The 55,491-nt window shown below is 67.1% G+C and carries 55 protein-coding genes and 2 tRNA genes (2 of these 57 only partly in view); 38 read left to right on the top strand and 19 right to left on the bottom strand.

What is annotated here, in order from left to right; all coding sequences use genetic code 11:
- The 4 genes in view from ACM9LZ_RS10670 to ACM9LZ_RS10655 are tightly spaced (at most 54 nt apart) and all read right to left on the bottom strand, a layout consistent with a single transcriptional unit that may run on beyond the window.
- On the bottom strand, positions 1–75 hold the 5' end (the start) of the coding sequence (locus tag ACM9LZ_RS10670) for a gamma-butyrobetaine hydroxylase family protein (RefSeq protein WP_416619378.1). 312 nt of this gene lie to the left of the window's left edge; 75 of the gene's 387 nt are visible here — the first part of the coding sequence; its start codon is at positions 73–75; its stop codon lies beyond the left edge, outside the window.
- Positions 76–78: 3 nt separating this feature from the next.
- On the bottom strand, positions 79–300 hold the full coding sequence (locus tag ACM9LZ_RS10665; protein ID WP_416619377.1) for a Trm112 family protein: 222 nt from the start codon (positions 298–300) through the stop codon (positions 79–81).
- A gap of 54 nt (positions 301–354) precedes the next feature.
- Positions 355–1,020: an LON peptidase substrate-binding domain-containing protein gene (locus ACM9LZ_RS10660; protein WP_416619376.1), complete on the bottom strand. Its 666-nt coding sequence runs from the start codon at positions 1,018–1,020 to the stop codon at positions 355–357.
- On the bottom strand, positions 1,017–1,940 hold the full coding sequence (locus ACM9LZ_RS10655) for a tetratricopeptide repeat protein (RefSeq protein WP_416619375.1): 924 nt from the start codon (positions 1,938–1,940) through the stop codon (positions 1,017–1,019). Before ACM9LZ_RS10655 ends, ACM9LZ_RS10660 begins: the two co-directional genes overlap by 4 nt.
- A 269-nt stretch (positions 1,941–2,209) precedes the next feature.
- Between ACM9LZ_RS10655 and ACM9LZ_RS10650 the strand changes: the two genes are divergently transcribed.
- From ACM9LZ_RS10650 to ACM9LZ_RS10625, 6 genes are all read left to right on the top strand, one after another.
- Positions 2,210–2,284: transfer RNA gene (locus ACM9LZ_RS10650), tRNA-Gly, on the top strand.
- A gap of 42 nt (positions 2,285–2,326) precedes the next feature.
- Positions 2,327–2,401 (top strand) — tRNA-Gly (locus ACM9LZ_RS10645).
- Positions 2,402–2,703: 302 nt separating this feature from the next.
- Entirely contained in the window at positions 2,704–3,564 is an 861-nt protein-coding gene (gene motA / locus ACM9LZ_RS10640; RefSeq protein ID WP_416619374.1) for a flagellar motor stator protein MotA, read from the top strand.
- Positions 3,565–3,751: 187 nt separating this feature from the next.
- A complete protein-coding gene (locus ACM9LZ_RS10635; RefSeq protein ID WP_416619373.1) occupies positions 3,752–5,407 on the top strand; it encodes a long-chain fatty acid--CoA ligase in 1,656 nt (551 codons plus the stop codon).
- 96 nt (positions 5,408–5,503) lie between these two features.
- The gene (locus tag ACM9LZ_RS10630) at positions 5,504–6,007 is read left to right on the top strand and encodes a GNAT family N-acetyltransferase (protein ID WP_416619372.1); all 504 of its coding nucleotides are present in this window, start codon (positions 5,504–5,506) and stop codon (positions 6,005–6,007) included.
- A 399-nt stretch (positions 6,008–6,406) separates the two neighbouring features.
- A complete protein-coding gene (locus ACM9LZ_RS10625; protein ID WP_416619371.1) occupies positions 6,407–6,976 on the top strand; it encodes a DJ-1/PfpI family protein in 570 nt (189 codons plus the stop codon).
- 221 nt (positions 6,977–7,197) lie between these two features.
- Here ACM9LZ_RS10625 and ndk read toward each other — a convergent pair whose 3' ends face one another.
- On the bottom strand, positions 7,198–7,620 hold the full coding sequence (ndk, locus tag ACM9LZ_RS10620; RefSeq protein ID WP_416619370.1) for a nucleoside-diphosphate kinase: 423 nt from the start codon (positions 7,618–7,620) through the stop codon (positions 7,198–7,200).
- 138 nt (positions 7,621–7,758) lie between these two features.
- On the opposite strand from ndk, the gene ACM9LZ_RS10615 reads away from it, so the two are divergent.
- Entirely contained in the window at positions 7,759–9,672 is a 1,914-nt protein-coding gene (locus ACM9LZ_RS10615; protein ID WP_416619369.1) for an ABC-F family ATP-binding cassette domain-containing protein, read from the top strand.
- 108 nt (positions 9,673–9,780) lie between these two features.
- On the top strand, positions 9,781–10,377 hold the full coding sequence (locus ACM9LZ_RS10610) for a class I SAM-dependent methyltransferase (protein ID WP_416619368.1): 597 nt from the start codon (positions 9,781–9,783) through the stop codon (positions 10,375–10,377).
- A gap of 205 nt (positions 10,378–10,582) precedes the next feature.
- Here the strand turns inward: ACM9LZ_RS10610 and ACM9LZ_RS10605 are convergent, their stop codons facing one another.
- The gene (locus ACM9LZ_RS10605) at positions 10,583–11,437 is read right to left on the bottom strand and encodes a phasin family protein (RefSeq protein ID WP_416619367.1); all 855 of its coding nucleotides are present in this window, start codon (positions 11,435–11,437) and stop codon (positions 10,583–10,585) included.
- A 352-nt stretch (positions 11,438–11,789) separates the two neighbouring features.
- Here ACM9LZ_RS10605 and ACM9LZ_RS10600 point away from each other — a divergent pair, with 352 nt between their 5' ends.
- Positions 11,790–12,515 carry a proteasome-type protease gene (locus tag ACM9LZ_RS10600; protein WP_416619366.1) on the top strand — a complete coding sequence of 242 codons (726 nt, stop codon included), beginning with the start codon at positions 11,790–11,792 and terminating at the stop codon, positions 12,513–12,515.
- A gap of 21 nt (positions 12,516–12,536) precedes the next feature.
- Here ACM9LZ_RS10600 and ACM9LZ_RS10595 read toward each other — a convergent pair whose 3' ends face one another.
- Positions 12,537–13,334, bottom strand: coding sequence for a tetratricopeptide repeat protein (locus tag ACM9LZ_RS10595; protein ID WP_416619365.1), 798 nt, complete (start codon positions 13,332–13,334; stop codon positions 12,537–12,539).
- Positions 13,335–13,385: 51 nt separating this feature from the next.
- Here ACM9LZ_RS10595 and ACM9LZ_RS10590 point away from each other — a divergent pair, with 51 nt between their 5' ends.
- Positions 13,386–14,306 carry an SDR family oxidoreductase gene (locus ACM9LZ_RS10590; protein WP_416619364.1) on the top strand — a complete coding sequence of 307 codons (921 nt, stop codon included), beginning with the start codon at positions 13,386–13,388 and terminating at the stop codon, positions 14,304–14,306.
- Between the two features lie 66 nt (positions 14,307–14,372).
- On the top strand, positions 14,373–15,629 hold the full coding sequence (locus ACM9LZ_RS10585) for a DUF445 domain-containing protein (RefSeq protein WP_416619363.1): 1,257 nt from the start codon (positions 14,373–14,375) through the stop codon (positions 15,627–15,629).
- Between the two features lie 295 nt (positions 15,630–15,924).
- On the opposite strand, the gene ACM9LZ_RS10580 is transcribed toward ACM9LZ_RS10585, so the two are convergent.
- The 5 genes from ACM9LZ_RS10580 to ACM9LZ_RS10560 all read right to left on the bottom strand — a co-directional run bounded on the left by ACM9LZ_RS10580 (position 15,925) and on the right by ACM9LZ_RS10560 (position 22,594).
- Positions 15,925–16,941: a response regulator gene (locus tag ACM9LZ_RS10580; protein WP_416619362.1), complete on the bottom strand. Its 1,017-nt coding sequence runs from the start codon at positions 16,939–16,941 to the stop codon at positions 15,925–15,927.
- Positions 16,934–19,141 carry a glycogen debranching protein GlgX gene (glgX, locus tag ACM9LZ_RS10575; RefSeq protein ID WP_416619361.1) on the bottom strand — a complete coding sequence of 736 codons (2,208 nt, stop codon included), beginning with the start codon at positions 19,139–19,141 and terminating at the stop codon, positions 16,934–16,936. Before glgX ends, ACM9LZ_RS10580 begins: the two co-directional genes overlap by 8 nt.
- Positions 19,142–19,238: 97 nt before the next feature.
- Positions 19,239–20,141, bottom strand: a complete 903-nt coding sequence (locus tag ACM9LZ_RS10570) for a DMT family transporter (protein WP_416619360.1) — start codon at positions 20,139–20,141, stop codon at positions 19,239–19,241.
- Between the two features lie 3 nt (positions 20,142–20,144).
- Complete coding sequence (locus ACM9LZ_RS10565) at positions 20,145–21,083, bottom strand: DMT family transporter (RefSeq protein WP_416619359.1); 939 nt, start codon at positions 21,081–21,083, stop codon at positions 20,145–20,147.
- Positions 21,084–21,217: 134 nt separating this feature from the next.
- On the bottom strand, positions 21,218–22,594 hold the full coding sequence (locus tag ACM9LZ_RS10560; RefSeq protein WP_416619358.1) for a pentapeptide repeat-containing protein: 1,377 nt from the start codon (positions 22,592–22,594) through the stop codon (positions 21,218–21,220).
- A gap of 395 nt (positions 22,595–22,989) precedes the next feature.
- Here ACM9LZ_RS10560 and ffh point away from each other — a divergent pair, with 395 nt between their 5' ends.
- The 9 genes from ffh (at position 22,990) to ACM9LZ_RS10515 (ending at position 30,740) form a co-directional block, all read left to right on the top strand.
- Positions 22,990–24,348, top strand: a complete 1,359-nt coding sequence (ffh, locus tag ACM9LZ_RS10555) for a signal recognition particle protein (RefSeq protein WP_416619357.1) — start codon at positions 22,990–22,992, stop codon at positions 24,346–24,348.
- A complete protein-coding gene (locus tag ACM9LZ_RS10550) occupies positions 24,348–24,710 on the top strand; it encodes a hypothetical protein (RefSeq protein ID WP_416619356.1) in 363 nt (120 codons plus the stop codon). Before ffh ends, ACM9LZ_RS10550 begins: the two co-directional genes overlap by 1 nt.
- Complete coding sequence (locus ACM9LZ_RS10545) at positions 24,707–25,831, top strand: GNAT family N-acetyltransferase (RefSeq protein WP_416619355.1); 1,125 nt, start codon at positions 24,707–24,709, stop codon at positions 25,829–25,831. The genes ACM9LZ_RS10550 and ACM9LZ_RS10545 overlap by 4 nt, the downstream gene beginning before the upstream one ends.
- Before the next feature lie 96 nt (positions 25,832–25,927).
- Positions 25,928–26,269, top strand: a complete 342-nt coding sequence (rpsP, locus tag ACM9LZ_RS10540; protein WP_416619354.1) for a 30S ribosomal protein S16 — start codon at positions 25,928–25,930, stop codon at positions 26,267–26,269.
- A gap of 114 nt (positions 26,270–26,383) precedes the next feature.
- Positions 26,384–27,043, top strand: a complete 660-nt coding sequence (rimM, locus tag ACM9LZ_RS10535) for a ribosome maturation factor RimM (RefSeq protein ID WP_416619353.1) — start codon at positions 26,384–26,386, stop codon at positions 27,041–27,043.
- Positions 27,044–27,047: 4 nt separating this feature from the next.
- Positions 27,048–27,878 carry a tRNA (guanosine(37)-N1)-methyltransferase TrmD gene (trmD, locus tag ACM9LZ_RS10530; RefSeq protein WP_416619352.1) on the top strand — a complete coding sequence of 277 codons (831 nt, stop codon included), beginning with the start codon at positions 27,048–27,050 and terminating at the stop codon, positions 27,876–27,878.
- 5 nt (positions 27,879–27,883) lie between these two features.
- Complete coding sequence (gene rplS / locus ACM9LZ_RS10525; protein ID WP_416619351.1) at positions 27,884–28,279, top strand: 50S ribosomal protein L19; 396 nt, start codon at positions 27,884–27,886, stop codon at positions 28,277–28,279.
- A 182-nt stretch (positions 28,280–28,461) separates the two neighbouring features.
- Positions 28,462–29,007 (top strand): PAS domain-containing protein, encoded by a 546-nt coding sequence (locus ACM9LZ_RS10520; RefSeq protein ID WP_416619350.1) that lies wholly within the window; start codon positions 28,462–28,464, stop codon positions 29,005–29,007.
- A gap of 215 nt (positions 29,008–29,222) precedes the next feature.
- On the top strand, positions 29,223–30,740 hold the full coding sequence (locus tag ACM9LZ_RS10515; protein ID WP_416619349.1) for an ATP-binding cassette domain-containing protein: 1,518 nt from the start codon (positions 29,223–29,225) through the stop codon (positions 30,738–30,740).
- Positions 30,741–30,851: 111 nt separating this feature from the next.
- On the opposite strand, the gene ACM9LZ_RS10510 is transcribed toward ACM9LZ_RS10515, so the two are convergent.
- Positions 30,852–31,187, bottom strand: coding sequence for a hypothetical protein (locus ACM9LZ_RS10510; RefSeq protein WP_416619348.1), 336 nt, complete (start codon positions 31,185–31,187; stop codon positions 30,852–30,854).
- Between the two features lie 235 nt (positions 31,188–31,422).
- On the bottom strand, positions 31,423–32,082 hold the full coding sequence (locus tag ACM9LZ_RS10505) for a S24 family peptidase (protein ID WP_416619347.1): 660 nt from the start codon (positions 32,080–32,082) through the stop codon (positions 31,423–31,425).
- 136 nt (positions 32,083–32,218) lie between these two features.
- On the opposite strand from ACM9LZ_RS10505, the gene ACM9LZ_RS10500 reads away from it, so the two are divergent.
- The 5 genes from ACM9LZ_RS10500 to ACM9LZ_RS10480 are packed head-to-tail and all read left to right on the top strand — an operon-like array spanning position 32,219 to position 35,873.
- Positions 32,219–32,599, top strand: coding sequence for a hypothetical protein (locus ACM9LZ_RS10500; RefSeq protein ID WP_416619346.1), 381 nt, complete (start codon positions 32,219–32,221; stop codon positions 32,597–32,599).
- Positions 32,596–33,264, top strand: coding sequence for a hypothetical protein (locus ACM9LZ_RS10495; RefSeq protein WP_416619345.1), 669 nt, complete (start codon positions 32,596–32,598; stop codon positions 33,262–33,264). The genes ACM9LZ_RS10500 and ACM9LZ_RS10495 overlap by 4 nt, the downstream gene beginning before the upstream one ends.
- A 3-nt stretch (positions 33,265–33,267) precedes the next feature.
- On the top strand, positions 33,268–34,827 hold the full coding sequence (locus ACM9LZ_RS10490; RefSeq protein WP_416619344.1) for a portal protein: 1,560 nt from the start codon (positions 33,268–33,270) through the stop codon (positions 34,825–34,827).
- A complete protein-coding gene (locus ACM9LZ_RS10485; protein WP_416619343.1) occupies positions 34,820–35,119 on the top strand; it encodes a Bbp19 family protein in 300 nt (99 codons plus the stop codon). Before ACM9LZ_RS10490 ends, ACM9LZ_RS10485 begins: the two co-directional genes overlap by 8 nt.
- Before the next feature lie 13 nt (positions 35,120–35,132).
- Positions 35,133–35,873: a capsid assembly protein gene (locus tag ACM9LZ_RS10480; RefSeq protein WP_416619342.1), complete on the top strand. Its 741-nt coding sequence runs from the start codon at positions 35,133–35,135 to the stop codon at positions 35,871–35,873.
- Positions 35,874–36,009: 136 nt separating this feature from the next.
- On the opposite strand, the gene ACM9LZ_RS10475 is transcribed toward ACM9LZ_RS10480, so the two are convergent.
- From ACM9LZ_RS10475 to ACM9LZ_RS10465, 3 genes are all read right to left on the bottom strand, one after another.
- On the bottom strand, positions 36,010–36,999 hold the full coding sequence (locus ACM9LZ_RS10475; RefSeq protein ID WP_416619341.1) for a lipid A deacylase LpxR family protein: 990 nt from the start codon (positions 36,997–36,999) through the stop codon (positions 36,010–36,012).
- A 185-nt stretch (positions 37,000–37,184) separates the two neighbouring features.
- Complete coding sequence (locus ACM9LZ_RS10470) at positions 37,185–38,036, bottom strand: alpha/beta fold hydrolase (RefSeq protein WP_416619340.1); 852 nt, start codon at positions 38,034–38,036, stop codon at positions 37,185–37,187.
- Between the two features lie 52 nt (positions 38,037–38,088).
- Positions 38,089–38,607 (bottom strand): calcium-binding protein, encoded by a 519-nt coding sequence (locus tag ACM9LZ_RS10465; protein ID WP_416619559.1) that lies wholly within the window; start codon positions 38,605–38,607, stop codon positions 38,089–38,091.
- Positions 38,608–38,809: 202 nt separating this feature from the next.
- On the opposite strand from ACM9LZ_RS10465, the gene ACM9LZ_RS10460 reads away from it, so the two are divergent.
- The 4 genes from ACM9LZ_RS10460 (at position 38,810) to ACM9LZ_RS10445 (ending at position 43,268) form a co-directional block, all read left to right on the top strand.
- Complete coding sequence (locus ACM9LZ_RS10460) at positions 38,810–39,403, top strand: hypothetical protein (protein WP_416619339.1); 594 nt, start codon at positions 38,810–38,812, stop codon at positions 39,401–39,403.
- Between the two features lie 185 nt (positions 39,404–39,588).
- Positions 39,589–41,370, top strand: coding sequence for a gamma-glutamyltransferase (gene ggt / locus ACM9LZ_RS10455; protein WP_416619338.1), 1,782 nt, complete (start codon positions 39,589–39,591; stop codon positions 41,368–41,370).
- A gap of 201 nt (positions 41,371–41,571) precedes the next feature.
- On the top strand, positions 41,572–42,726 hold the full coding sequence (gene dapE / locus ACM9LZ_RS10450; protein ID WP_416619337.1) for a succinyl-diaminopimelate desuccinylase: 1,155 nt from the start codon (positions 41,572–41,574) through the stop codon (positions 42,724–42,726).
- Positions 42,723–43,268 carry a hypothetical protein gene (locus tag ACM9LZ_RS10445; RefSeq protein ID WP_416619336.1) on the top strand — a complete coding sequence of 182 codons (546 nt, stop codon included), beginning with the start codon at positions 42,723–42,725 and terminating at the stop codon, positions 43,266–43,268. Before dapE ends, ACM9LZ_RS10445 begins: the two co-directional genes overlap by 4 nt.
- Positions 43,269–43,272: 4 nt before the next feature.
- Here ACM9LZ_RS10445 and ACM9LZ_RS10440 read toward each other — a convergent pair whose 3' ends face one another.
- A complete protein-coding gene (locus tag ACM9LZ_RS10440; protein ID WP_416619335.1) occupies positions 43,273–44,217 on the bottom strand; it encodes a zinc-ribbon domain-containing protein in 945 nt (314 codons plus the stop codon).
- 243 nt (positions 44,218–44,460) lie between these two features.
- On the opposite strand from ACM9LZ_RS10440, the gene ACM9LZ_RS10435 reads away from it, so the two are divergent.
- The 3 genes from ACM9LZ_RS10435 to ACM9LZ_RS10425 all read left to right on the top strand — a co-directional run bounded on the left by ACM9LZ_RS10435 (position 44,461) and on the right by ACM9LZ_RS10425 (position 46,861).
- Positions 44,461–45,348 (top strand): cell division protein FtsX, encoded by an 888-nt coding sequence (locus ACM9LZ_RS10435; protein ID WP_416619334.1) that lies wholly within the window; start codon positions 44,461–44,463, stop codon positions 45,346–45,348.
- On the top strand, positions 45,345–45,962 hold the full coding sequence (locus ACM9LZ_RS10430) for a YdcF family protein (protein WP_416619333.1): 618 nt from the start codon (positions 45,345–45,347) through the stop codon (positions 45,960–45,962). The genes ACM9LZ_RS10435 and ACM9LZ_RS10430 overlap by 4 nt, the downstream gene beginning before the upstream one ends.
- A 107-nt stretch (positions 45,963–46,069) precedes the next feature.
- Positions 46,070–46,861 carry a lysophospholipid acyltransferase family protein gene (locus ACM9LZ_RS10425; RefSeq protein WP_416619332.1) on the top strand — a complete coding sequence of 264 codons (792 nt, stop codon included), beginning with the start codon at positions 46,070–46,072 and terminating at the stop codon, positions 46,859–46,861.
- 21 nt (positions 46,862–46,882) lie between these two features.
- Here the strand turns inward: ACM9LZ_RS10425 and ACM9LZ_RS10420 are convergent, their stop codons facing one another.
- Entirely contained in the window at positions 46,883–47,209 is a 327-nt protein-coding gene (locus ACM9LZ_RS10420; RefSeq protein ID WP_416619331.1) for a hypothetical protein, read from the bottom strand.
- A gap of 539 nt (positions 47,210–47,748) precedes the next feature.
- On the opposite strand from ACM9LZ_RS10420, the gene ACM9LZ_RS10415 reads away from it, so the two are divergent.
- The 6 genes from ACM9LZ_RS10415 to ACM9LZ_RS10390 all read left to right on the top strand — a co-directional run.
- Positions 47,749–48,360 (top strand): outer membrane beta-barrel protein, encoded by a 612-nt coding sequence (locus ACM9LZ_RS10415; RefSeq protein ID WP_416619330.1) that lies wholly within the window; start codon positions 47,749–47,751, stop codon positions 48,358–48,360.
- A 266-nt stretch (positions 48,361–48,626) separates the two neighbouring features.
- Complete coding sequence (rimP, locus tag ACM9LZ_RS10410; RefSeq protein WP_416619329.1) at positions 48,627–49,409, top strand: ribosome maturation factor RimP; 783 nt, start codon at positions 48,627–48,629, stop codon at positions 49,407–49,409.
- A 31-nt stretch (positions 49,410–49,440) separates the two neighbouring features.
- The gene (gene nusA / locus ACM9LZ_RS10405) at positions 49,441–50,937 is read left to right on the top strand and encodes a transcription termination factor NusA (RefSeq protein ID WP_416619328.1); all 1,497 of its coding nucleotides are present in this window, start codon (positions 49,441–49,443) and stop codon (positions 50,935–50,937) included.
- A 43-nt stretch (positions 50,938–50,980) separates the two neighbouring features.
- Entirely contained in the window at positions 50,981–51,679 is a 699-nt protein-coding gene (locus ACM9LZ_RS10400; protein WP_416619327.1) for an RNA-binding protein, read from the top strand.
- 48 nt (positions 51,680–51,727) lie between these two features.
- Positions 51,728–54,523, top strand: coding sequence for a translation initiation factor IF-2 (gene infB, locus ACM9LZ_RS10395; protein ID WP_416619326.1), 2,796 nt, complete (start codon positions 51,728–51,730; stop codon positions 54,521–54,523).
- A gap of 480 nt (positions 54,524–55,003) precedes the next feature.
- Positions 55,004–55,491, top strand: partial view of an outer membrane protein gene (locus ACM9LZ_RS10390; RefSeq protein ID WP_416619325.1) — the 5' portion only. 106 nt of this gene lie beyond the right edge of the window; only the first 488 of its 594 coding nucleotides appear in the window; the start codon lies at positions 55,004–55,006; its stop codon lies beyond the right edge, outside the window.

The raw sequence follows: 55,491 nt of genomic DNA, 5'->3' as shown, positions 1-55,491 counted from the left end.
CGCCCGGTTCAGGCGCAATTCCCGCGGCCAGTGCCGCGTGCCGCCGGCCTCGCTGGCAAACCGTTCCTCCACCATGGGTCAGGCCGCATCGCCCAGCGAACGCGCCTCGTCCACCAGCATGATGGGGATGCCGTCGCGGATGGGATAGGCCAGTTTCGCCTGGTCGGAAATCAGTTCCTGGGCCTCCGCGTCGTAGCGCAGCGGCGCCTTGGTCAGCGGGCAGACCAGGATTTCCAGCAGGCGCGGATCGACGCGGGCGCTGGCGGGGGGGGTATTCTCGGTCACGGTCGGGTCGGTCATGGCGTCCCTTTGCCTCAAGTCTCAAGATGGAACGGGGTCCAAGATGGAACGGGGTCAATGCCGCAGGCTGCCGCCCTCGCCGTCGCCGCCCTGGTGGATGGCCATTTCAACCAGGGCCAGCAGCAGCCGGGCGCGGGCTTCCAGGTCCGGGCTTTCCAGGAGGGCCTGTTTTTCCGGCGCGTCGAAGGGGCAGATCATGGCCAGCGAGGTGATCAGCCGGTCCAGCGGCGCCTGGGCGATGGAATCCCAATTGGCCGTGATGCCCTGCTGCTGGAAATAGGTGCGCAGCGCCGTATCCAGCCGGTCACGGTCGATATGGCTGGGGCCATCCTCATCCAGGTCCGCCGAAAAGCCCGACCAGTCGGCCACTGCGCGGCGATAGCCGCGGGTCGTGGGGATCTCCGACAGCAGGCGGAAGCGGCAGACCCCGGTCAGCGTGATCAGGAACCGTCCATCATCCGTTTCGCTGAAGCTGGTGATCCGGCCCGCGCACCCGATATCGAACAAGGGCGGTTCCGCCGCCATGCCATCGTCGCGGGGCTGGATCATGCCGATCAGGCGATCGGTGGCCAGCGCGTCCTGCACCATGTTGAGATAGCGCGGTTCAAAGATGTTGAGCGGCAGCCGACCCCGCGGCAACAGCAACACCCCCGTCAGGGGAAAGACGGGGATGCTGTCCGGCAGGTCGCCCGGTCCGGGGTCGAACGGGTTCCGGCTCATGAGAACAGGAGCGATGAAAGCTTGCGCCGGGCCTGGATCACCAGCTTGTCCACAGGCCCCAGCGCCTCGAAGATCTTCAGCAACTGGGTCCGGGCGGCCTTATCGTTCCATTCCCGGTCGCGGCGCACGATCTCCAGCAGGGCGTCCAGCGCCTCCTCGTTACGGCCGGCGGCATAGAGCGCCAGGGCATAATCATAACGGGCCTGATTGTCGGCCGGGTTGGCATCCACGGCCGCCTTCAACTCACCCAGCGGGCCGGCCTTCGCCGCCTGTTCGGCCAGGTCGATCTGCGACTTCACGGCCGCCAGCTCAGCCGATTTGGCAATGCCAGCCGGGGCGTTGCCAAGCATCTCCTTGGCCGCGTCCGTCTCGCCGATGGCCAGCAGGCAGCGGATGACGCCGGCATAGGCCGCCGCATTCTCCGGTTCCTCGGCCAGCACCTCCTGATAGATGGCGGCGGCACCCTGCGCGTCGCCGCCCTCCAGCACCTGCTTGGCCTCCGCCAGGATCGCGGCGATGTCCAGCCCGCCGGCCTGACCGCCTGCCGCCTGGATCAGCCGGTCGATGAAGGCCTTGATCTGGCTTTCCGGCAGCGCGCCCTGGAACCCGTCGATGGGACGGCCCTGGAAGAAGGCATAGACGGTGGGGATCGACTGCACCCGCAGCTGACCGGCCACGGCCGGATGCTTGTCGGTATCGATCTTGACCAGTTTCACGGCCCCCTTGGCGGCCAGCACGGCCTTTTCAAGGATGGGACCCAGCGTCTTGCAGGGGCCACACCAGGTGGCCCAGAAATCGACGATGACGGGCACATCGCGCGACGCCTCGATGACATCGGCCATGAAGCCGGCGTCGCTGCCATCCTTGATCAGGTCGTTGGCGGGCTTGGCGCCGTCGGGGGCGGGCGTGGTGGAGAACATGGATGGTCGTTCCTGGTCTGTCTGGTCTGTAAGGCTTTTGCGCGGGGGCACGGGCACGTGCGGGACGCACCCGTCTTCTTTGTCTCAAGCGTTATATAGAGCGCGCAAGGGCCCGCCGCAAACCTCCCGAAGGGCGGCCATGCGCAACGCGGGGGCCGGCAGGCGTAAATTCCGGGAGGACCATGAAAGAAAGTCCTTGCATGCCCGACTTTGATGGCTATATTCCGCGCTCACCGCCGGGGGGAACCCCGACGGGCTTTCGGAAATGGGCGGGCGTAGCTCAGGGGTAGAGCACAACCTTGCCAAGGTTGGGGTCGAGGGTTCGAATCCCTTCGCCCGCTCCATTCCGAAAACATGACCGCCGATGGCGGTGCCGAACTGGCGATGCGGGCGTAGCTCAGGGGTAGAGCACAACCTTGCCAAGGTTGGGGTCGAGGGTTCGAATCCCTTCGCCCGCTCCAGTTCACAAAAATCCACACCATGAAATCGGCGTCACATAGAATCGACGCTCATGGATTTGTCGGCCCATTGAAAATCCCCTGGGCGGAGATGCCCGGGTCGGGAAATACCGGCATTCGGCTTTCAAAAGCCTGTTCGCCATCCGGTAACGCCCGTCCTGCCGCCGCTGCGGGCGGCGTGCCGAATCGGGCCTCCTCCAACCGGCCCCGGCCGGCTCCTGACCTTATGCCCGGTTGGTTTTGATACCCGTTTGGGTTAGGCTGCCCAATGGTTTCAGGGCGTTTCATTCGAACCGGGGCATTTAATGTTCGCCATCATCGGCCTTGTCGGCGTGTTCTTCTGTGTGTTCGGCGGTTACGTCATCTTCGGCGGCAAGATGGGCATCATCATCGAGGCCCTGCCGAAGGAAATCATGATCATCGGCGGGTCCGGCGTCTCGTCCTTCATGATCACCAATTCGGCCCATACGATCAAGGCCGCGGGCGCCGACATCAAGAAGATCTTCGCCGGATCCAAGTTCCATAAGAAGGAATATATCGAGCTTCTTTCCCTGCTCTATCAAATCCTGAAGACCATGAAGAGCAAGGGCGTGCTGGCCATCGAACAGCACATCGAAAAGCCGATGGAGAGCAACATCTTCAACGCCTATCCGGCCGTGATGAAGAATGCGACCACGGTCAAGTTCATTGCCGATTACCTGCGCATGTTCTCCATCGGCGTCGACAACCCGATCGAGATGGAAACGCTGATGGAGCAGGAGATCGACAAGATGAAGCATGAGGACCAGCATTCATCCCACGCCATCCAGGGTCTGGCCGACGCGCTGCCGGCCTTGGGCATCGTGGCCGCCGTGCTGGGCGTGATCAAGACCATGGCGTCGATCACCGAACCGCCGGAGGTGTTGGGCAAGCTGATCGGCGGCGCGCTGGTCGGCACGTTCCTGGGCATCTTCCTGGCCTATTGCCTGGCCGCCCCCATCGCCGGCCGCCTGAAGGGCATCGCGGAGGAGGACAGCCAGTTCTTCGGCGTGATCAAGACGGCCATCGTCGCCCATCTCGGCGGCTATGCCCCGCAGGTATCGATCGAGGCGGCCCGCAAGAAGGTACCGACCGAGTACATGCCCGATTTCAACGAGCTTGAGGAAATCCTGTCGCAGATCAGTTGACGGGGCGCCCCACGCCACCACCGCGATGCCACGCCAAAGGCCGCCCCGATCCCCGTCGGTGCGGCCTTTTTGCTGGCTGCCGGAAACTGGAACAGACGTTTAAATCAGCACTGGAAACCCGCCCTGAAAATCACCAAGCTATGGAAGGCCAAACCATAACAACAACCATGCCTGGGAGAAGGATTCGATGCTTGCCGGATTGATGATGGACCGCCCGCTGCTGACCACCAGCCTGCTGCGGCATGCCGCGCAGAATTACGGGAGCCAGCCCATCACATCGCGCTTCGCGGCAGAGGCGCCGCATACCTATAGCTGGCGTGATGCCTGGCACCGCGTGGCCCGGCTGGCCCATGCGCTGGATGCACTGGGTGTGAAGGGCGGGGACCGGGTGGGCACGCTGGCCTGGAACGACCATCGCCATCTGGAGCTTTATTACGCCCTGCCCGGCATCGGCGCCGTGTGCCACACCATCAATCCGCGCCTGTTTCCCGACCAGATCACCTACATCATCAACCATGCGGAGGACCGGTTCCTGTTCGTGGACCCGATGTTCGTGCCGCTGGTGGAAAAGCTGTGGCCGGCGCTGAAGGGCGTTGAAGGCGTCGTGGTGATGACCCGTCCCGAGCTGATGCCGGCGGCACCCGGCATCCCCAACCTGCTCTGCTACGAAACACTGCTGGAAGACCGGCCGGAAAGCTATGACTGGCCGGAATTCGACGAGAACACGGCCTGCGGCCTTTGCTACACCTCCGGCACGACGGGCAATCCCAAGGGGGTCCTTTACAGCCACCGGTCATCGGTGCTGCACGCCTATGGCGTGCTGACCGCGCCGGGCATGGACCTGCGCGGCGCATCCAGCATCCTGGTCGTCGTGCCGCTGTTCCATGCCAATGCCTGGGGCTATCCCTATGCGGCCGCCATCAATGGCGGGAAACTGGTGCTGCCCGGCCCCCGGCTGGACGGCAAAAGCGTCTATGAGCTGATGGAGGAGGAGAAGGTCAGCGTTTCCAGCGGCGTGCCCACGGTCTGGCTGGGGCTGCTGGCCCATATGCGCACGACCGGCGCCCGGTTCACGACCTTGAAATCCGTCACTGTCGGCGGTTCCGCCCTGCCCCGCGCCATGCTGGAGGAGTTCGAGAAGGTCCACGACGTCTCCTGCATCCAGGGCTGGGGCATGACGGAACTGTCACCCGTGGGGAGCCTGGGCAGCCTGTCGCCGGAAGAGGCGCTGCTGCCCCTGGAACAGCAGCATGACGCCAAGATGCGGGCGGGCCGCCCGCTCTATGGTGTGGAAATGCGGATCATCGGCCCCGACGGCCGCGACCAGCCGCATGACGGCCTCTCCTATGGCGAGCTGGCCGTGCGGGGACCCTGGATCACCCGCGGCTATTACAAGGACGAGAAGGCCAATGCCGAGGCCTTCACCCCCGATGGCTGGTTCAAGACGGGCGACGTCGCCGTGATCAGCCCCGACGGGGCCATGAGCATCGTGGACCGCGCCAAGGACGTCATCAAATCCGGCGGCGAATGGATCAGTTCCATCGACCTGGAGAATGCCGCCATGAGCCATCCGTCGGTGCAGGAGGCCGCCGTCGTCGGCGTGCCGCACCCCAGATGGGTTGAGCGGCCGCTGCTGGTCATCGTACCCCGCGCCGGGCACACGCCCGACAAGGACGCGCTGATGACGCATCTGGCGGGCGAGGTGGCGAAATGGTGGCTGCCGGACGATATCGTCTTCGTGGCGGAACTGCCCCATACCGCCACGGGCAAGCTGCTGAAAACGGAACTGCGCAAGCGCTTCCTGTCCCATCCCCTGCCGGGAACCGGTGCGGCGGCGGAATGAAGCCGCCCGTCCATCTTGTGATGTGAAGCACTTCATAGGGGGTATGGCCTTCGGGGCGGTTACGGTTGCCGGGACGCAACCAATAGTGACCGCCCCATGAGCGATGCTGCCTCACAGGTCCTGATCTCCCGCCTGTCCGGCCTGCAGGCCCGCATCGCGCAGCCGGCGGACCGCAGCATGGTCCGGCAACTGGTGATGGCCGATGCGCTGCACATGCTGGCCGATGTCCCCGGCTCCGTCCGGTCCATGATGGTGTCGATCCAGGTTGAAGGCCGCATGGACAATCTGCGCCACGGGCGCCCGGACGCGGAAACCCTGCTGCTGGGCCTGGATGCGCGCATGGTGGGGATGATGACCCTGGACTGGACGGGGCCGGACGGGGTGGCCCTGCTGGACCTGACCATCCTTCCGGGCCAGCGCCGCCGGGGCCTGGGGGGCATGGCGCTGTCGGCACTGTGCGGAACGGCGGACGGGATGGGGCTTCCCGTCCGGGCGGCGCTGTTCTACCACAGCGATGCCCGCCCTTTCCTGTCACGCGCCGGCTTTGCCGTCACCAATGACAGGGGCACGGAAATCACCCTGGTCCGTCCACCCGCCTGACCCCCGGATACCCCTTCCCGGACGCCCTGCGGCGGCCCTTTCAAGGCCCCCCGCCATGCGCCCATGGCAGGTCTACCCGAATTGTGGCTTGACCTTCGCCATGCGAAGGGCCAATTACCCCGCCATGCATGAAAAGACGTAACACGCCCCCCGATCCCCGACCGGAACCTTGGGGGGAGAGCCACGACCGACCCCACCCGCCGCGCCGGGTGCGGCGGAACGCCATGGCATACCGTCCCCCAGGAACGGACCGGGTCCCATCGGGACAGCGCGCCGCTTTCGGCATGGCTTGAAAAACGACGCTGCGGCCCGGCCGTGGCGAGCCTGTCCTGTTCCCCCGCGCCGGGCCACCGGGCCGCCGATGGGCAGAGACGGACCAACCAGTAAGGAGACACGACCTTGACCGAACAACTGCTCGCCGGAAAGAACATCGCCATCCTCGTCGCCAACGGCTTCGAAGAAGTGGAGATGACGGAACCGCAGCGCGCCCTGCTGAAGGCCGGGGCCAAGCCCAAGATCATCTCTCCCGAACAGGGCCTGGTGAATGGCTGGCACGGCGCCGCCTGGGGCCATTATTTCCCCACCGACCGCCATGTGGGCGAGGTGCTGGCCGCCGATTTCGATCTGCTGGTCCTGCCGGGCGGTGACCGCTCGGTCGCCAAGCTGGCCACCAACCCGCACACCCGCCGCATCGTCGGCAGCTTCGTCGATGCCGGCAAGGGCATCGCCGCCTTTGGCAAGGGCGTGGAACTGCTGGCCCTGGTGGAGCGGATCAAGACCCGCACCGTCACCGGCGCCGACAGCGCCCGCGCGGCCCTGGAAGCCGCCGGCGCGGTCTGGTCGGAGGATGCCGTCGTGCAGGACCGCTTCCTGCTGACGGCGCAGAGCAGCGAGAACATGGCCGACCTGATCGACGCCATGCTGCGGCATTTCGAAGCCGCCGTCGAACAGCGCAAGCAGGCCGCCTGATCCACCGTCAGAGCTGGCCGGCAAAGCTGGTTGGTCAAGGGCGCCGCGGGACCATGGGTCCCCGGCGCCCTTTTTCTTTCAAGACCATCAGGCAGCCCCCCCCATCGAACCGGACGAGCCTGATGGCGCCGGACGAGAGCGGCCCCAAGTAAAAAGCCGCCGAGGCACAGCCCCGGCGGCTTTTCAGATCGATCCCCGATGGGAAACGGCGTCGGCTGGGATCAGCCCACGATCTCCGTCCCGGCGAAGAAATAGGCGATCTCGATCTTGGCATTGTCCAGGCTGTCGGAGCCATGGACGGAATTGGCCTCGATGCTCTCGGCGAAATCCTTGCGGATCGTGCCGGGGGCGGCATTGGCCGGGTTGGTGGCGCCCATGATCTCGCGGTTGCGGGCCACGGCGTTCTCACCTTCCAGAACCTGCACGACCACCGGGCCGGAGATCATGAAGGAAACCAGCTCGCCGAAGAACGGACGCTCGCGGTGAACGTCGTAGAACTGCTCGGCCTGCTGCTTGGACAGCCACACGCGCTTCTGGGCGACGATGCGCAGGCCGGCTTCCTCGAAGCGGGCGTTGATCTTGCCGGTCAGGTTGCGGCGGGTCGCGTCGGGCTTGACGATCGACAGCGTCCGTTCGACAGCCATGGTTATCTCCATAAGGCATAAGCTTGAAACTGGGCGGCCTTATACAGGCCCCGTGATGCCCCCACAACGGTCATTCTGTCTGCCCTTATATGCGTGCCGCTTCTGCGGTCCGGCAGTTTGTGGTAAGGGGCGCACATCATGCTGATGATCACCGACCTCACCTACCGTATCGCCGGCCGCTTGCTGCTGGACCAGGCTTCCGTCACGATCCCCGCCGGGCACCGTGTGGCGCTGGTCGGCCGCAACGGCACGGGCAAATCCACGCTGCTGCGCCTGATCGCCGGGGAGGTACAGCCGGATGCGGGTTCCATCACCCTGCCCAGCGGGCTGAAGATGGGGTGGGTGCGGCAGGAGGCACCGGGCAGCGAGACCACGCTGATCGACGCGGTGCTGGCCGCCGACACAGAGCGCACGGCCCTGCTGGCCGAGGCGGAGACGGCGACCGACCCGCTGCGCATCGCGGAAATCCATCACCGCCTGTCCGACATCCAGGCCCATTCGGCCGAAGCACGGGCGGGCCGCATCCTGTCGGGCCTGGGGTTCGATGCCGAGGCGCAGCGGCGGCCTTGCAGCGATTTTTCCGGCGGCTGGCGCATGCGCGTGGCCCTGGCCGGCGTGCTGTTCGCCGAGCCCGACCTGCTGCTGCTGGACGAGCCGACCAACCATCTGGACCTGGAAGCCACATTGTGGCTTGAGGAATATCTGCGCAACTATCCGCACACGATGCTGATCGTCAGCCATGATCGCGGCCTGTTGAACCGCGTGCCGACCAGCATCGTGCATCTGGACCAGTTGAAGCTGACCGCCTATGGCGGCAATTACGACCAGTTCGTGCAGGTCCGCACCATGCGGATGGAACATGCCAAGGCCCAGGCCGCCAGGCAGGATGCCCAGCGCGCCCATCTCCAGGCCTTCGTGGACCGGTTCCGCGCCAAGGCCAGCAAGGCGACCCAAGCGCAAAGCAAGCTGAAGGCCATCGAGCGGCTGGGCCCCCGCATCCAGGTGATCGACGATACGCCCGTCAGCTTCAACTTCCCCTCCCCCGACGAGCTGGCCCCGCCGCTGATCCGGCTGGACAATGTGTCGGTGGGCTATGGCGACAGGGTGGTGCTGAAGCGGCTGGGCCTGCGCATCGATGCCGATGACCGCATCGCGCTTCTGGGTGCCAACGGCAACGGCAAGTCAACGCTGGTCAAGCTGCTGGCCGGCCGCCTGGGCACCATGTCCGGGGAGATGTTCCGGTCGTCCAAGCTGCGCGTCGGGTATTTCGCCCAGCATCAGACGGACGAGTTGACCCTGACCTGGACGGCGCTGCAACAGATGCAGGCCGTAATGCCGCCCGGCACGCTGGAGGGCCAGGCCCGCTCGCATCTGGGCCGGTTCGGCTTCAACCAGGCCAAGGCGGATACCAGGATCGCCAGCCTGTCGGGGGGCGAGAAGGCCAAGCTGCTGCTCGCCATGATGACCCGCGACGCCCCACACATCCTGATGCTGGACGAACCGACCAACCATCTGGATATCGACAGCCGCGACGCGCTGGTCGAGGCGCTGAACGACTATGAAGGGGCTGTCATCGTCATCAGCCACGACCCGCATCTGGTGGAGTTGACCGCCGACCGGCTGTGGCTGGTGAATGACGGCACGGCCGCGCCGTTCGAAGGCGATCTTCAGGATTACAAGCGCCTGCTGCTGGAAAAGAGCAAGGCGGAGCGGGCGGCGGCGGCCGGCGTGGCGGGCGGCGGCCCCGACAGGGGCGCCGGGCGCGACGCCCGCAAGGAGGAACGGCGGGCTGCCGCCGAACTGCGTCAGCAACTGGCCCCCCTGCGCCGGCAGATTGAAACCGTCGAAAAGCGTGTGGCACAACTCACCAGGCGGAAATTGGAGCTTGAAGGAAAGCTGGCGGAACCCAAGCTCTACGAAGGTCCGTCGGAAAAGGTGACCAAATTGCAGATCGAGCTGGGTGCCGTCGGCAACGATCTGGAAGCGGCAGAGCTGGAATGGCTGGAGCTGTCGGAAAAAATGGAAACGGCACTGGCAGTTGGAAACGTGTGAAGACCCAGGCCGACCGCCCAAGCGGTCCGACCTGACCAGGAGGGTATGTTGCGTCGCAGCATCGCCAGCCTTATTTCTGTCCGGTTCAACTGTTCCCAGGCACCCAGAATGACCCATAGAGCCGCCACCCTTCGCACCCATCAGGAGAGCAGCGCCGCCTGGCTGTTCTTCAAGCGCTGGCTGGCCAACCCTCTCAGCATGGCGTCCATCACCCCGTCGGCCCCGTCGCTGTCGCGGCTGATGGCACGGCAGATCCGCCGCGATCCGGACGAGGTGGTGGTGGAGTTCGGCGGCGGCACGGGTGCTGTCACCCGCGCCATCCTGGATGCGGGCGTTCCCCCCTCCCGCCTTTACAGCGTGGAACGCGACCCGGAACTGGCCACATGGCTGCGCCGGCATTTCCCGCAGGTCAACGTGCTGGAAGGCGATGTCGCAGACATCTGCCGGATGCTGCCCGAAGAGGTGCGCGGCAAGGTGGGAACCGTCCTGGTCTGCCTGCCCATGATCCTGATCCCGGCCGAACAGCAGCGGGCCATCGTCGACGCCATCTTCGACATCATGCCGCCGGGCCGCGCCTTCTACGCCTACACCTATTCCGCCCGCTCCCCCATCCGGCGCAAGGCCTTGGGGCTGCGCGGGCGGCGGGTCGGCTTCACCATCGCCAACATCCCGCCTGCCAGCGTCTGGCGGTTCACCCGGGAGTGAGAGTGCCCGGCATGGGCATGCGCCGGCTGAGGGGGGCCGTTCAGGCCCGGCCACCGGCCGGCGGTGCCCCAGCCTGAACGAGAAGTGACGGGACCTGGAACGCAAAACGGGGCGCTGTCGCCAGCGCCCCGTTCGCGAACTCAACCTATTTTGTGGTGAGTTCCACTGATCACAAGTTGGTATCAAAAGCCGGTCAGGCGCCCGATCAGGCGGCCTTGATCTTCGACAGCTTTTCCACCGTCGCGTTGACGCGGGCCGTCAGCGGCTCGGCGGCCTCGTTGGCCACCTTGAAGCCGGTTTCCGACACCTTGGTCGCCTCGGCCACGAAGGCATCGAAGGACGTCTTGGCGAATTCGGTCTGCAGGTCGACCAGTTCCTTCACCGACTTCACGGCGAACAGGGCCTTGGTCGTAGCCACCGACTGCTCGTACTGGGCCTGGGTGAAGGCTGCGATCTCCTTCGACAGGGCTTCCAGACCCTTGGTCAGAATCTGGGACGAAGCAACGAAAGCTTCCACATTGTCCTTCTGGAAGCCGACGACATCATCGAACGAAGCGAAAACCTGCTTGCTCATTTTTTCCACCTTTTCCTTGGTATAGGCGATAGCCTGGCCGACATCCGGTGAAACGGCTGCGGCCGGGACGGGCTTGGTCACCGCCACAGGAGCCAGGGCGGCGGGGGCAGCGGCGGGCTTGGCCGCCGTTTGGGGTATCTTGGGTGCAGCCGGCCGCGGCGTGCGCTTCGCCTTCGCCGCCGGTGCCTTCGGCGCTGCGGGGGCCACGGGCTCTTCCACCGGAACGGGGGCCGTCACCTCTTCCACAGCGCCCGCCAGCGCAGCCTGCGCAGGGGCGGGGGCATCCGTCGCGGGTTCTTCCGCAGGGGCGGGCTCCACCACCGGGGCCACCGGGGCCACCGGGGCCGGAGCCTCGGCCTTCGTCGTCTCGACGGCCGCGGGGGCGGCCGGCACCTTCTCTTCAGCCGGCGGAACGGCGTCGGGCCTGGCGGCGACGGGCTTCGTCGTCCGGCGGGCCGCGGTTCCCTTCGGCGTGCGGGTTGCCATCAGCTATCTCCTTCGCGCTCTGTCGTTGCCGGTCCGCTCAGGCGCAGCCCCGGCACCGGTCGCCGCTGTCCCGACCCTGGCGGCCCGATCCGGCATCCGTGCCGGCCGGCCCACCGGTCGATCCGGTCTGCTGCAATGCAGCATGGGCAAGGTATATCGATGCGATGCGTAGAGTCAAGCGTACTTTTGTGCAGTGCAACACGATTATTGCGCGCATTGGCTGCCGGGCTCCGCATGCATGGGCGATGGCGGCAAAACAAGGGGCGGACGATTCGCTTTGGGCTTTCGCGGGAAGGTTGACCATGACAGGATGCGCGCCCCATCCGCCCGACAGCACATGGCCAGGACCCTCATGACCTATTGTCTCGGCATCAAGACCAAGGACGGGCTGATCGCCCTTGCCGACGGCCGCATCACGGCCGGCACCCAGGTGACCGCCGCCCGCAAGGTGACCCTGATGAAGAACGGCAAGGAGCAGTTCTTCGTCATGACCTCCGGGCTGCGCAGCGTGCGCGACAAGACGCTGGCCTATCTGCGCCGGGAAATGGCGGAGAAGAAGTCCAAGCCCTTCCCCACCATGCTTGATGCGGCCAATGCCTTCTCCCGCTGCCTGCGTATCGTGGCGACGGAGGACAGGGAGGCGCTGGAAGCGTCCAACCTGAAGTTCAACCTGCACGCCATCATCGGCGGTCAGTTGGCCGGGGATGAGGAACCGACCATGTTCCTGATCTATCCGGAAGGCAACTGGATCGAGGTGGACGAGCGCACCCCCTATCTGTCGATCGGCGCCACGACCTATGGCAAGCCCATCCTGGACCGGGCGCTGAAATACCAGACCACCATGACCATGGCGCTGAAGCTGGCCTATCTGTCATTCGACAGCACGCGCTACAGCTCTGCCGATGTCGGCTATCCCATCGACCTGCTGACCTACCACACCAGCGACCGGCAATGGCGGGAAGACCAGTTCGATTACGATCATCTGGTCGAACAGCGCCATTGGTGGAACAAGCACATCACCGACCTGGCCAACCGGCTGCCCAACGGGCCATGGATGGATACGCTGCTGCCGAAATGACGCGATGCGGGCCGGCGGCAGTCATTCCTGCCGCTGGCGCTTCAATTCGCGCTGCTGCGTCGTGTGGGCACGTTCCAGGGCGTTCAGGTTTTCCAGCGCCACCTGCGCCGCCGGGCTGTCGGCAGCCACACGGCGCACCGTTTCCCAATCGCGCTTGGCAAAGGCAAGATTGCTCTTGGCAGCGTAAAGATTGCCGCGCAGCAGCAGCGCCTCACTGTTCTGCGGGGACAGGCGCAGGGCTTCCTGCACATCGTTCATGGCCTTGGCGTCCAGAGCCAGCACATGATGGGCCTGGGCACGCAGCAGCCAGGCCTCCGACTGGCGCGGCATCAGGTCGATGACACGGTCCAGGTCGGCAACGGCATCCCAATAGCGTTCGGCACCGGCCCGCAGGATGGCCCGGTCCATCAGCAATTGCGGGTCGTTCGGCGTCAGCGCCACGGCCTTGCCATAGGCGGCCTCGGCCGCATCGGGCTTGCGGGCGTTGGACCATGCCAGGGCGGCCCGGCTCCACAGGTTGGCGCGCATGGTGGCGGCCTCATGCGCCAGTTCGGTGGCCGATGCCTCCAGCGCCGGGGCCGCCGCTTCCCATTCGCCCCGCAGAAGCTGGGCCAGGGCCTGGCACAGGCGGGCATCGGCGGCCCCGCCCTGGCGTTCCCACAGCTTCGCCTCTGCCAGCGCGAAGTCGGGCAAGGCCTCGGCCCGCGCCAGGCAGGCCGTGCGGCTGGAGAAAACGCGCCCATCCTCCGCCCGCGCCGAAGCGGCGGGCAGAAGGGCCATCAGGGCGGCCAGCGCCGCAGCATTGAGAAATCGGTTCATGACGCGCTACAAACTCCCATCGACCACCGGCTGGCAAGTGTCAAAAGTTTCATGACCGATCCCCTGATCCCGCCGCCAGGGCGGCTTTTCATCTTCGGCCTGGGTTACACGGCGCTGCGGCTGGCCGGCCGTCTGCGCGACGCGGGCTGGTCCGTGGCCGGCACGGTGCGCGGTGCCGACAAGGCCGCCGCGCTGGTCGCCGCGGGGATCGATGCCCACCCGTTCGACCGGGGCCGGCCGCTGGCCGGTGCCCGAAAGGTCCTGGCCGGCGCCACCCACCTGCTGTCCACCGTTCCACCCGATGAACATGGCGATCCCGTGGTCGATGCGCACGGTGCCGACATCGCGGCACAGGCGGCCGGCCTGCGCTGGGCCGGCTACCTGTCGACGACCGGTGTCTATGGCAACAGCGACGGCGGCTGGGTGGATGAGGAGACGCCCCTGGCCGCCACCGGCCCGCGCGGGCGGCGGCGCGTGGCGGCCGAAGGACAGTGGCTGTCCTTGTGGCAGGACCACGGCGTGCCCGTCCACCTGTTCCGCCTGCCCGGCATCTATGGTCCGGGGCGCAGCGCCATCGACAATGTGCGGGCCGGCACGGCGCGGCGCATCGACAAGCCGGGGCAGGTCTTCTGCCGCATCCATGTCGATGATATCGGCGGCGCGCTGATGGCTTCCATGGGCCGACCACGGCCCGGCACGGCCTATAATGTCGCCGACGACCTGCCGGCGCCGGCGGCGGATGTGGTGGCCCATGCCGCCCGCCTGCTGGGCCTGGAGCCACCACCCCTTGAGCCTTTCGATACCGGAACGATGTCGGCCATGGCCGCCAGCTTCTATGCCGATAATCGCCGGGTCCGTAATGATCGCCTGAAAACCTGGCTTTCATACCAGCTGCTCTACCCCACCTATCGCGAGGGGCTGGCGGCACAGATGGCGGAGACAAATGGTGTCCCGCCTGTAACCGGCCGGTAAATCCGCTTTCCGGGGCCGGCGGGCGGGGTAGGATGTGCAGGAACGCAACAGCATGCAAACCAACGGATGACCGACCACCTGCCCTCCCCCGCCGATGACGAGGCCCTGGCCCGCGACCTGCGCCGCCATCGCTGGCTGGCGGGCGCGTGCCTGGCGCTGGCGGCCGGCGGCTGGGCGGCCAGCCATGCGCCCTTCATGCCGCCCGGGGCCGCCCCGGCCCTGCGCGCCGTGGCGGAAGCCGGCATGATCGGCGGACTGGCCGACTGGTTCGCCGTGACAGCCCTGTTCCGCCGCCCGCTGGGACTGCCCATCCCCCATACGGCCCTGGTGCCGCGCAACCGCGACCGTATCGCCGACGGCATCGCCACCTATATCGACCGGGAATTCCTGGAACCGGCCATGCTGGTGGAGCAGGTGCGGCGCATGGACCCGGCTGACCGGCTGGCCCGGCTGCTGGATGGCCAGGACGGCCGCGGCAAGCTGGTCGATCTGCTGGCCGGGATGCTGCCCGGCCTTCTGCGTCAGGAAGGGGAGGCACCGCTGGCCCATGCGTTGAGCCGGGCCCTGTCGGCCGGCCTGTCACAGGCCGATCTGCGCCCGGCCCTGGCGGGGGCGCTGCGGACCTTCGTCACGTCCGACGCGCTGGAACCGCTGCTGCGGGAACTGGCCGACCGGCTGATCCATCTGGTGCATACGCAGCGCGGCTGGGTGGCCCAGGCCGTGGCCGGCAAATCGCGCTGGTGGATGCCGTCATCGGTCGACCGGTCCCTGGCGGAAACCATCAACGAGGCGCTGCTGGGCCATCTCTGGGACCTGCGCTCCCCGCATGCCCCGGCCGGCCAGGACCTGCGCCGCTGGCTGGCCGCCCTGCCGGACGAGGTGGAGGAGGGCAGCGAGCTGGCGCAGCGGCTGCTGGAGGCGTTGCGCCAGTTCACAGGGCCCGATGCGGCGGGGCCGCTGATCCGCGATCTGCTGGCCGGATTGCGGCAGGCGGCCCTGGACGATCTGGACAGGCCGGAGGGACATATCCGCTCCGCCCTGCACGGTGTGGCCGCGTCGCTGGCCGACGCGCTGAAGCAACCGGCCGTGCGCGACCGCCTGAACGAAACCGTGGAGGGGGCTTTCACGGCCGCCCTGCCCCGCTGGCGCCAGGCCATCCGCAATTTCGTGGCCGACACGCTGAAGAAGCAGGATGTGCAGTCCTTCACGCAGCGCCTGGAACTGCGCGTGGGGCGCGACCTGCAATTTATCCGCATCAATGGCACCCTGCTGGGGGCCGCCATCGGCGGCGCGCTCTATGTCCTGAACGGCTGGCTGTCCTGAGCAGATTTTCCCGACGCTGCCCACAAATGGGCGGGCTTGGAAAGGCTGCAAGCCATGCAGTCAGCAGTTCCCCCATGCCGGGCCCTGCCCTGTGTGGCCCGATCTGAAGGAGCCTGCCTATACCAGCGGCCGAAAATCTTGACCGAAGGTCAAGGTTTCCGGCACCTCAAGCGCCGGCACCCACATGCCAACGGCTCGTGCGCGCGCCACGTGGCGCGCGGCGGCAGTCGCCGCCGATACCAACGGTCAAATATTTCGGCCGCCGATATTAGAACAAGGCCCTCGCCGCCGCCGATCAACCATCCGTCTTGTCGGTACCGTCCTTTTCCGCCTGCTGCCCCGCCGCCTGCTGGCCGGCCTTGGCCTGGGCGATCTGGGCCAGACGGTTGCGATAGGCGGTGACCGCCCCCCGTACCTCCGCCTCCACGGCGGCAAGGTCGGTGCGGCGGGCCGTGACGCCGGCCAGCCCCAGGGCCGCCGCGCGCAAGGGCTGAACCCCGGCCAGCGGCTGCCCCGGTGCGGCACGGAAGGCTTCCAGCGCGGCGCGGATCGTCGCGGCATAGGTTTCCACCGGCCCGCGCAGGTCGCTTTCCGGGCGCAGCCGGCGCACCAGGTCATCCAGGGCGGCCCCTGCCCGCAGCAGATGGTCGGCCGCCATCCGGTCCCCCCCTGCCATCAGGCCGGGGGACGCGAAATCGATCAGGAAGGCCACCTGGAAACCGTTGCGCACGATTTTCTGGCTGTTGATGGCTTCCAGCATGTTGGCCACGGATTCAGAGGCGCGGGTGCGCTCGAACTGCCCCGTCACCTTCATCCGCATGGTGTTGGGCACATCGAACAGCGGGATCTGGATACCTTCCCGTGGCTGCCGGCGGCGATCGGGTCCGATATAGTCGGCCGTGACGACGAAGCTGCGCCGCGTGTCGATCAGGTTGGTCAGCCGGTCATGCACCTGCTTGGCCGAGAAGGGCTTGGCCATCATGTCGTCGGCACCTGTGGCGTTGAAGCGCATCAGCAGGGGCTGCGTGGGCTGCCAGGTGGTGGCGATGACACCCATGAAGGGGTTGTTGGGGGCCTGGGCATGGCGCAGCCCCTGCACGAACCGCAGGCCATCCGGATCGGGCGCATCCGCATCGATGAACAGCAGGTCGGGCTGCAGCGCGATCATGGCCGTCGGCGCGTCCGTCGTGTCGGCCATGTCCAGGATGCGTTCGATGCCAAGACGGGCCAGAATGCCCCGCAGCAGGCGGCGGGTATTGGTTTCCCGGTCGATGATGACGACGACAAGGGAACGGAAATCATAGTCAGGCATGCGCCGGCCCTCCCAGGCCGGATACCGGACCGGGCGCGGGCGCCGTGTCCGTCTCGATCAGTTGATATAGCCAGCATGTCCGGCCTGGCAAGGCGACAGCCTGTCCGGTGGCCGACAGGACCGGCCCCGGTTCGGCCGTGGGCCGCCCCTCCTCGTCACCGGTATCCAGCAGGCAGCGCCATGTCTGTCCCCCCGGCACCGACGGCAGGATGAAATCCGCCGAGTCCCCACCGGCATTGACGATCAGCAGCAGCACCCCGTCCAGGTCGGGCGTGCCGTCGGCGGCCAGATGCCGGCCCGCCTTGCCGTTCAGCAGCAGGCCCAGGCAGCGGGCATGGCCGTCGCGCCACTGCTCCGCCGCCTTTTCCACCCCTTGGGGATTGATCCAGGTGATGTCCTTCAGCCCGTCTTCCGACATTTCCCGCCCATGCAGGAAGCGCCCGCGCCGCAGCACGGAATGGTCGCGGCGCAGCCGGGTCAGGCGGGCGACGAACCGGGTCATCGCCGCCCCTTCGGCGCCCAGGCCCGGCCAGTCCAGCCAGCTCACCTCATTGTCCTGGCAATAGGCGTTGTTGTTGCCGCGCTGGGTGCGCAGCATCTCGTCACCCGCCGTCAGCATGGGCGTGCCCTGCGACAGCAGCAGCGTGGCCAGCATGTTGCGTGCCTGACGCCGGCGCACGGCATTGACGGCCGGATTGTCCGTCGGCCCCTCCACCCCGTGATTGAGGCTGAAATTGGCGTCGTGCCCGTCCCGGTTGCCTTCCTGGTTCGCCTCATTATGCTTCACATTGTAGGAGACCAGGTCGGCCAGCGTGAACCCGTCATGGCTGGTCACGAAATTGACGCTGGCCCAGGGGCGGCGGCGGGCATTGTCGAAGATGTCGGCCGATCCCGTCAGCCGTGCCGCCAGTTCGGGCAGCATCCCCTCATCCCCGCGCCAGAAACGGCGCACCGTGTCGCGGTAGCGGTCGTTCCATTCGCTCCACCCCGCCGGGAACTGCCCCACGCGGTAGCCGCCGGGGCCGATATCCCACGGCTCCGCGATCAGCTTCACCCCGGCCAGCACCGGGTCCTGACGCATCGCGTCCAGGAAGCCCGATCCGCTGTCATAGCCGTGCGCTTCCCGCGCCAGTGTCGTTGCAAGATCGAAACGGAACCCGTCCACATGCATGTCCGTCACCCAGTGGCGCAAACTGTCCATGACCAGTTGCAATACACGCGGATGCGACAGATCCAGGGTATTTCCGGTACCGGTATGATCCAGGTAGAAGCGCTTGTCATGCGGATGGAGCTGATAGTAGCTGGCATTGTCGATCCCGCGGAACGACAGGGTCGGCCCCAGATGGTTACCCTCGCCCGTGTGATTATAGACCACGTCGAGGATCACTTCGATCCCGGCATCATGCAGGCGGGCCACCATGTTCTTGAATTCCCGCGTCGACCGGCCCGTCATGTAGCGCGGTTCGGGCGCGAAGAAGCAGATGCTGGCATAGCCCCAGTAATTATGCAGCGACCGTTCCACCAGGTGCCGGTCGTCGGTGAAGGCATGGACAGGCAGCAGTTCCACGGCCGTCACGCCCAGCGCCTTCAGATGATCGATCATGGGCTGGCTGGCCAGGCCTGTGAAGGTGCCCCGCAGGCCGGGCGCGATATCGGGATGGCGCAGCGTCTGGCCGCGCACATGCGCCTCGTAGATGATCATGTCGGTCCAGGGCACGCGCGGCCGGCGTTCCAGGCCCCAGGTGAAGGCAGGGTCGATCACCCGGCATTTCGGCATGCCGCGGGCATTGTCGCGCCGGTCGAAGGACAAATCCTCCTTCACCGCGCCGACGCGATAGCCGAAATGCGCGTCGGACCAGCGCAGCGGCCCTTCCAGCGCCTTGGCATAGGGATCCAGCAGCAGCTTGTTGGGATTGAAGCGGTGCCCGCGCGACGGATCGTAGGGCCCATGCACGCGATAGCCGTAGAGCAGGCCCGGCCGCGCCTCGGGCAGATAGGCATGCCAGACATCATCGGTGCATTCCGGCAGGGCGATGCGCTCGATCTCCCGGCTGCCCTCACTGTCGAACAGGCACAGTTCCACCTTTTCGGCATGGGCGGAGAACAGGGCGAAATTGACCCCCAGCCCGTCCCAGGTCGCCCCCAACGGGTCGGAACGTCCTGGCCAGACGATGGTGCGGGCGGCGCCGGTGGATCGCATGGGGGCGTGGATACCTTCCTTGCCAAATCATCGCCAGCAGCATGCCAACGATATTGCGTCGCGCCAAGAGGTTGCAGACGCTATCAGACCACACAAATTAACGAATCGGCTCCCCATCCGCCGCGATCGGCGTCACCGCCTTGCGGTGCAGCATGGTTTCCCGGTGCAGGATGTAGAGGCCGCTGGCCGCCACCACGGCGCACCCGGCCCAGATGGCCCGGTCAGGCACCTCGCCGAACAGGAAATAGCCGAATCCGACGGCCCAGACCATGGCCACATATTCGAACGGCGCCAGCAGCGACGGGGCAGCCAGCCGGAAGGCCTGGGTGAACAGGATCTGCGCCAGACCGCCGACAATGCCGATGAAGGCCAGCAGCAACAGCCCCGGCAGGTCGGGCGCTTTCCATTCCGGCAGCATGAACAGGCCGCTGACCACGGCCAGCGTCACCACGAAATAGAAGGTGATGGCGGCATTGGTTTCCGTCCGCGACAGGATGCGGACATAGAGCATGGACAGCGCATAGAAGGCGGCGGCCACCAGCGGCACCAGCGCCATGGCGCTGAACATGCCCTGGCCAGGCCGCAGCATGATCATCACCCCGCCGAACCCGACCAGCACGGCCAGCCAGCGTCGCCAGCCGACCTTTTCCTTCAGCACCGGCACGGACAGGGCCGTCATGAACAGGGGTGCCGCGAAGCTGATGGCATAGACATCGGCCAGCGGCATGCGGGCAAACGCATAGAAAAAGCCGAAGGCCGCCACCACCCCCATCAGGGACCGGCCCGCATGCGACAGCAGGCTGTCGGTGCGCAGCGCCCGCACCCCGCCCGACCGCGCGATCAGCAGCCCGATGGGCAGCATGGAGAACACGGCCCGGAAGAAGATGATCTGCCAGGTCCCGTAATCGGCTGAGACATACTTGATGGCGGCGTCCATCACGCCGAAACACAGGGTCGCCAGGACGAAGAAACCGATACCGGCCAGCGCGCGCCTGTCCATCGCCTATTCCACCCCGCGCCGCGAGGTCACCTGCCGGCCCAGCACGGTTTCACGGTAAAGGATGTAGAGCCCGCTGCCGATCACGATGGCCAGGCCGACGAACAGCGTCCGGTCCGGACGATCGCCGAAGATCAGGTAGCCGTAAAGGACGCCCCAGATGATCTGGGTATATTGGAACGGCGCTGCCACGGCGGCCGGCACCTTGCGGAACGAGGTCAGCAGGCAGACGAAGGCGATGCCGCACAGCGTGCCGCCCAGCATCGACAGCCCCAGGTCCGGCAGCGTGGGCATGCGCCCCAGCCAGGGCATCATGCCCCCGAACACCACCCCCGTCGTCAGGGTGGCATAGAAGGCGAAGGACACGCTGCTTTCGGTATTGCGGGCAAAGCGCGTGACCAGCATGCCGATCGAATAGAAGAAGGATGCCGCCAGCACGGCGAAGGAAGCGGTGGTGATCAACCCGCCGCCCGGCCGCAGCATGACCAGCACGCCGATGAAACCGACGCCAACGGCCGTCCAGCGCCGCCAGCCCACGGGCTCCTTCAGCATGGGCACGGCCAGCGCCGTGATGAACAGCGGCGCGGTGAAGGCCAGGGCATAGACATCCGCGATGGGCATGCGCGAATAGGCCCAGAAGGACAGGAAGCTGCTGATCACGCCACAGCCGGACCGGATGGCGTGATAGATCGGCTTGCGGGTGCGCAGGTTGTTGTAGAGCCCGCCCGTGATGGCGGCATAGATCAGGATCGGCCACAGCGCGAAGAAGCTGTTCAGCGCGATGACCTGCGGCACGCTGTATTCCCGGGCCAGCAGCTTCACCGTCACATCCATGACGCTGTAGAGCGCGAACGCCACGAAGGCGAGCGCGATACCCAGGGGGAAATTCTCCTCCCCGGACCGGTCCGACGGAACGGTGGCGGCAGTGGGCGGAACGGCGGTCATGAAAGGGCTACCGGGATCGGAAGGCAAGGAGACCGCAGGTTAATCCCACAGCCGCCACGCCCGGCAGCAGCACTTGCGCATGGCCCGCCTGCGTCGGCCGGAGAGAGGCGGCGGCATGACCCGCCGCCCCGGCGTCAGTCATCCAGTTCCGGCAGCTTCAGGTCGCGGGCCCCGGCATCCCGCACGTCGGTGGTGTTGGCACCGTCCAGGGCCAGGCCCGTGCAGACGGCCCCCGTCAGATCGGCGCTGATCAGTTCTGCCCCGCCCAGATCGGCATGGATCAGCCGCGCCTGCGCGAAGATGGCCTGGATGGCCTTCACCTTGCGCATGTCGGCGCCGGTCAGATCGGTCCGGTCGAAACGGGCCCGGCAGAGATTGGCCGGCCACAGGCGGACGGCATTGCTTTGTATCTGAACCGGCCCCATGTCGGCGCGGACCAGCACGCCCCCCGTCAGGGTGGCGCGTTCCAGCGAGGCACCGCGCAGATCAGCCGAGGTCAGGTCCGCATCCCGCAGATCGGCCAGCGACAGGTCGGCCATGGGCAGGGTGGCCCCGGACAGGTTGGCGCCGCGCAGCATGGTCCGCTGCATCAGCGCCGCCGACAGGATGCGGCCCGACAGGTCGCAGCCCGACATATCCACGCCCGACAGGTCGGCCCGGATGCCGTCGCGCCCCTGGCTGTCCACCCACACACGGTGGTCGGCCAGGATACGTTCCAGGTCGCGGCCGTCGGTCGACAATTCCCGCGCCAGGATGGCGCCCTCCAGATTGGCGGAACGGCGCGTCGCCTCGTCCATGATGACGCCGATCAGGTCGGCACCCAGGAAGCGGGTGGCATTCAGTTCCGCCCCCGTCAGGTTGGCCCCCGACAGCTTTGCCCCCGCCAGGTTCGCCTCCCGCAGGTCGGCACCCTGCATGTCACAGCCCGTCAGGTTGGAATTGGACAGGTTGGCCCGCACGAACTTGGTCCCGCGCAAGATGGCGTCGGTCAGGTCCGTCTGCATCACGAAGGCGTTGGATATCTTGGCGCGTGACAGGTCGGCGGCGCGGATCGTGGCCACCGACAGTTCGGTATTGACGGTGATGGCCTCGAACTCGTGCATGGCAATGTCGCCATTCTTGCGCACATGCATGATGGTGCCGTCGCGCAGGTCGCTGTCGGAAAGGATCGCCTCGGTCAGGACGGCACCGCGCAGGCACGCCCCGCGCAGGTCGGCCCGGCGCAGGTCCGCCCCCTCCAGGTTGGCCAGGCGCAGGTCGGCAGCATAGAAATTGGCCCCGACCAGGTTGGCCCCCTCCAGCCGCGTGCCGAACAGCTTGGCCCCCGACAGGTCGGCATCCGACAGGTCATAACCCGACAGATCCATGTGCGACAGGTCACGCAGCTTCAGATTGGCGCGCGCGCCCCCGGCCTGCCGACGCAGAAAGGCCCGGTGCCGGCTATGGACACCCTGCAATTCAGCAATCGTGATCCGCGACCGGTCCGGCCCGCGCCCGATCTCGCCGCTCATGTTCCCCCACTCCCCGAGACGGGAATATTGATAGCATGACCGACACGATCCGTCTCACCATGTCAATAGTCATGGACCATCGGCGTTCATGCTATCGGGTTCGCGACGAGTATTGGCGGCACAACCCGTTTGCCTGACCCTCGTCATCGGGCCTTCTTGTCCGGCCCTTGTCATGAGCAGCGCGGGACCCCGTCCCCCAGAGACGAAGGCCCCCGCATGGATTGACTCATTCCCCCACCGCCTGTATCTACCTGCCAACCCATGATGGGTGATCAATTCGGCACCGAGGTGCCCCGCCGGTCCGCGAGTGTCGCGCACTGGCGCTTTTGCGTTTGGGCGAAGCCCATCCGGAAAGGCCGCGGGGGACGGCTCGGCGCCAGAATGGAAGGCTGGCAATGTTCGACGGACTGACGGGACGGCTTGGCGACATTTTCGACCGCCTGCGCAAGCGCGGGGCGTTGTCGGAGGATGACGTCAACGCGGCACTGCGCGAGGTGCGCATCGCCCTGCTGGAAGCCGACGTTGCCCTGCCGGCCGTGAAATCCTTCATCCAGGGGGTGAAGGAGAAGGCCATCGGGACGGAGGTGCTGCGCGGCATCAATCCGGGCCAGATGGTCGTCAAGATCGTGCATGACCATCTGGTGGAACTGCTGGGCGCCCAGGTCGAGGACCTGGACCTGAACGCCGCCCCGCCGATCCCCATCCTGATGCTGGGCCTGCAGGGGTCGGGCAAGACCACCACATCGGCCAAGATCGCCGTCCGCCTGAAGAAACGCGACAAGAAGAAGGTGCTGCTGGCCTCGCTGGACACGCGCCGGCCGGCGGCACAGGAACAGTTGCGCATCCTGGGCGAACAGACCGGCGTGGCCAGCCTGCCGGTCATCCCCGGCCAGCAGCCGGTGGAGATCGCACGGCGCGCCATGGAGGTGGGCCGCCTGGAAGGCTATGACGTCGTCATCCTGGACACGGCCGGCCGCCTGGCCATCGACGAGGAGCTGATGGCCGAGGTCGTGGCCATCCGCGACGTGGCCCGCCCCGTGGAAAGCCTGCTGGTCGTCGATGCCATGACGGGCCAGGACGCCGTCACCGTCGCCACCAATTTCAACGAGCGTGTCGGCATCACCGGCATCGTCATGACCCGCATCGACGGCGATGCGCGCGGCGGTGCCGCCCTGTCGATGCGCCATGTGACGGGCAAGCCCATCAAGCTGATGGGCATGGGCGAGAAGACCGACGCGCTGGAGCCCTTCCACCCCGACCGTATCGCCGGCCGCATCCTGGGCATGGGCGACGTGGTCAGCCTGGTGGAAAAGGCCGCCGAGAGCATCGACAAGGAAGAAGCCGAGAAGCTGGCCCGCAAGCTGGAGAAGGGCGGCTTCGACCTGGATGACATGCTGTCCCAGATGCGCCAGATCTCCAAGCTGGGCGGCATGGGCGGGATGCTGAACCTGCTGCCCGGCATGGGCAAGATCAAGGATCAGCTGAAGGGCGCCAATATCGACGACAAGGTCCTGAAGCGCCAGGAAGCCATCATCCTGTCGATGACCAAGAAGGAACGCAAGAAGCCCGACATCCTGAACGCATCGCGCCGCCGGCGCATCGCGCTGGGGGCCGGGGTGACCGTTGCCGACGTGAACCGCCTGATCAAGCAGTATCAGGACATGTCGCAGATGATGAAGAAGATGAAGAAGCTGGGCCAGAAGGGCCTGATGCGCCAGGGCCTGGGCGCGCTGATGCCCAAGGGCATGCGGTGATGAGCGCCACCCTGGACATGGCGGCGGCGGACATGGCGGCGGCACGCCTGTCGCTGGACAGCCTGTGGTTCGATGCCACGCTGGCGGCCCTGCTGCATGCCATGAACAATGCCCTGTTCCCGGCCTTCCACACCGACGGGCCGCGCGTCCGCCGGCTGCTGGTGCTGGCCGGGTATGTGGCGGTCACGGTCCTGCTGTCGGCCCTGGCCGGCCGCGGCTGGGCGCTGGGCTTCCTGGCCGGCTCTGTGCTGCTGGTCTTCTATGTCCATGCCGTGTGGCTGCCCAACCATGGGGTCAATGGCTGGACGGGGGAGCCGCGGGAACGTTACCTGGCGCTGCTGCGCCGCAGGGAGCGCCCATGAACGCCCCTGTTGCGCACCGGCCTGCCCCCGACCATGCCACGCTGCTGACGCCGCGGCTGACGCTGCGCCCGCTTTCCATGGCCGATACCGGTGCCATGCACGCCATCTTCACCGATGCCGACAGCATGAAATACTGGTCGCATCCGCCGTTGACGCGGATCGAAGAGACGCGCGACAGCATGGAAAAGGCGCTGCTGGACGATGACACGACCCGGACATGGGCCGTGACCACCGACGGACAGGAATGCCTGGGCTGGGTCAGCCTGTTCGGCGTGCAGGACCGCGTGGGCTGGATCGGCTATATCCTGGCGCCTGCCGCGCGGGGCCGTGGCCTTGCCGAAGAAGCCGTCACCGCCGCCCTGAATTACGGTTTCGGCGCCTGGAACCTGCACCGCATCGCCGCCAATATCGATCCGCGCAACCACCGGTCCGCCGGCCTGCTGCTGCGCCTGGGCTTCACCTGGGAAGGCCATCAGCGGCAGGATTTCCGCTATGCCGGGGAATTCATCGATACGGGCATCTTCGCCATCCTGGCGGCCGACTGGCAGCAGCGGCGGGAAAACCCGCCGGCACCGCTGCCCGTGCTGCGCCACGGCCCGGCCGTGCTGCGTCCGCTGAAGGCGGGTGATGCCGATGCACTGCACGCCGCGTTCGGCGATGCGGACAGCATGCGCTACATGCCGCACGCCCATTACACCGAGATCGGGCAGACCCGGGACAAGATCCTGTCCATGGCCTCCGGCGCGCGCGGCGGCTGGCACTGGGCCATCACGACCGATGGCGGCACGGCACTGGGCTGGGCCCTGCTGCTGAAGGAGACGCCGGCACAGGTCAGCCTGGGCTACATGCTGGTCCCTGCCGCCCGCGGCAAGGGCCTGGCCAGGGCCGCGACCGCCGCCATGCTGCACCACGCCTTCACGGTTCTGCGGAAGAACCGGGTGGAGGCGGAGATCGACCCGCGCAACCATGCTTCCGCCGCCGTGCTGGAGGCGAACGGCTTCCTGCGCGAGGGTATCCGCCGGCAGGGCTATGCCCGGTCGCATGGCGAACTGGTCGATAATTGCCTTTACGGAATCCTGGCGTCCGAATGGACGGCAGCGAATGGCGGGGAGAACCCATGACCCGCCGTCACGAAATATCGTCGCCCGGCCCGATCTGGACCGCGACGGTTGCTTCTCATCCAGATCACATCCACATCATGAACAAGGAAGATTCCCATGTCCGTTAAGATCCGTCTGGCCCGTGGTGGTTCCAAGAAGCGTCCGTTCTACGCCATCGTCGTGGCCGACAGCCGCGCCCCGCGCGACGGCGCCTTCATCCAGAAGGTCGGCACCTACAACCCGATGCTGCCGAGCGACAACCCGGCCCGCGTCACCCTGAACGAGGAAGCCATCAAGGGCTGGCTGGCCAAGGGCGCCCAGCCGACCGACCGCGTCGCCAAGTTCCTGGGCAAGGCCAACCTGATCGAGGCTCCTGCCATCATCGAAAGCCCCAAGAAGTCCGCCCCGAAGGCCAAGGCCCAGGAGCGCGCCAAGCTGGCCGCCCAGGCCGCCGAGTAAGGCGCAGGGCTTTCCCGACGGACATGGATCGTTCCGCCCCCCTCATCCCGGCGCCCGCGCCAGGATGAGGGGGGGAACGGGCCCTGTCCCGCGGGAGGGCATTGGAGCATCAAGATGACCGATCGCATTTGCGTGGCCCAGATCATTGGATCGCACGGGGTTCACGGCCGCCTGCGGGTGAAGAGCTTCACCGCCGACCCCGAGGCCGTGTTCGATTACAACCCGCTGACCGACGAGCCGGGCACGCGCAGCTTTACGCTCCGCATGACCGGTATGGGCAAGGACCATTTCCTGGTCGAGGCCGTGGGTGTGAAGGGCCGCGACGCCGCCGACGCACTGAAGGGCGTCCGGCTGTTCGTGCCGCGCGAGCGGCTGCCGGCGCTGGATGAGGAGGACGAGTTCTACCATGCCGACCTGATCGGCCTGGAAACCGTCACCCAGGGTGCCGATGGCGACGCCGCCTTCGGCACCATCAAGGCCATCCATGATTTCGGCGCCGGCGATGTGCTGGAACTGGTGCATGTGTCGGGCAAGACGGTGTTCATCCCGTTTTCCGCCACCTGCGTGCCCGTGGTCGATGTGAAGGCCGGCCGCATCGTCGTCGACCCGCCCGTCAACCTGTTCACCCCGGCCCGCCCGGACCCGGAAGAACTGGCGGAGATGGGCGGCAAGCTGACGCTGGACGATGAACCGGCGGACGACGAACCGGCGGACGACGAACCGGCCACCGAGGGCGGGCAGCCCGAAGGCCCGGAAACCGGCCTCAGCCGCTGATCCCATGACCTTGTCCCCCGCCCCTTCCTGGCACGTCACCGTGCTGACCCTGTTCCCGGAGATGTTTCCCGGGCCGCTGGGGCTCAGCCTTGCGGGAAAAGCGCTGGAAAAGGGCACCTGGACGCTGGAAAAGCTGGACATCCGATCGTTCACGCGCGATAAGCACCGCTCCGTGGACGATACCCCGTTCGGCGGCGGCCCCGGCATGGTCATGCGCCCGGATGTGCTCGATGCAGCCATCCATGATGCAAAGGCCAGGCAGGCGGCAGCCGGACTGAAACCGGGCCGGATCGTCTATCTTTCACCGCGTGGGCGCGTGTTGGACCAGGCGTTGGTGCGAGAGATCGCCAGCGAAGGGGCCCTGACATTGCTGTGCGGGCGGTATGAGGGGATCGACGAACGGGTGATCGAGGAACATCGCCTGGAGGAGGTCTCCTTAGGTGATTTCGTGCTGTCCGGTGGTGAACCGGCGGCCCTCTGTCTGATCGACGCCGTGGTCCGGCTTCTGCCGGGTGTCATGGGGAACGTCGAAACGGCGGGGGAAGAGAGTTTTGAACGGGGGTTGCTGGAATACCCCCATTATACGCGGCCACCCGTCTGGAATGGCCGTGCGGTGCCGGAGATCCTTTTATCCGGTCACCATGAGAAGGTCCGGGCATGGCGGCTCGAACAGGCGGAAAAGATCACACAGGCCCGACGGCCCGACCTGTGGTCCGACTACCTGGCAAGCCGCCCGGCCCCAAAGGTGAAGAAACGCCGAGCCCGCCGGGCATCGGCCGAGCCAACCAAAACCACCGAAACCCCGGACGGGAACGGTGGCAGTATCGAAGGATGAGTACCATGAACATTCTGCAGAAGCTGGAAGCCGAACAGGTCGCCAAGCTGTCCGAAGGCAAGACGATCCCGGCCTTTTCCCCCGGCGACACCGTCAAGGTGAACGTGAAGGTCGTCGAAGGCACGCGCGAGCGTATCCAGGCCTATGAAGGCGTGGTCATCGCCCGCAAGAACGCCGGCATCAATTCCAGCTTCACCGTCCGCAAGATTTCCTACGGCGAAGGCGTGGAGCGCGTGTTCCCGCTGTACAGCCCGCGCATCGATTCGATCGTGCTGGTCCGCCGCGGCGCCGTGCGTCGTGCCAAGCTGTATTACCTGCGTGGCCTGACCGGCAAGTCCGCCCGTATCGCCGAGCGCACGACGGGCCGTGGCATGCGCAATGGCCGCGCCATCGTCGATTGATCTCCAATCCCTTGGGATTGAAGGCAATGCCCCGCCGGTTCGCCCGGCGGGGCATTTTGTTTCAGCCCCACGGAGGGTCCGCCAACAGCCCCCCACACCCGATGGAATGGGGAACAGGGGTGGACAAGCGGGGTTGGTTGGTTGCACCATGACGCCCCGCGCAACCCTTCCGGCGTACTCCCATGTCGCTTCGCCATGGCGTCAGCATGCCACCCGCCACCGCCGCCGAATGCCGCAAGGATCTGCCGATCATGCTGCAGCCGTTGCTGCCCTGGTGGCGGGCCCTGCCGCGCGAGGGGCTGATGCCCCTGTGGACCGGCGAACTGGTGTTCGACCTCAAGCCGTGGCTGGCCTATCTGCTGATGGCCCGTTTCCCGCGTGACGGGCGGCCGCCCCGCTACACGCTCTACGGCACCGAACTGGTCGCCTTCGCCGGGCGCGACCTGACCGGCCTGGACCTTTACGACAGCGGTGATGTTCCCGGATTCCGCGAAACGGGGGATTCCTACATCACGGCACGCACCACGGGCCGCCCGCACTGGAGCCGGGTGCGCGTGGACCTGCCCGGCGCGCTGAAGGTGCGCTATGATCGGCTGCTGCTGCCATTCGCCTGTCTGGATGGCGACGCACGGGTGCTGGGCGCCATCCGCTTCGACCAGCACCTTCCCCGGCTGTGGGAAAGCGACGACATGGCCCTGACCATCGAGCAGGAAGCCCTGCTGGCCTGAACCCAAGTCCCGGTGATCACAACCGATCACCGGTATCTCAATCGCCACCCCGGTGAGTTGCTCTCACCGGGGTTTGGCATGAACCCCTTTACATCCGATATCGGATGTGTTTTCATCCGGCATCCTGTCTGCCGGAGTGCCCCGCCATGGAAATGAACCAGCCGTCCTGACCGCCGCCCCATCGGGGCTTGACTGGTTTGACCGGGGTTTCATCCATGCCGGATTGGCTTGTGGCCGGGGGGCTGTGCTTCACGCATGGCGGCGCCCGGCCCCTTCTCGACAACATCTCCCTTCGTATCGCATCGGAGCGCATCGCCCTGGTGGGCCCCAATGGCAGCGGCAAAAGCACGCTGCTGCGGCTCCTGTCGGGCAGCCTGCATGCCGAACGGGGGTCCGTGTCCAGACGCGGGCGGCTGTTCCACTGGCCACAGCATCCGCGCGGCGGGAAACGGGTGGGCAGCCTTCTGCCCGACGCCGGTGCGGGCCGCGCCGCGGCACTGGCCCGCCATGGGCTGCCTGCGGACCTGGCCCCCGACCTGCCGCTGGCCTGTCTGTCGGGCGGGCAGGTGGCGCGGTTGCGGCTGGCGGCCATCGCGGTGACGCAACCGCATCTCCTGATCCTGGACGAGCCGGGCAACGATCTGGATGCGGCGGGGCAGGTATTGCTGTCGGACCTGGTGGCGGGCTGGCGCGGCGGCCTGCTGCTGGTCAGTCATGATCGCCGCCTGCTGGCCCTGGCCGACCGCATCCTGGAACTGACACCCGGAGGGCTGACCAGCCATGGCGGCGGCCTGGCTGGCTTCCTGGCAACGCGGGCCGCCCAACGGCAGGCGGCCGAACGCGCGCTGGCCGATGCCACGCGGCAGGTCCGCCAGGCCCGGTCCGCCGCCCGCGAGGCCGAAGCCCGCGCCAGCCGCCGCAGCCGCGGCGGCCGGCAGGAAGCCGCCCGGGGCGCCAATGCGCCCATCCTGATGGGCCTGCGCCGCGACCGGGCGGAGAAGGCCGGATCGGCCCGCCGCATCAAGGCCGAACGGCAGACGGCAGCGGCGGCGCAGGCGCTGGACGCCGCCCGGGAAAGGCAGGAAAGGCCGCCCGCGCCGCTGGACATGGCCATCGCCCCCACGGGCCTGCCCCCGGGCCGCATGCTGTTGCGGGTGGAGGGCCTGTCCCTGGTCCGCGCCGGCCGCCGGCTGTGGCAGGATCTGTATTTCGACCTGACGGGACCGATCCGGCTGGCCGTGACGGGGCATAATGGTGCCGGCAAGAGCAGCCTGCTGGCCTGTCTGACCGGCACCCTGGACCCGGATGACGGATGCATCATCCGTGCGGCTGACCTGCGCCTTGCCTGCCTGGACCAGCGTCTGGGCTCTGGGGAAAGCGGCACACCCCTGTCGCTGGTTCGATCCCGGCATCCCGACCGGCCGGAAGGGGACATGCGTGCCGCCCTGGCCCGGTTCGGCTTCCGGGGGGCGGCATCGGAACAGCCCCTGGAACATCTGTCGGGCGGCTGGCGGGTCCGTGCCCATCTGTGTGCCGCCCTGGGTGGGCCCCGCCCGCCAAACCTGCTGCTGCTGGACGAGCCAACCAACCATCTGGATATGGAGGGGATGGAGGCCCTGCGTGATGCGCTGCTGGCCTATGATGGCGCGCTGGTGCTGGTCTGCCATGATGCGGATTTCCGGCGATCGGCCGGCATCACCCGGGAAATCGCCCTGGACGCCGTCACCCGGTAGCCGGCCGCGCCGCACATGGGCGTGGCGTCAAGTAGGCGTGGTGCCCGGTGGGCATGTCCAGGCAGAACCCAGTTCAGCGAGGGATACCCGGCGCGTGCCGGCTCCCTGGGATCAGGCTCCCCACCCGGCCGCGCTGGCCCCCTCCTGGCTGACGGCCTGGTCGCGGGCGGTCCGCAGGGTGGCGGTCAGCCGCCGCAGCCATGCATCCCCCTGCGTCCTGGCGGCCGGCAACTGACGGCGGCGGCGGGCAACGGCAAGACGCGCAACGGCGCATTGCATCCGCAACCGTTCCGCCCGCGCCCGGCGCAACACCCGTTGGAGACTATCCTCCCCACCTGCCAGCGCCACCGCCCGCGCCCGGCGCGGCGGGCGGCCGTCGTAACGGGCATGCAGGTCGGCCAACAGATCGACCGCGGAGAGCGGGAAAGCGGGGTCAGGGCTGGACATGCGGGGCGACTCCGGACGGCATCAGGGGCAGTACACGCAGCCTAGGCGCCGGACACGCCCCGCGTCAACGATTTAATTCCTAGGATTGCGATTCCAGCCATCCGACTCCCGGCCTGCCCATGCGACTCGGGTCGCCTGGAGCGACTGTCTCCGGACGGGGCGGCCGGAACCGGACATCCCGGGGTCGCACGGAGGCGGAGACGACGGACGCACGCGGAGGCTGCGCCCATGCCGCTTACTGGCTGGCCCACATGATGCGGGCGATCCAGGCGACATCCGCCATGGGCAGCGACCGGTCGGGGTGGGAGCGGTTCAGCGAGACCAGTTCCAACCGGTTGGCGGTCTGCCGCGCCAGTTGCTTGGCCATCACCTCCCCATCGCGGGTGCGCACGACGACCCGGTCGCCCCGGCGGACCGATGCGGCGGGAGAGACGATGATGATATCGCCGTCGCGATAGACCGGTTCCATACTGTCGCCCGAGACTTCCAGCGCATAGGCATGGTCGTCGGCGACATGGGGAAATTCAAGCTCGTCCCAGCCATTGCCGGCCGGATAACCCGCATCGTCGAAATAGCCGTCATTGCCGGCCTGGGCATAGCCGATCACAGGCACCCGGCGCATGGCGGCCGCGGACATGCCGGCCCCACCGCCCGTGCCGTCCCCTTCCTCCCCCGTCATGGCGACGAAGTCGGTGAAGCTGCTGCCCGTCGCCTCCAGCACCTTGGCGATGCTTTCCGTCGATGGCCAGCGCAGCTTGCCATCCGGCGTCATGCGCTTGGACTTGTTGAAGGTGGTCGGGTCCAGACCGCCGCGCTTGGCCAGCCCGGAAGCGGATAGGCCGTGCCGATGCGCCAGCCGGTCGATGGCCCGCCATATGTCGGAATGCTTGAGCATGGGAGAGTTATCCCAGAAACACCGACGCCTGTCCTTAGGATGATTTTCACATTGTTCTTGACATAGGAATTTAAACATGGAGTGATAAGGGAAACTTTCACACCCTCCCCTCGACCTGCCACGAAGGATGCTGCCCATGCCAGAGATCATCCCGCCCTTCCGCCCCGCGCGCCATCCGCCCGCCCCCCTGATGGGAACAACCCCCTTCGACAGCGCGGAGGAGGCCTGGTTCTGGTTCATCCTGGCCAATGAGGCACGGCTGGCGGGTGCGCGGGTCCGGGCCGGTCAGGGATTGTACAGCCGCCCGTGCGAGCCGCTGGACATCCTGCGCGTGACCGACCGGCTGCATCGTCAGCGCCGGCTGCTGCGCGACCATCTGCTGGTGCTGGCCCATTATGGCCGGCGCCAGATGGCCCCGGACCCGCACAGCCGGCGGGAGGCGCGCGACCATACGCTGTGGCGGGAAGCCTTCATGGCGCTGGCGCCGGTGCTGCGGGCCAAGGGCATCGTGCGATGACGCCGGCCCTGCTGGTTTTCTGCGCCGATACCGAGATCGCCTGGCTGCGCCGGCTGCTGCGGCCCGGTTTCCGGCATGTGTTCGTGGCCCTGCCTGTGCCCGGCGGCTGGATCACGGTCGATCCCCTGGCCACGCGGCTGGAGGTGGCGTTCCACCCCCTGGCCACGGACATGGACCTGGCGGGATGGTTCCGGGCACACGGCCATCTGGTGCTGCCCGTGCCGCGCCAGGCGCCGATACCGTCGCGGACGCTGCTGGCCCCCCTGACCTGCGTAAGCGTGGCCAAGCGGATTCTGGGCATCGACGCCCCGCTGGTCCTGACCCCCTGGCAGCTTTACCGCCATCTGGGCGGCGGCCGGCCCGTCCAGCCCCGGTCCCAGACCGGAACACCAAACACGATACAGGAACATCCGATCATGGCGCGTCTCGTCTCCACCCCCAAACCCCGTGCAACGGCCACCCCCGCTGTCGCCGCCCCTCTGCCGGCTGCCCCTCCCGTGCTGCCCGCCGCCGCGCCCGCCGCCGCCATCCCGGCGGCCACGGCGGGAGAGCAAAGCCTGCTGCGCCGGGCGACGGGCCGGGCCGGCACGGTCCTGACCGGCTGGCAGGGCGTACTCACGCCCGGCACGCTGGCGCCGACCCGCAAGACGCTGCTGGGGGAATGACGCATGGCCATCCCTCCCCCCCTGAATATCGCCCCCGGCGACATGTCCAACGGCAGGGCCATGCCCGAAGGCGGCGCCATGCCCGAAGGCGACGTCTTGGCCGCCGCCCTGCTGGACCGCCATGACCGCGCGGCTGCGCGCCGGGCGGCGTGGGAGCCGCTGTGGCGGGAATGTTACGAACATGCCCTGCCCCAGCATGCCGCGTTCGAGACGGGCGGCGGCCCCGGCACGCGCCGGGGCGACCGGCTGTACGATGCCACCGCGGCCGACGCGGTGGACCAGTTGGCTGCCGCCCTGCTGGCCCAACTGACACCACCCTGGTCGCGCTGGACGGGCCTGGCCCCCGGCCCGGCGCTGGATGCGGATCTGGCAGCGGAACTGGCACCCCTGCTGCTGGCCGCGTCGGAGGAATTGCACGCCCAGATCGACCGTTCCAACTTCGCGGTGGAGGCACACCAGGCCTTTCTGGACGTGGTCACCGGCGGCACGGGCTGCCTGCTGGTGGAGGAAGCACCGCCGGGCGCGCCATCCGCCCTGCGCTTCACCGCCGTGCCGCTGGCCGACCTGGTGCTGGAGGAGGGGGAGGAAGGGCGCCTGGACCGCCTGTTCCGCCGCCAGCACCTGACCCTGGACGCCTTGCTGTCCCGCACGGCCCCGGACCGCCTGCCCGAAGGCGTGAAGCGCGACGGCGCCATAGACCCGGCCCGCCGCTTTCCCATCGTGGAAGCCATGACGCCGGAGGGCAACGGCTGGCGCTGGCGCCTCCTGCTGACGGGCGAACAGCCGGCCATCCTGGCCGACGGCCGTTTCACCGACATGCCCTTCATCACCTTCCGCTGGCTGAAAGCCCCCGGCGAAACCTATGGCCGCAGCCCCGTGATGAAGGCCCTGCCGGACATCAAGACGGCCAACAAGGTCGTCGAACTGGTCCTGAAGAACGCCTCCATCGCCGTCACCGGCATCTGGCAGGCTGATGATGACGGGGTGCTCAATCCCGGGGCCATCCGGTTGGTGCCGGGTACCATCATCCCCAAGGCCGTGGGGTCGGCCGGGCTGACGCCGCTGGCCAGTCCCGGACGGTTCGATGTCAGCCAGCTTGTGCTGGAAGATCTGCGCGCGCGCATCCGGCAGGCGCTTCTGGCCGACCGGCTGGGGCCGCTGCACGGTCCGCGCATGACGGCGACGGAGGTGCTGGAGCGCAGCGCGGAGGTGGCGCGCCTGCTGGGGGCGACGTTCGGGCGGCTGCAATCGGAATTGCTGGTGCCGCTGGTCCGGCGCTGCCTGTCCATCCTGCGCCGCCGGGGGGCCATCCCCGATATCGCAGCCGACGGGCGGCAGGTGCAGATCCGCATCCTGTCCCCGCTGGCCCGTGCCCAGGCCCAGCGGGATGCGGAGGCGACGCTGCGCTGGCTGGAAAGCGTTGCGGCCATGGGCACAGATGCGCTGGCCGTGGTGGACCTGCCCGCCTGCGCCCGGTTCCTGGCCGACGCCGCCGGGGTGCCGCCCACGCTGGTCCGCGCACCCTCTCCGGCCCCCGCCGGGATGGAGGTGGCCGATGGCTGATCCCGGCTGGCCCTGGGCCGGGATCGACGGCCCGGCGCCCGGCGACACCCGGCCCGCGGGGGATGCCCCGGCCGCGGGCGATGCCCTGGCCGCCGCCTGCGCCCGGCTGTTCGCCGGGGCGGACGGGCGGCTGCTGATGGCCCATCTCTGCCGGCTGACCCTGACCACGGCGCTGCCGCCCGGTGTGGACGGGGCCCGGCTGCGCCATCTGGAGGGCCAGCGGGCGCTGGTCCTGTCCCTTCGCCATCTGGCCGCACGCGGTGGCCTGTCCCCCCTTCCCCCCCTCCCCTGAAGGACGATCATCCATGGAAACGACACCCCCGGCCGAAACCAGCGCACCCGCCGCGACCGATACCCCGCCCGAGCGCCCCGCGCACGTGCCTGTCAAGTTCTGGGACGCGCAGGCCGGAACCCTGCGTGTGGAGGCCCTGCTGAAATCCTATCTGGAACTGGAGCGCAAGCTGTCCGCCCCGCCCCTTGCCGAACCCCTTGCGGAAAAGCAGCAGGCGGGCGCATCACCGAGCGCACCGGCAGACGCCCCTGAACGGGTCGAGGATTATTGTATCCAGTGCGACCACGGGCTGTTCGAGCCGGACAGGGCGATCAACGAGCGTCTGCTGGCCGCCGGATACACGCCCGCCCAGGCCCAGCTTCTTTATGACCTGGCGGCGGAGCGGATGCTGCCGCTTCTGCGGGAGATGGCGGCCGGGTTCGAGGCGGACCGGGAGATGGAGAAGCTGGTCGCCCATTTCGGCGGGCCGGAGAAATGGCAGGACCTGTCCGGCCAGATCCTGGCCTGGGCCCGGCGCAACCTGCCGCCGCCGCTGGTGGCCGCCCTGTCCGGCACGGCCGATGGCGTGCTGGCCCTGCACCGGCTGATGGCCGATGGCGGGGGAGAGCCGAAGGTGCTGCGCCCCGGCGCCGGCGATGCCGGCGGGGAAGGTGACGACCTGAACCGCATGATCGCCGACCCACGCTACTGGCGCGACCGCGACCCGGCCTTCATCGCCCGCGTGACCGACGGGTTCCGGCAGAAATACGGGTGATATCAATCCGCCTTGACCCTCATTCGCCGGGCGCTGCCATCCGGCAGCTTGGCTGCGCGCCATGTGGCGCGCGGCGGCAGTCGCCGCCGTTGGTGTGAAAAGGACCGGCGGCGGGAAGGGGCACCCCCGCCGCCGGTCAGAACTGCCAGGTCACGGCCACGGCGCCATATTCATCGCCCTCGTCCTGACCCGCGAATTCCCGCGTGCGGAAGACATGGGTATAGGTGATGCGGGCACTGTGGATATTGACGGCGATGCCGGCCTGCAGGTCCGCGACCCAGGTCTTGCGGTCCACGGACCGGCTGTCGCGGAAGGTGTTGCCGTCCAGGAAGATGTTGCGGGCAACGGCCCGGCCCGAGATGCCCAGAAAGGCGTATAGCCCCACCGGATGGTTGGCATCGGGTTCGAAAAAGCCGCTGCCGGGCAGCGAGGGCTGGATGCGGGCCGGGCCGAAATCGGCCGGCAGGTGCCAGCCGGCGCGGAACATGAAGCCGGCATCGGCATAGGTCGCGATATTGCCCACCGCCCCGCCGATATGCGGCATCACATCCAGCCCGAAGCCTGTGCTTTCCAGCAGTTCGGACCGCCAGGCCCGCTGATAGGTGATGACGATCCCCGGCTCGTTATGGAGCTGGGTATCCCAGCCCATGGGCCGGGGCGCATCGGTCAGCCGGTGGACCAGCTTCTGCGCCGGCTCGGCCAGCGAGGCGGGGCCGACCATGCCCAGCGTCAACTGAAGCTGGTCCATGCGCCGGTTCGTCTCGTTGATCAGCCCGGCCGATCCGTGGAGCCAACCGGCATAGGGCCGTTCGCCGGGCGGCGGGTTGACCGCCTCGATATCGCTGGGCGTGTACATGTTCTGGCCCAGGGAGAAGACGGCCCGGACATGGCCGTCCTGGGCGAAGAAAGGCACCAGCCGCGCCCAGCGCCGCGTCCAGTCCGGCACCTCGTCCCGCGCCGTCGTCCAGACCGCCTGGACGCCGTTCGTGTAATGCCGGTCCAGATTGTAGAAAAGATCGTTTTCCAGGATCAGCGTCAGGGTACCCGTTTCCGCGCCGGCCGTGGGGCCGGTGATCTCCGCCGACGCCGGCAGGGCCAACAGCAGACCGGACAGCAGGACAGGCAAGCATTGAAAGGCACGCCGGAAGCGTGCCCGGGGACAGGCACGCCGGGAGCGTGCCCGGAAACTTGCGCGAAAGGCGGACATGGCGGGAACCGGTATGGTTAAGCGTTTCCTGAAGGAGGCTTTGGCCCCACGTCCCGCCCGCCGCAGTGATGCGCCTCACAGTGGCACCACGGCGCCGGCGCGGATTACACCCGCATGAACCGCCGGATCAGGGCGAAGGTGGTGGCCGGATCGTCGCGGAAGGTACCGTGGCCGCAATCGGGCAGGCGGTGCAGGCGGCTGATGGCCGCCGGCAGCAGGGCGATGATCTCCTCCGCGCATTCCCACGGCGTGATCGGGTCCTGGTCGCCGCACAGCGCCAGGACGGGGCTGGCCGCGGCCGGCAGGCTGTCGCGGAAATCCATGTCCCACATCTCTCCGCCCCGGCCTGAGAAATGTTCCAGCACGGCCGGCTTCATGATGGAACGGGCGCGGCCCGGCCCGTCCAGCGGTGCCTGCACCGTATAGAAGGGCATGACCCGGGCGGCGTAGCCGGCAACCTTGTCCGCCGTGAGGTCGGACCAGAAGGCGCGCGCCAGCGCCCCGACCTCCGGCCCTGCCCGCCGCGCGAACGCCCTTTCGATCAGGTCAAGCCGCATGCGCGCGGCCGTGGAGGACAGGATCACACCCGCCGCATGGCCGGGATGGCGGCGCATATATTCCTGCGCGACGAAGCCGCCGAAGCTGTTGCCCAGCACGAAGGGCTTCTCGATGCCCAGTGCATCGCAGAAGCCCTTCACGTCATCGGCCCATTGCGCCAGGGTCCAGGTGGAACGGTCGATGCCGCCGCTGCGCCCCTGGCCGCGATGGTCCAGATAGATCACCTGGGCATGTTCGGCCATGGCGGCGAAGGCGGGCTTGAAACTGGCATGGTCGAAGCCGGGGCCGCCATGCAGCAGCAGCAGGGTCGGCTTCTTGCGCAAGCTTCCACCGTCCGCCACCAGTTCCGCCCCTTCGACATCGAAATAGAGCGGCACGCCGTTTACCATCACCCGCATGGGTCGTATCTCCTGAAAAAACGGCCCGCTGAAAACGGCCGTCAATCAGGCATCATAGGCCCAGAAGATCGGGAAGATAATAGGTGCTGCTGCCGACCGTCAGATATTCGATGGCACCCGCGCCAATGATCGATCCGTTGAAGAAGTTGTTGATCTCGATGAGGTTGTTGAGAACACCATCATCCGCGTCAACCTCATCATATACACGAAGCGAATTTCCCACTCTCTCAAGGGAGATGTCACCAAATGTTCCAGTAATAATGAGTTTATCTGCCACACCCGACAAGTCGGATATAACATCATACCCACCATTTGTCAGGTTATGGTAGTAGGTGTCATCTCCTGCCCCACCCAGCAAATCGTCATTTCCACTTTCCCCATGAATGAAATCATTCCCTGTACCACCGGCGATGAAATCATTTCCGCTACCGCCATACATGGTATCTGATCCATCATCACCATATATGAAGTCATTTCCGTTCTCACCCATTATGAAATCATTACCGGTTCCGCCAAAAATTGTATCGGTACCGTTCCCACCATAGATGTCATCATCCCGGTCTCCCCCTATCAGGCGTCATTTCCATCAAGTCCTTGTATTATATTATCTTCTCCATTGTACCCGTAAAGCGTGTCACTACCGCTCCCGCCCTGGAAAAGCGCCATTTTTACCCTCCATTTGAGTTGAGTTGCAAAACTGAGTGTATTTTCCTCGTAGAAACCACTTTTATGGGTGATATCTTGCTGAGTCAATTCTAACTTGGAGACGGAAAATGATCGGAAAGATGGAACAAGGAAACAGCATTCAAGAAAATGCAAAAAACATTCTTGAGAATTCAGAGATGAATTCGAAAAATAATCCGGCAGTTTTTTTTAAAAAAACCTCTGATAACGACACCATACTTAAGAGTGTTATTGCAAACGGGTTGTCCGAAAATGCCATCGGATTGATCAGCCGATTGAGCGACGAGACACGCAACCTGATCGCCAAGGCATTGGATACCGGCACGCTTCAGCAGGACACGGTCATGCACGCGCTGAATTATTTCGCCAAGCTTGAGGTGAACCGGGAAGTCAATCCGTCTCACTCCCCGTCAGCGGCGGAGAATGGATTGACGGCAGCGACACAGGCGCTTGGGGCGGCCGAAGCGACGGGTAGCCACATGGCGATGGAACTGGCACAGGCCGGTTATGATCCCGAAGAGTATCGCAGGCAGTCCCATGAGCGCTGGGCGGAGGGAAGGCGTAACGGCGCGAGAGGCTACACGCTGGAGGAGTTGGGCGCCGGCGCCGCGCTGCGGGAGAGCGGGCTTGGCGCGATGATCGCCCGGGATGCCGGCATCGACCTGTCGAAAGGCGCATTGTAACAGGAATATCAGGGCGCATGAAAAGCGGACTTGCGCAAGCCCGCCAATGATTGAAGCAGCGCCAAGGGCCTGCCAGCTATTGCCGCAGAACCGATGCCGGTCGTACAAGCAGACAGCCGGATGAAGCCGGCGGACAGGGAAACGGGGCGAAGACCCGATCCATGCACGAGGAAGGCAATCGGACAATGCGACAGAAGATCCGGCGCGGGTTGGCCGCGCTGCTGCTGGGGGCGCTGACTTTCATGCCGATCATGACCGAAACGGCCGATGCGGCCGATATCCCGGGCGAGGCGCAGCCGGGCCGGGGCGACCGCCTGGTGGGGGCGAATTTCGCCGGCCGGTCGGAGATCATCGCCCGCAACGGGGCCGCCGCCACCAGCCAGCCACTGGCCACGCAGATCGCCATTTCCATCCTGATGAAGGGCGGCAGCGCCGTGGATGCGGCCATCGCCGCCAATGCGGCCCTGGGCCTGATGGAACCCACGGGCAGCGGCATGGGCGGCGACCTGTTCGCGCTGATCTGGGACCCGGCACAGAAGAAGGTTCTGGGCCTGAACGCCTCGGGCCGCGCGCCGGCCGGGCAAAGCCTGAAGGCGCTGACCCGGCGCCTGGGACCGGGCAAGCCCATCCCGTCGCACGGGTCCCTGTCCGTGACCGTGCCGGGGGCCGTGGATGGCTGGTTCGAGCTGCATGCCCGGTTCGGCAAGCTGCCGATGGCGGAGGTGCTGGCCCCTGCCATCGCCTATGCCCGCGACGGCTTCCCCCTGTCGCCCTTCATCGCCAGGGGCTGGGCCAACAATTTCCGCCGCTTCGACCAATTGTCCGACATCATCGAGGAAGGGGAGAATGCGCGGAAGACCTTCCTGATCGACGGCAAGCCGCCCGTCGCCGGCCAGATCTTCCGCAATCCCGACCTGGCCAATACCCTGTCCCTGCTGGCCGCGGGCGGGCGCGACGCCTATTACAAGGGCCAGATCGCCCGCACCATCGACGCCTATATGAAGCGTATCGGCGGCCCGCTGCGCTATGAGGATTTCGCCAGCCACAAGAGCCAGTGGGTGGAGCCGGTCTCCACCGGCTATCGCGGGTACGATGTCTGGCAGATCCCGCCCAACGGCCAGGGGCTGGCGACCTTGCAGATGCTGAACATCCTGGAAGGCTATGACCTGAAATCCATGGGCCATAACAGCGCCGATTTCATCCATGTCTCGGTGGAGGCCAAGAAGCTGGCCTTCGCCGACCGGTCGCGCTGGTATGCCGATCCCGATTTCGTGAAGCTGCCCATCGCCACCCTGGTTTCCAAGGATTATGCCGCCACACGCCGCGCGCTGATCGACATGGGCCGGGCCGGCACGCCGGAAACCGGCATCATGCCGGAAAGCCATGACACGATCTTCCTGTCCACGGCCGACAAGGACGGGCTGATGGTGGCGCTGATCCAGTCCAACTATCGCGGCATGGGGTCCGGCCTGGTGCCCGACGGGCTGGGCTTCATGCTGCAGGACCGGGGGGAGCAGTTCGCCCTGGACCCCGCGCATCCGAATGTCTATGCCCCCGGCAAGCGCCCGTTCCACACCATCATTCCCGGTTTCGTGACCAGGGATAACCAGCCCTTCGCCGCCTATGGCGTCATGGGCGGGGCCATGCAGCCGCAGGGCCATGTGCAGGTGCTGGTCAACATGATCGATTTCGGCATGAATGTGCAGGAGGCCGGCGACGCCGCCCGCTGGCAGCATGAGGGGTCGGCCGAGCCCACGGGGGAAAAGGGCGACGGGGCCGGCACCATCTATCTGGAACAGGGTGTGGCGCCCGCCGTTGCCGACGCCCTGCGCCAGCGGGGCCATAAGGTGGAGGTCAAGCCCGGCCTGCATTACGGCAGCTACGAGGCCATCGTGCGCGACCATGCCAACGGCGTGTACCGGGCCGGCACGGAAATGCGCGTGGACGGGCACGCGGCCGGCTACTGACCGGCCCTTCAGCCCCCGGTCACCCGGCAATCTGCCGGAGTGGCCGGGCCAGCGGGCCTCCAGCCCGGCCATGGCGGCCCGCCCCGGCCGGGGCCAGCGTCAAGGTTCGATCCTGCGGCCCCTGGGTCCCGGCTTTCGCCGGGATGCCGGGCGGGACGATCTGTTAGAAAACATCCGACATCTCCCATCCGAGCCGATCCCATGACCATCGATCCCGTCGCCCTGACCCAGGACCTGATCCGCTGTCCCAGCGTCACGCCCGCCGATGCAGGCGCGCTGGGCGTGCTGCAGGCCGTGCTGACGGATATGGGCTTTGCCTGCCGCCGTCTGGTGTTCGAGCAGGAGGGGACCGACCCGGTCGACAATCTGTATGCCCGGCTGGGCACGGCTGCGCCGAATTTCTGCTTCGCCGGCCATACTGATGTCGTGCCCGTGGGCGATGCCGCTGCCTGGACGGTCGATCCCTTCGGGGCGGAAATCACGGGCGGCAAGCTGTTCGGCCGCGGCACGGCCGACATGAAGGGCGCCATCGCGGCCTTCGTGGCGGCCGTGAAATCGTTCCTGGACCGCAATGGCACGCCGGACGGCTCCATCTCCCTGCTGATCACGGGGGACGAGGAGGGGCCCAGCATCAATGGCACGACCAAGGTGCTGGACTGGATGCGGGCAGAGGGGGAGGTGATCGACGCCTGTCTGGTGGGCGAACCCACCAACCCCCGCGCCCTGGGCGACATGATGAAGATCGGCCGGCGCGGATCGGTGACCATGACGCTGACCGCCTATGGCGCGCAGGGCCACGTCGCCTATCCGCATCTGGCCGACAATCCGCTGCCCCGCCTGACGCGGGCGCTGACCATGCTGGCCGAAAGCCCGCTGGACGAGGGGACGGCCCATTTCCAGCCCAGCACCCTGGCCCTGACCAGCATCGATGTCGCAAACCCGGCCAGCAATGTCATCCCCGCCAAGGGGACAGCCCGGTTCAACATCCGCTTCAACGACCTGCACACGCCGAAAAGCCTGGAGGCGCATGTCCGCGACGTGCTGGAGGAGGTGGGTGGCGCCTGGGACCTGAAGGTGCATGTCTCGGGCGAGGCCTTCCTGACCCCGCCGGGTGCGCTGGTGGCCACCGTGGCCGGGGCCGTGAAGGCCGTGACGGGCCGTGATCCCGAACTGTCGACGAGCGGCGGCACCTCCGATGCCCGCTTCATCAAGAATTTCTGCCCCGTCGTGGAATTCGGGCTGGTGGGCCAGACCATGCACAAGGTGGACGAGCATGTGGATGTCGCCGACATCCGCACGCTCGCCGCCATCTATGACCGGGTGCTGGCCGATTTCTTCGGCAAGGTGGCGGCGTGAACGCGCTGAAGGGCGCCCTGCGGCTGGCGGCACTGGATGCGCGCGGCATCGCGCTGATCGACCCGTCGGCGGCAGCGGCATGGCGCAGCCTGGTGCTGCTGGTGCCCGTGCTGCTGATCCAGGGCATGGTCGACCTCATGGCACCGCCGGCCAATGTCGATACGCAATCGAACATGCTGCTGTCCGCCATGGCCACGCTTGTGCAGATGACCGGCTATCTGCTGGCCGTTTCCAAGGTGCTGGAGGGGACGGGTCGCGGGGAACGGTTTGCCCTGTTCATGTCCACCTATAACGGCTGCAGCGTCATCTCCAGCGTGGTCTATGCGCTGGCCATCACGCTGGCCCTGCAGGCAAGCGACGCCGTGGCCGGTGGCATCGCCTTCGGCCTGATGTGCTGGGGGCTGTTCTATAGCTGGTTCAGCACGCGCGCCGCCCTGGATTGCCCCGGCACCACGGCCGTCGGCCTGGTGATGCTGGAGGTGCTGATCGCCATCCTGGTCCAGGGCACGGCCCTGCAACTGGTCATGGCCGCCGGGAAATAGGGCGTCACGTCCCCGGTGCGGGTTCCGGCGCCACATAGCGGAAGCTGATGCTGTGCGCCTGGGTGCCGTCACGCTCCGGCATGCGGGACTCGAACTTTGTCGTCTGGTTGGGGAACAGGCGGCGGACCGGCGGGATGATCCGCCAGGCGTACAATTCCTTGCCATCCTCCCCCAGGGCCACGGCCTGGATGTCGGGCACGCTGCGCTGACCCTCGGATTTATTGGCGATCTCCCCGGTCACGAACAGCAGGTTCACGCCCTCCACATCGCGGACCTCCACCTTCGTGGTCGCCGGATCGCCGGGGTCGGACAGGCCCGTGCCGGGCAATTCCGCCAGCCCCACCATCTCATACAGCAGGAAGGAAGCGGGCCAGGCCTGGATGATGCTGTCGCGCGCCATCACGATGCCGGTCCCCGCACCGCCCACGGCCAGAAGAACGGCGCCCCAGGCGATGATGGCCGCGCGGCGGACCTTCCCCCCCTTGCCCGGCAGGGCCGGCAGGTTGCTGCCCTTGGGCAGGGGACGGGGGCGGAAGGGCCGCGCCATGCCCAGATCGTCGGCGTCGGGCTGGAAATCCGCGGACTCGAAACCGCGGCTCAGCAGGTCGTCGCCTTCCGCGCCACCGGTCGCGGGCCTGTCGTCGAACAGGCTGGGCCGGGCGGGGGCGGGCGGTTCCGGTGGCGGGGGGGGCGCATTGCGGGCCGCGGGACGGGCCGGGGACCGGGCACCACCGCCACCCGGCCGTTCCACAATGGCCTTTGCCGGCGCTGGGGCCTTTGCCGGCGCGGGCGCGCGTTCGGCCCGGGCGGGGCGGGGCGGGGGGGCGGCCGCGTCGGGTTCGGCGAACCAGACATGGCCGCATTGCCCGCACTTGACCCGCCGGCCCTCTCCCAACAGCCGCGCGTCGAGCATGAAGCGTTTGGCGCAGGACGGGCAGGACAGGATCATCGCAAACGGGCGCCGGACATTGTTGCAGCAAGAGGGTGCCGGGCCGGATGGCCGATAGCACCCCATCCCTTCCTTATAGGCGGGTGCCATGGTCGGGCGCAAGGATGGGGGCGACGCCGGCCCCTATCTCCATCGGATGGGGGGGCTGCCCATCCCATCCTTTACGCCACGCGCGCCCCATGCCATTCCTGTGGGCACCCATCAAGATGGCGGCCCGCCCGCCGCTGCCAACCGGACAGGGGGATGATGAGCCGCCGCGCCCATTTCGACATTCCGTTGAGCCAGGACGCCACCGGCCGTTTCCTGCCCTGGATCATCGCGCTGATGGTCTATCTGGCGTCGCTGGCCCTGGCGGCCTCGCTGGTCCTGTCGGGACTGGCCCAGCGCTGGGACAGCGAATTGTCGTCCGGCGTGACGGTGCAGGTGGCGCCGACCGGCACCAGCAGCCCGGCCGAGCATGAGGACAGGGTGCGCCGGGTCATGGACGCCCTGGCGGCCAGCGCCTTCGTGGCCGACGCGCGGCGCGTGTCGAACGAGGATGCGCGCGCCCTGGTCGAACCCTGGCTGGGGGACGGGGCGCTGGTGGCCGAACTGCCGCTGCCGGCGCTGATCGATGTGCGGCTGAACGACGGGGCGGCCATTGCCGACCTGACCGGACAGCTCGACCGCGCCGCGCCGGGCGTGACGGTGGAGGACCCGGCCCGCTGGCTGGGCGACCTGCGCCGGCTGGCGCGCACGGTCCAGGCCCTGTCCATCGGCATCATCGGGCTGATCGGCGGGGCGGCCGTGGCCTCCATCATCTTCGCGGCCAGTTCCGGCTTCGCCGTCCACCGGGCGGAGGTGGAGCTTCTGCACGTCATGGGGGCCACCGACGGCTATGTCGCGCGCCAGTTCCAGTCCCACATGCTGCGCCAATCGCTGCTGGGCGGCGGGCTGGGGTTCCTGCTGGCGCTGCTGACCCTTTGGGGCCTGCAGCAGGCGGGGCGCGGGCTGGATGCCTCCCTGCTGCCCAACATGGCGCTGGGCGTGCGGGACTGGGCGTGGCTGCCGATGGTTCCCGTCGTGGCCTGTCTGCTCGCGGCGGGGACGGCCCGCATGACCGTGCTGCGCGCCCTGGGCCGGCTGCCGTGATCGCACGGGCCGTGCCGCGGGCAGCACTGGGCCCCCTGCTGACGATCACCCTGGCCTTCCTGCTCTGGCTGGCCGGGTTGTTCCTGTTCGCGGCCGCCCTGCCCCGCCAGGCACCGGAGGACGACATCACCACCGATGGCATCGTCGTGCTGACGGGCGGCAGCGAGCGGCTGACCGTGGGCTTCGACCTGCTGCGGGCCGGCAAGGCCCGCAAGCTGCTGATCAGCGGCGTCTATCGCGGGGTGGAGGTGCGGGAGCTGCTGGCCCTGTCCTCGCGCAGCGGACGCGACCTGGAATGCTGCGTCGATCTTGGCTACGACGCCGACGATACGGAGGGCAATGCCGTGGAGACGGCGCGCTGGATGGCCCAGGAAGGGTTCCGCAGCCTGCGCGTCGTCACGGCCAATTACCACATGCCACGCAGCCTGGTGGAATTCCGCCGCGTCTTGCCCGGCATCACGCTGGTCCCCCACCCCGTGACACCGCAGAAGGTGCGGCTGGACGGCTGGTGGGGCTGGCCCGGCACATCGGAACTGATCGTCAGCGAATACAACAAGTATCTGCTGGCCGTGGCGCGGGCCGCCCTGACGGGGTCGAACCCGCCCGACCCCTGACCTGCCGTCCCCCCTCGGGCCGCCCCCTCTGCGGCACGCCGCTGGACAGGCCCGGCGGCTTGGCGTTAATCCTGCGGGTGATGCCGTCCATACCGGGGCTTTACCGCATGCTGGCTCTGCGCTCTTTACTGTTCAACATCGCCTTCTTCACCTGGACGGCTATCTACTGCTTCGCGATCGTCTGGACCCTGCTGGCACCGCGCAAGGTGATGCTGGCCGCGATCCGGGCCTATATGCACAGCCTGGTCTTCCTGGAACGCACCATCATCGGCCTGCGGTACGAGGTGAAGGGGGCGGAGCATCTGCCCGTGGACGGCTGCTATCTGGTCGGGGCCAAGCACCAGTCCATGTGGGAGACGATGAAGCTGCACATCCTCTTCCACGACCCCGCCATCGTGCTGAAGCACGAACTGCTCTACATCCCCATCTGGGGCTGGTATGCGTGGCGGGCCGACCTGATCCCGGTCAAGCGCGGCCGGCGCGGGGCGGCGATCAATTCCCTGGTCGCCGGCGCCCGCCGGATGCGCGACATGGGGCGGGAGATCGTGATCTTCCCGCAGGGTACCCGCGTGGCCGTCGGCGAATACCGGCCCTACAAGGTCGGCATCGGCGTGCTGTACGAGGATCTGGGCGTGCCGCTGGTGCCCATGGCCGTGAATTCGGGTGTCTTCTGGGGCCGGCACAGCTTCATCAAGCGGCCGGGCCTGATCACCATCGAATTTCTGCCGCCCATCCCGCCCGGCCTGCCCAAGGATGTGGTCCTGTTCGAACTGGAAGCAAGGCTGGAAGCCGCCAGCAACCGGCTGGCCCTCGCCGCCGGCGGCCCGGCCACGCTGAACCCCCATGCGGCCGATCCGCGCGGTGCCGCCGGGCGTCCCCCCGCCGAGAACGAGGAATGACGGGAAGCCGCGCACCGGCCCTTATCCGCGTTCCTTGAAGCTGCGGAGCTGGGTGTTCATCTGCACCGCCAGATTGCTCATCCGGTTCGTGGCCTCGTTGTAGCGGGCCGTCAGTTCCGGTGTGAAATTGCCCTTGGCTTCCGCCTCCAGGCAGGTCAGGAATTCCTGCGTTTCCACGATATAGGCCTTTATGGCCTCCTGCGCGGCCGCCATTTCGCCGGCGGCGGCCGTCACCCCATCCGGCACGGTGGGCGCATCGCCGATATGGCATTCCCCCGCCGCCGCAGGCAGTGGCAGCAGGAACAGGGCATAGGCCAGCAGGGTGGCACGGATCGGCTTGGACGACATGCGGACACCTCCGGACGCGGTGGCATCATGACGGGTGCTTCCCGTCATGCGGTTGCAAGGTTCCTTGCGCAATGCGCCTTGCTGCACTGCGGCAATTCATTCCGATTTCCTGTATAAAATCATGACATGACCGGCCCGAAAATCAACAATCGCGGCCATTACTTTTGTGCATCGCAACCAACCCAAGCCATGCACGAAATATTGTCACAATCGGGTTTGATTTTTTCTCAAGCCTTGCCTGGATTTTTAATATTCTTTCCTGCAACGCCAGTCTGCGCGCGCTGGCCCGTCGCGCTGCCGCCCCTGTTACCGGGAACCGCTGCAGCGGCGACGGCCACCGCGCGCCACAGGGGCGCTGGCGATTGATACCCGGTGAGCGGTGGCGATCACCGGGAAACGGCATAGCTGTGGCGCCAATGCGGGCGGGACCGGCGGCACCATGCCGGGGATGCGCATGTTTTCCCTTGTCGCCGCCGCGCGGGAGCGCTTATCAAGCCGGCACAGGGGCGAACCGCATCTAACGTCAAGGATTGAAACCCGTGAGAAGGATCACTCTGCCGGCAGTGGCACTGCTGGCGGCTGCCGGTGTCGCCCACGCCGAGGACAAGCCATATCAGGACGGCGCCTATGTCGCCTCCTCCGTCGGTGCCTATCTGGGCAACGATTATGCCCGCAGCCCCCTGTGGGCGTTGGCCAAGGGCCAGGCGGACAAGAAGTTCAACGCCACGCTGGCCGCGGGCTACCGCCTGGACGATTTCCGCTTCGAGATCGAGGGCGGGTTCGGCCGCCTGGCCGATGTCAAGAGCACGCAGCCGGGCTTCTCCACCATCCCCGGCTTCCCCACCAATGGCGATGTGACCATGTGGACGGCACTGGCCGGCGCCTATGTCGACGTGCCGGTGACCCGCACCTACCAGCCCTATCTGGGCCTGGGCGGCGGTGTGGCCAGGCTGGACAGCGACAGCCGCCTGGTGCTGGTCAATGACGGCACCCATGCCGCCGCCTTCGGCGAGGTCGGGTTGAACATGGTGGTGTGGCGTGGGCTGACCATGGCCCCCGGCTACCGCTATCTCTGGGTCAATGCCAAGGGTGGCGGGGCCGACAATGTCAGCAGCCACATCGTCAAGCTGACGGCACGGGCCCGTTTCTGAACACCCGGCGCGATGCAGAGCGGCGGCGGGTTCGCACCCCGTCCGCCGCCGCACGCGGCAGGGATGCGCGACCACCCGGCCGATTCCCCTTTTCACGCGGGGCGAACGGGTCTATATAGCCATCATCTTTATCCCATACGGACCGGCCAGCGACCGACGTTGGCAGGCTGGTCTGCTTTGCGGGTGGGCCTTTGGCCCGCCTTTTTGTTTATCTGGGCTCCGCTTATCCGGCATCGGCCGGTGTGGCGGGTGGAGTTGGAACGCGAATGGACGTGCTGGAGCGCATCAGCGGCATCATCACCCCCCCGGTCGAGGCCATGGGGTATGAGATCGTGCGCCTGCAGATTTCCGGCGGGCTGCGCCCGACCCTTCAGATCATGGCCGACCGCGCCGATGGCGGGGCCATGACGGTGGAGGATTGCGCCGACATCTCCCATGCGGTTTCGGCCCTGCTGGACGTGGAGGACCCGATCACGGGTGCCTATACGCTGGAAGTGTCGAGCCCCGGCATCGACCGCCCGCTGACCCGCCTGAAGGATTTCGAGCGGTTCAAGGGGCTGGAGGCCCGGCTGGAGACGATCGTTCCGCTGGACGGGCGCAAGCGTTTCCGCGGCACCCTTTATGGTGTGGAGGGCGGAAACGTCCTGATCGCCCTGGATGCCGGCACCGCACAGCCGCCCAAGCGCAAGCCCGGCGCAAAGGTATCCGCCAAGGCCAAGCCGGTGGAGATCGACCCCGGCATGGTGGAGGTGGCGGAAATCCCCTTCGACCAGGTGGCCAAGGCCAGGCTGGAACTGACCGACGCGCTTCTGCAGGCCGCTGCGGCCGAACAGGGGCTGGCCGCCGGGACCGAGGGCGGACAGATGGATGTGGATGACACGGCCAAGCCTGTGAAACGCCCCAAGCCCGTGCATCCGGGGCCGAAAGCCGATCAGGCCCCCAAGAAGAAGGGTCCGGGGCGCTTCGCCCGCAAGGGCCCGGACGATGAGCAGCATATTGAGACCATAGATGGCCCGACCGACGCCGATACCGGCGCCGGAACGGTCTGACGATCAGGAATAGAAGGCAGGGTTCGCCAGGATGGAACTGCTTCAGGTAGCCGACGCGGTCGCCCGCGAGAAGAACATCGACAAGGAGCATGTGCTCGAAGCCATGGAGGAGGCCATCAAGAAGGCTGGCCGCTCCAAATACGGGCACGAGCATGACATCCGCGCCCGCATCGACCGCAAGACGGGCGATATCCAGCTGACCCGCCACATGGAAGTGGTGGAAGAGGTGGAGAACGAGGCGACCCAGGTCCCGCTGGCCAAGGCCCGCCGCAAGAATCCGCGGGCCGAGATCGGCGATTTCATCGTCGACCCGCTGCCCCCCATCGATTTCGGCCGCATCGCCGCCCAGACGGCCAAGCAAGTCATCGTGCAGAAGGTGCGCGAGGCTGAGCGCGAGCGGCAATATAACGAGTATATCGACCGCAAGGGCGAGATCGTGAACGGTCTGGTCAAGCGCGTCGAGTACGGCAATGTCACCGTCGACCTGGGCCGGGCGGAAGCCATCCTGCGCCGTGACGAGTGCCTGCCGCGTGAGCATTTCAAGGTCGGTGACCGGGTGCGCGCCTATATCTATGACGTGCGCAAGGAACCGCGCGGGCCGCAGATCTTCCTGTCGCGCACCCATCCCATGTTCATGGCCGGCCTGTTCAAGGCCGAAGTGCCGGAAATCTACGACGGCATCATCGAGATCAAGGCCGTGGCCCGCGATCCCGGCAGCCGCGCCAAGATCGCCGTCATTTCCAAGGACAGCTCGATCGACCCCGTGGGCGCCTGCGTCGGCATGCGCGGCAGCCGCGTTCAGGCCGTGGTGGGCGAGCTGCAGGGCGAGAAGATCGACATCATCCCCTGGAAGCCCGATCCGGCCACCTTCGTCGTCAACGCGCTGGCCCCGGCCGAGGTGGCCAAGGTCGTGCTGGACGACGAGGGCAACAAGATCGAGGTGGTGGTGCCCGACGACCAGCTTTCGCTGGCCATCGGCCGCCGTGGCCAGAATGTGCGTCTGGCCTCGCAGCTCACCGGCTGGACCATCGACATCATGACCGAGGCGGAGGAGCGCGAGCGCCGGCAGGCCGAGTTCTCGTCCCGCTCCTCGCTGTTCATGGAAGCCCTGGATGTCGACGACATGATCGCCCATCTGCTGGTGAACGAAGGCTTCACCTCGGTGGAGGAGATCGCCTTCGTCGATCTGGACGAACTGACCCGGATCGAGGCGTTCGACGAGGATGTGGCCGCCGAGCTGCAGAACCGTGCCGTCATCTTCCTGGAACAGCAGAACGAGATCCTGGACGGCAAGCGCCGCGAGCTGGGGGTGGAGGACGATGTCGCCGCCATCGAGGCGCTGACGCCCGCCATGCTGGTCAAGCTGGGTGAAAAGGACGTCCGCACGCTGGACGACCTGGCCGACCTGGCCGGCGACGAGTTGCTGGACATCATCGGCAAGGATGCCATGACGCTGGACGAGGCCAATGAGGTGATCATGGCCGCCCGCGCGCATTGGTTCGCCGAGGAGGAAGGGGCGGAGGGCTGAGGCCTTCCCTCCCTTCATGTGTGAGGTCATGGGGATCGGGGTCATGAGCGGCGGCAGTGAAGCGACGACCGGCTATCCGCCGGAACTCGATGCCGAGGCACAGGCCGACGAGCCGGAGGCCGTGGCGGGACGCAAAAGCCCGCTGCGCCGCTGCATCGCCAGCGGGAAGGTCCAGGACAAGGCGGGCATGGTCCGCTTCGTCATCGGGCCGGACCAGCAGGTGGTGCCCGACGTGGACGAAACCCTGCCCGGGCGCGGGCTGTGGTTGACGGCCGAGGTGGGTTTGGTTGAAAAGGCCCTGGCCAAGGGGCTTTTCGCCAAGGCAGCCCGCCGCGGTGTCAAACCCGTGCCGGACCTGTTGGCGCTGACGCGCCGGCTGATCCGGCGCCGCGCCCTGGGACTGGTCGGTCTTGCCCGGAAGGGCGGGGGCGCCCTGGCCGGGTTTGAAAAGGTACAGGCTGCATTGCGTTCCGGTTTCATCGGCCGGGCGGGCGGTGCGGGCCAAAAGAGTGTAGGATTGTGGTTGGAGGCATGTGACGGGTCCGACGATGGCCGGACCAAGTTGTATGCCTTGGCACAGGCGCGGGGCGTGCCGCTGGTCGATGTGTTCGATCGGGCGGAACTGGGTGCGGCCCTGGGTCGGGAAGAGGCGGTGCATGTTGTGCTGGCGGCCGGGCCGCTGGCAAAGCAGGTCCGCCGCGAGGTTGCACGGTTTTCCGCGCTTGGCGGGGCAGATGCCTGAGTTCTTGGGCATCTGGATAGGTTTCAACGGCTTACTGTCGGATTAGGGATGAGCGATACCAACGACCAGAACCGCGACAAGAAGGTGCTGACCCTGGGTGGTCGCGGCACGCTTGGACTGGGTGGGGCCAACAAGCCGAAGCAGGCGGCGGCCCCCGCACAGCAGGCAGGCGGCGCAGCAGGCACCGTGCGCCAAAGCTTTTCGCATGGGCGCGGCAAGGAAGTGGCGGTCGAGGTCAAGCGCAAGCGGACCTTCGAGAAGGGCGCCGTGCCCGGCGTGGCCGATGGCGGCGCCGCTGCCCGACGCGCGGCAGAGGGTGCGGCCGGTGGCCGTGGCCCGCAGCCGCGTGGCAACGCCCCCCGGCAGTTGAGCGACGCCGAGCGTGAAGCGCGCATCCGCGCCCTGCGGTCCGCCGCGGAGGCCGAGGATCGCCGCGTCACGGCCGAGGAGGAACGCGCCGCGCAGGAAGCCCTGGAGGCCGAAATCCGCGCCGCCGAGGAGGCCGAGGCCCGCGCTGCCGCGGAAGCCGATGCCGCCGTCGCGAGGGCCGCCGCCGATGCCGCCGCCGCCGAGCCGCTGGACGAGGACACGGTCCGCCGTCGCGAGATGGAGGAGCTGCGCGCCATCCAGGAGGCCGAGAAGGCCGCCGCCACGGAAGCCGAGCGCAAGCGCAAGGAAGCCGAGGACGCCCGCAAGGCCGAAGCCGCCAGCCGGTCGGAGACCAGCCGGTCCCGCCATGCCGCCCCGGCCGCCGGCAAGGAGGAGGAGCGCACACCCCGTCCGGCCGCGACCACGGATGCCGGCGGCGCTGCCCGTCCGGTGGCCCCGCGCCCCGCGGGCGACTTCGAGGATGAGGACGGTCCCCGCCGCGCCAAGGTCGCCGGCCCCGGCAAGGCCCCGGCCAAGGTTCCCGCAGCACCTGTCAAGGCGAAGGGTGACGACAAGCGCCGCGGCGGCAAGATGACCATCTCGCAGGCCCTGTCCGATGATGATGGCCGCCGCGGCCGGTCGATGGCCGCCGCAAAGCGCGCCCGCGAACGTGAGCGGCTGCGCCAGTTCGGCCGGCAGGAAACCCAGAAGGTGACGCGCGACGTGATCGTCCCGGAGGTCATCACGGTGGGCGATCTTGCCAACCGTATGGCCGAGCGCGGGGCCGACGTCGTGAAGACGCTGATGCGCATGGGCGTGATGGCCACCATCACCCAGACCATCGATGCCGACACGGCCGAGCTGGTCGTGCAGGAGATGGGCCATCGTCCGACCCGCGTGGCCGAGAGCGACGTGGAAATCGGCGTGAAGGGCGAGGTGGACCGCACCGAGGATCTGGTGTCGCGTCCCCCCGTCGTCACGGTCATGGGCCATGTCGACCACGGCAAGACCTCGCTGCTGGACGCGCTGCGCAAGACCGATGTGGCGGCCCGCGAGGCCGGCGGCATCACCCAGCATATCGGCGCCTATCAGGTGACGCTGGCGTCGGGGTCGAAGATCACCTTCATCGACACCCCGGGCCACGCCGCCTTCACCGAGATGCGGGCCCGTGGCGCCAACGTCACGGACGTGGTGGTGCTGGTCGTGGCGGCCGATGACGGCGTCATGCCGCAGACGATCGAGGCCATCCGCCATGCCAAGGCGGCGGGCGTGCCCATCATCGTCGCCATCAACAAGTGCGACCTGCCGGCCGCCCGGGCCGAGCGCGTGCGCCAGGAACTGCTCCAGCACGACCTGGTCGTCGAAAGCATGGGTGGCGAGGTCCTGGATGTGGAAGTGTCGGCCAAGGTCGGCCTCAACCTGGACAAGCTGGAAGAAGCCATCCTGCTGCAGGCCGAAATCCTGGAGCTGAAGGCCAACCCGGACCGCACCGCCGATGGCGTGGTGGTGGAAGCCAAGCTGGACAAGGGCCGTGGCCCCGTGGCCACCGTGCTGGTCAAGCGCGGCACCCTGCAGGTCGGTGACATCGTCGTGACCGGTTCCGAATGGGGCCGTGTCCGCGCCCTGGTCAATGACCGCGGCACCAATGTCACCGATGCCACCCCCGCCACCCCGGTGGAGGTGCTGGGCCTGGGCGGCGTGCCGCTGGCCGGTGAGGAAATGGTCGTGGTCGACAGCGAGAGCCGCGCCCGCGAAATCACCGAATATCGCGCCCGCAAGAAGCGCGAGGCCGAAAGCGCCAAGTCCGGCCGCGGTTCGCTGGAGCAGATGTTCAAGCAGATCCAGGCGGGCGAGGCCAAGGAACTGCCCATCGTCATCAAGGGCGACGTGCAGGGTTCGGTGGAGGCCATTTCCGGCGCGCTGGAGAAGCTGACGGCCGAACATACGGAAGTGAAGGTGCGCGTGCTGACGTCCGGCGTGGGCGCCATCACCGAAAGCGACATCACGCTGGCCAATGCCTCCAAGGGCCTGGTCGTGGGCTTCAATGTCCGCGCCAACCCGCAGGCCCGCGACATGGCCAAGCGCGATGGCGTGGAAATCCGCTACTACTCGATCATCTACAACATCATCGATGACGTGAAGCAGATGCTGACCGGCATGCTGTCGCCGACGCTGCGGGAGAAATTCCTGGGCAACGCGCAGATCCTGCAGGTCTTCAACATCACGAAGGTCGGCAAGGTTGCCGGCTGCCGCGTGAGCGAGGGCATCGTGAAGCGTGGCGCCAAGGTCCGCCTGCTGCGCGACAATGTGGTGATCCACGAGGGTACGCTGAAGACCCTGAAGCGCATGAAGGACGAAGTCCGCGAAGTGCGCGAAGGTTTCGAATGCGGCATGGCCTTCGAGAATTACGACGATATCCGCGAAGGCGACATCATCGAAGCCTTCGAGATGGAAGAGATCGCCCGCGCCCTGTAACCGGGTTCGGACGGGATATCGGAAAAGGCCGGCGGCCCGAACAGGGGCGCCGGCCTTTTCCTTTTCGCCCGGTGCCGCGAAGGTAGCGCCGTACAAGAGTGGTATGCCAACTCGCGATGAGGAGAACGCATCGCGCGTTGGTCCGGCGGCGACCGCGGCCGCGCCGCTCGTGCGGGGTAGCCAAGCCGATGAATGTTGGGGCCGGCGTGAAAAACCGGCGCCATAGGCCGTTCCCATTTCGATTTCAAGATGAAGGCCTCGCCATGGCCTCCATGTTTTCATCGCATGGCTTGTGTGATGAAACGCACATCGAACACCGTTCAAGTTCGGCTAAACAGTCTTCACCGCGATGACGTGGCTAGGTTTCAAACAAGAAATCGCCACAATTGCAATAACGAGTGAAGAAAGTGGTTCCAGGAATGCGCCATGAATTGGCGCCACAGGAAAGCTGTGTCACTGGAAACCTGAATGGAGAAATAAATGTCCCGTATTGCTTCTGCTCTGCTTGGTGGTGTTGCTCTGGTCGCCGTTGGCGCCGCTCCGTCGCTGGCGCAGTCGCCCTTCGATGGGGCCTATGTCGGCGCCTATACCGGCTACACCGACAATAACGCTTCGGCCGCCTCCGGCGCCGCGAATGCCAAGTTCGACAGCGACGGCTGGCTGTATGGTGCCTATGCCGGCTATGGCAAGACCTTCGACAGCTTTTATCTGGGCGGTGAAATCGACCTGGGCAGCGCCGACATCTCGGGCAAGGGCACCGTTGCCGGCCTGCCGACCTCGCTGTCGATGAATGAAAGCTACGGCATCTCGGCCCGTGCCGGCTATCTGATCAGCAATGACGCCCTGCTTTACGGCCGCGTCGGCTGGCAGCGGACCAATTATGAGGTTTCGGTCGGCTCCGGCGCCACCCGCATCAAGGCCGATGACACGCTGGACGGGCTGCGCCTGGGTGGTGGTCTGGAATATGC

The sequence above is a fragment of the Niveispirillum fermenti genome (assembly GCF_048066175.1).
GTDB lineage: Bacteria > Pseudomonadota > Alphaproteobacteria > Azospirillales > Azospirillaceae > Niveispirillum > Niveispirillum fermenti.
The sequence above is the reverse complement of the archived record's forward strand: the minus strand, read 5'-3'. Positions and strand labels throughout refer to the sequence as shown.

Coding starts and splice junctions, on each gene's coding strand:
- ACM9LZ_RS10665 (WP_416619377.1), bottom strand. CDS start 300: ATGACCGACCCGACCGTGACCGAGAATACCCCCCCCGCCAGCGCCCGC.
- ACM9LZ_RS10660 (WP_416619376.1), bottom strand. CDS start 1,020: ATGAGCCGGAACCCGTTCGACCCCGGACCGGGCGACCTGCCGGACAGC.
- ACM9LZ_RS10655 (WP_416619375.1), bottom strand. CDS start 1,940: ATGTTCTCCACCACGCCCGCCCCCGACGGCGCCAAGCCCGCCAACGAC.
- motA (WP_416619374.1), top strand. CDS start 2,704: ATGTTCGCCATCATCGGCCTTGTCGGCGTGTTCTTCTGTGTGTTCGGC.
- ACM9LZ_RS10635 (WP_416619373.1), top strand. CDS start 3,752: ATGCTTGCCGGATTGATGATGGACCGCCCGCTGCTGACCACCAGCCTG.
- ACM9LZ_RS10630 (WP_416619372.1), top strand. CDS start 5,504: ATGAGCGATGCTGCCTCACAGGTCCTGATCTCCCGCCTGTCCGGCCTG.
- ndk (WP_416619370.1), bottom strand. CDS start 7,620: ATGGCTGTCGAACGGACGCTGTCGATCGTCAAGCCCGACGCGACCCGC.
- ACM9LZ_RS10615 (WP_416619369.1), top strand. CDS start 7,759: ATGCTGATGATCACCGACCTCACCTACCGTATCGCCGGCCGCTTGCTG.
- ACM9LZ_RS10610 (WP_416619368.1), top strand. CDS start 9,781: ATGACCCATAGAGCCGCCACCCTTCGCACCCATCAGGAGAGCAGCGCC.
- ACM9LZ_RS10605 (WP_416619367.1), bottom strand. CDS start 11,437: ATGGCAACCCGCACGCCGAAGGGAACCGCGGCCCGCCGGACGACGAAG.
- ACM9LZ_RS10600 (WP_416619366.1), top strand. CDS start 11,790: ATGACCTATTGTCTCGGCATCAAGACCAAGGACGGGCTGATCGCCCTT.
- ACM9LZ_RS10595 (WP_416619365.1), bottom strand. CDS start 13,334: ATGAACCGATTTCTCAATGCTGCGGCGCTGGCCGCCCTGATGGCCCTT.
- ACM9LZ_RS10590 (WP_416619364.1), top strand. CDS start 13,386: ATGACCGATCCCCTGATCCCGCCGCCAGGGCGGCTTTTCATCTTCGGC.
- ACM9LZ_RS10585 (WP_416619363.1), top strand. CDS start 14,373: ATGACCGACCACCTGCCCTCCCCCGCCGATGACGAGGCCCTGGCCCGC.
- ACM9LZ_RS10580 (WP_416619362.1), bottom strand. CDS start 16,941: ATGCCTGACTATGATTTCCGTTCCCTTGTCGTCGTCATCATCGACCGG.
- glgX (WP_416619361.1), bottom strand. CDS start 19,141: ATGCGATCCACCGGCGCCGCCCGCACCATCGTCTGGCCAGGACGTTCC.
- ACM9LZ_RS10570 (WP_416619360.1), bottom strand. CDS start 20,141: ATGGACAGGCGCGCGCTGGCCGGTATCGGTTTCTTCGTCCTGGCGACC.
- ACM9LZ_RS10565 (WP_416619359.1), bottom strand. CDS start 21,083: ATGACCGCCGTTCCGCCCACTGCCGCCACCGTTCCGTCGGACCGGTCC.
- ACM9LZ_RS10560 (WP_416619358.1), bottom strand. CDS start 22,594: ATGAGCGGCGAGATCGGGCGCGGGCCGGACCGGTCGCGGATCACGATT.
- ffh (WP_416619357.1), top strand. CDS start 22,990: ATGTTCGACGGACTGACGGGACGGCTTGGCGACATTTTCGACCGCCTG.
- ACM9LZ_RS10550 (WP_416619356.1), top strand. CDS start 24,348: ATGAGCGCCACCCTGGACATGGCGGCGGCGGACATGGCGGCGGCACGC.
- ACM9LZ_RS10545 (WP_416619355.1), top strand. CDS start 24,707: ATGAACGCCCCTGTTGCGCACCGGCCTGCCCCCGACCATGCCACGCTG.
- rpsP (WP_416619354.1), top strand. CDS start 25,928: ATGTCCGTTAAGATCCGTCTGGCCCGTGGTGGTTCCAAGAAGCGTCCG.
- rimM (WP_416619353.1), top strand. CDS start 26,384: ATGACCGATCGCATTTGCGTGGCCCAGATCATTGGATCGCACGGGGTT.
- trmD (WP_416619352.1), top strand. CDS start 27,048: ATGACCTTGTCCCCCGCCCCTTCCTGGCACGTCACCGTGCTGACCCTG.
- rplS (WP_416619351.1), top strand. CDS start 27,884: ATGAACATTCTGCAGAAGCTGGAAGCCGAACAGGTCGCCAAGCTGTCC.
- ACM9LZ_RS10520 (WP_416619350.1), top strand. CDS start 28,462: ATGTCGCTTCGCCATGGCGTCAGCATGCCACCCGCCACCGCCGCCGAA.
- ACM9LZ_RS10515 (WP_416619349.1), top strand. CDS start 29,223: ATGCCGGATTGGCTTGTGGCCGGGGGGCTGTGCTTCACGCATGGCGGC.
- ACM9LZ_RS10510 (WP_416619348.1), bottom strand. CDS start 31,187: ATGTCCAGCCCTGACCCCGCTTTCCCGCTCTCCGCGGTCGATCTGTTG.
- ACM9LZ_RS10505 (WP_416619347.1), bottom strand. CDS start 32,082: ATGCTCAAGCATTCCGACATATGGCGGGCCATCGACCGGCTGGCGCAT.
- ACM9LZ_RS10500 (WP_416619346.1), top strand. CDS start 32,219: ATGCCAGAGATCATCCCGCCCTTCCGCCCCGCGCGCCATCCGCCCGCC.
- ACM9LZ_RS10495 (WP_416619345.1), top strand. CDS start 32,596: ATGACGCCGGCCCTGCTGGTTTTCTGCGCCGATACCGAGATCGCCTGG.
- ACM9LZ_RS10490 (WP_416619344.1), top strand. CDS start 33,268: ATGGCCATCCCTCCCCCCCTGAATATCGCCCCCGGCGACATGTCCAAC.
- ACM9LZ_RS10485 (WP_416619343.1), top strand. CDS start 34,820: ATGGCTGATCCCGGCTGGCCCTGGGCCGGGATCGACGGCCCGGCGCCC.
- ACM9LZ_RS10480 (WP_416619342.1), top strand. CDS start 35,133: ATGGAAACGACACCCCCGGCCGAAACCAGCGCACCCGCCGCGACCGAT.
- ACM9LZ_RS10470 (WP_416619340.1), bottom strand. CDS start 38,036: ATGCGGGTGATGGTAAACGGCGTGCCGCTCTATTTCGATGTCGAAGGG.
- ACM9LZ_RS10460 (WP_416619339.1), top strand. CDS start 38,810: ATGATCGGAAAGATGGAACAAGGAAACAGCATTCAAGAAAATGCAAAA.
- ggt (WP_416619338.1), top strand. CDS start 39,589: ATGCGACAGAAGATCCGGCGCGGGTTGGCCGCGCTGCTGCTGGGGGCG.
- dapE (WP_416619337.1), top strand. CDS start 41,572: ATGACCATCGATCCCGTCGCCCTGACCCAGGACCTGATCCGCTGTCCC.
- ACM9LZ_RS10440 (WP_416619335.1), bottom strand. CDS start 44,217: ATGATCCTGTCCTGCCCGTCCTGCGCCAAACGCTTCATGCTCGACGCG.
- ACM9LZ_RS10435 (WP_416619334.1), top strand. CDS start 44,461: ATGATGAGCCGCCGCGCCCATTTCGACATTCCGTTGAGCCAGGACGCC.
- ACM9LZ_RS10425 (WP_416619332.1), top strand. CDS start 46,070: ATGCTGGCTCTGCGCTCTTTACTGTTCAACATCGCCTTCTTCACCTGG.
- ACM9LZ_RS10420 (WP_416619331.1), bottom strand. CDS start 47,209: ATGTCGTCCAAGCCGATCCGTGCCACCCTGCTGGCCTATGCCCTGTTC.
- rimP (WP_416619329.1), top strand. CDS start 48,627: ATGGACGTGCTGGAGCGCATCAGCGGCATCATCACCCCCCCGGTCGAG.
- nusA (WP_416619328.1), top strand. CDS start 49,441: ATGGAACTGCTTCAGGTAGCCGACGCGGTCGCCCGCGAGAAGAACATC.
- ACM9LZ_RS10400 (WP_416619327.1), top strand. CDS start 50,981: ATGAGCGGCGGCAGTGAAGCGACGACCGGCTATCCGCCGGAACTCGAT.
- infB (WP_416619326.1), top strand. CDS start 51,728: ATGAGCGATACCAACGACCAGAACCGCGACAAGAAGGTGCTGACCCTG.